Raw genomic sequence first — 57,671 nt, 5'->3', positions numbered from 1 at the left:
TCTTAGAATCCTTGAGGTCCTCGTCGTAGATGACCGCCGCCGTCTCCCAGGCGGCCGCGGCCATCTCGTCGTCGCCAAGCGCTCGCGCTTTCATCGCCAGAGCCTCATAACTTTGGGCCATCTCCGCCGTGGCCGACCCGCCGGCAGCAACGACGGTCGTCCAGGGCTTTTTAATCGCGAGTCCCCGATCGACGCCAGGATGATCGAACGAGGAGAGCCAGAAGTCCTTTTCTTCCGTAGGTAGCACCGACAACTCGTCGAGCAATCTGTCGAACGTTTCGATATTTTTGACCGTCGAAAACTGCCAGGCGAACATGATTTGAAGCCCGTCTACGGAGCTCAGACTTTCATCCCCATCGTCTGCCCTTTGGACCGAAAACCCGGCCTTCCGCGCTTTAGACAATCGTCCGACCATTCCCGGGATCACGTCAAACGAGCCTGTCATCAATAAGAGCTTGCCGAGCAAACCTTCTACAAATCGTGCTGGTTCAGGCAGGGACTTCGATTCAATGTCGAATGTCGCATAAGCTGTCGATGTTCTTCCTGAGCCACTTGCCGCAAGAAGCAGCACTTGCATCATGCGAAGCTTGCAGGACAGTTCAGTATCCGCAGGAAAGATTGGCTGCGTCAGCGAAAGAGATTGCAGCAGCGGCAGGGCGTTCGCAAGCATAGGCAACTCGGCGGCTCCGGTTGAAACGACCGCCGCGAATATCGCTTCGATAGACTCCCTTTCTTCTCCGGCCATTGCGTTCAGGAGAGCACCGTCCATCTCCAATGCTTCGAGACCCGGCCCCTTGGTTCTAAATCTCGCAATGGCGGAGTGTGCCGCTTTGGTCGCCTCGGGACCGAGCGCAGCAGGTCCAAGATTGGTGACCAGAGAAGACGGACGATACCGATCATTACCGACGACGTCGATCCAAGGGCCAAGAAGGCGATCGAGCACGCGTCCGGGTAAGGGAACCGGAACTTCCAGTTCGCCGAGCGTCTTCGCAAGTTCTCCGTCAAAGTGTCCAATGACGAGCGTCAGGCGGCTCAGCAGAACGAGATCGTCTTGAGGGAGTTCTGCGAAGAGCCGCTGGCGGACGTCTGCACGCTCCGCCTCAATGTCGTCGTCTCGTCCCAGCAATGCAGGAAACGTTTTGAGCTCCGCCTCGGGCCAGCTTTTCCGCTTCAGGCCAAGTATGAGCGCATGCACAAGCTGGGGATGCCCGCCGCCCGCACCGAAATATACATATCGGCCAAATAAAGATGGATTGCCTCCATGCAGGGTCACCAGCTCTCCTACTTCTTCAATCGAAAGAGAACCGATCTCCTTGATAGCCGCTTCCGCCAACTGAACGTTTCGTCGCAATGATGCGGGCGGCGCCTGGGATGATGTAAACAACAGCTTCAGTCCGCTCGAGCTTTTCCCATACCAAAGATGTTCGATCGCCCGGCGCACCTCAGGAGCTCCGAGATTTTCGACGTCGTCGAGCATTAGGGCGACTGCGCCGGAGACACGGGCATCTGCGGCAGCGCGACGGATCTGTTGCGCTGTCTGGATGGCGTCAAGTCCCCGAAATCGGGCAACCTGCCAGTCCGACGATCCTTCGGCCGCCGCCATCCCCGCGATCGTCGTCTTGCCATATCCGGCTCCGGCATGAAGCCAGATGACACCGAATTCGATGAGTGCGTTCTGGCATGCCTTAACGAGTTGACGGCGGGGTGCGAGCTGAGAGATGATTGGCAAGGACAGTGGCTCGATCGCGGCGCTGGCCTCAACCCGACGGCTCTTCTCAGAGAGTGCCGCCAGCTTCTGATCGAAAATCTCCCTGGGCACCGAGACCGAGGTGGTTTCATCGAACAAACGAATAAGGTCGGCCCGCCGAAGCAACCGGTCTTTTGAGACGATGACCTCCAGAACGCGCTGTAGCATTCTGGAGACTATTGATCCGGCGTTGCTCGAACTCTGGTTCCGCCGATCGCACCAGGCGACAATGAGGTCCTCGAGCTGCTCCCTGAGTCCGTCCAAGCTCGGCTCACCGCACCGCCATTCGATCCGCGACAGAAGCACTCGTCGGAGTTCCTCCTCAGATGCACCGCTTATGAAGGTTCTTGCTCGAGCATCAATTTGCAGCGATAGAAGTCGCTTTCGCAGCGGTTCCAATGGCGCGCCAAGAGCTGCTAGGTTCCAGTAACTCAGTCCAGACGCTCCATTGATCCGATCTTCGAGGCGTCTTTCCAGCCCAACCTCTGACGTTGTAAGATATTGGATGTTGACGACTCTGCCCTGGTTTCGATCCTGGAGGTCGAACAATGCGTCGATCGTCTGCGCGACACTTGGGGTGTTGAGCGTCATCGGCTCGCTGGTTGCCTTGACCTGACGGGCATTCAGTAGATCATCGACGGCCACCGAATAGTCTTCGGCGAGTTCGAGATGAAGGAGGGCGTCGTCCTGGAGTGACACCCATGCCAGTGCGCTCGCATAAATTTGATAGATGTAGCCCCTAAGACTTTCTACGGCCTGACGGCCCGTGTCACCGGCAACGTCACCGAGCATCATTCACCGTTCCTCGAACCGCTTCGACTTTGCCTAGGAGGTGTTGCTTGCCGCAGCGATCGGGCAATATCTGGGTAGTAGAATTGTCGTTCGATGAAACCTTCGACAATGTCGATGATGTGCATCAACTGCTCGAAGCTTGGCTCATAGCCACGATGGGCAGACGCGTTTCCGGCGTCTGTCATCGCCTCGACTGCCTCCTTGTCGGCGGCGCTCATCATGCCTTGCACCACTAAAGCGTCTATCTTCTGTTTGAAATTTCCGGCGTCCCCGACTTTGAGTGTACTCGCAGCGTCGAAAAGCGTGCGCGCACATATCGAGGAGACGATGAGAAGATCAGCCGCGAGCGCTTTGTACAGCTCGTTGAACAGCTTCAGGAGACCGGGATCTGAAATCTTGTGCGTCCAAACGGGGCGCTTTCTCCGCACTCGGCCAGGATAGAATGTCTCGGTGACTCCGTGTTCAACCACCAAACGTCCGTCCGGAGTTTGCGACAGAGCATCGTGTTCCGAAAACCAGAAAGTCCGACGTGCGCTGATGCTGTTGCAGCCGCAGCACTCGAGGATGTCCCATGTGTCGGCCCAGGACGCTCCGTCGGCGTCAACGTCCGAGATGGAATAGGTGGCCCGGATGTCGGCATTCCTTGCAGGCCCGCACTCGTTGCAGTCCGCCTTAACAGTCTGCCGCTGCATGTGCGGCGCCTCCGATGAAGGTTGATGGTGCGGCTCAGCTTCTGTGGCCCGAAGCAGTCGCCATCCTGTCAATGTGATCTTGAGACAATCGTCCGGCACGAATTCAACGACGCCTTGCTCAGACGCCAGATCGAGAAGATCGTCGACCCGGTCCCCGTCGATGGCCCCAACGATCCCCGCTAAGGCATTACGATCTTCCACTTGCACCGTTTCCATCTCATCGTCGCCAACATGCCGGCGAATCCAGTTCAAGAGATTGAGAATTTGGGCGTCGATCGAAGGAAGTTTTCGCCCGCCGAGCTGATCAAGGTTCATTGAAGTCACAACCGGGGGATCGTTCGGTCTGGCGATATCAGCCGCGGTCCTGATCGCATGGCTTATACGAGCCGCAAATTTATCTTGGGTTTCCAATCGACCAGGAAGCATTGCAAGTGCGGACCCGGTCATCTTGTAGCGACCGCATCGACTGCAGTCGCAGACGACGAAATCCCCTGTAGTGCGTTCATCCATTTCGGCGTCGGAGCCGCAGATTGGGCAGACTGTCACTGAAAGATCTCGCGTGAAGCTTCTTGCATCAGTCATAGCCACTACTTCAGTTCATTGGAAAGTCTAAACGCGAACTAGACTACGCAGCTTGTGGGTTACGGGCACTATCAGCCTTACAACACACCCCACGCTCGAAACCTCCCCCTCCCCGTCATCTCTCTGAGGCCGAGCTCCGTCACGATCCGCCGCGCCGCCTGCGGCGTGACCTTGAGCGCTTTCGCCACCATCCCTGCCGACACCAACGGTTTCGCCATCACCAACTCGACCAGCTCCGGCAATCTCGAGGAGGTTCGCCGTCCTTCAAGTTTTCGATCCATCATCGTCTTCGCCAGCGTCAGCCGGTCATGCTCTTTCAGACCTATCTCGGCGGCCGCCAAAAATCCGTGGGCGATGGCCAGCAACCGGGTTTCACGATGGCGATGCCGGCGCCGATCGACAGGAATTGATTTCAAACCGAGATTGATCGCAGCCAGATGTGCGCCCGAGGTGATGCCGGCCTGGCGCAGGATTGCGGCGGCGAACAGCCTGCCAAGCCAAGGCGCATGCTGCAGCACCGATAACTCGTTCCAGGCATCGAGGGCGACGATCGCCTGCAGCACCGCAGGCAGATTTTCGGCCTGTCGCAGCACGCCTCGCCATTCATCGAGCCGGGCATCCTCGTCCCAGTCGAGATCGTAGATCATCGGATCTTTTTCCGCGCCCCGACCACTGGTGCGATCGAGGCGCGTGGCGTTTTCGATGGCGGCGTTCGATCGGGCCGGCATCGCATCGATGGCAGCGTAGTCGACGCCGGGGAGATTTTCGAAGTCGTCGGTGTCATCCCCCTCCCCTTTTAGATCGGGCGCCACCGCGGGCCGGATGGCACCGGCCGTCTCCACCTCGCCAGCGTCGGCCGACGTGATCTCCGCCGTCTTTCGCAGCGTCCTAAGCCCGTCGGCGGTCAACGCCCAACCGGACGGCTGGGCGGCGATGCGCCGGCGGGTGCGCAGCACGTCGCGAGCGATTGTCAGTTCATGGGTGGGTGTGCGAATATCTCTGACATCGTCGTGCAGGACGAGGTCCTCGAGATGCACGAGTTCGCCGTCGATCCACAGCGATGCACAGGCATCGGTGAACTGGGATCGTTCGATCCAGCCTGCGCCGACCGGCGAACGGGCCACGCGCTCATCGAGACGCGCCAATTCGATACCCGCCCGAAAAGCCGGCTCCAAAAGCGCTGTCATGTTGTTTTTCGCGAGATCATAAGTCATTGATTTTATGGTAAATGATTTGTTACACGAACGCTATCTGAATATTGCGGTTCCTCACATCGTATGATTGCCGGCTAGCGCTATAACCATCGATAAGTACTGCTTATCGATGGTCATGGACAGTATAGTGGTGGATCACCGCTCAAATAATTCAAACTAGTTCTATATCTATATTTTACCAAGCCGAAAATTGGTTTCGATAATCAAAAAAATCTAATTTTATCATGAATGGTATTGTCCACAGGTAACCTAGACGCGATCCGGCCCGATACATTCTTTTTTAAGCGCCGGCTCCTATTCCCCCTCGCCCTCGGCATTGGTGCCGATAGCAACAGGGTAAGAGCATGCCAAAACACGATCTTTCATCACATCATTTTCAGCGAAAAATCTCGGACTTTTGCGGGGTGCGTATCGCGCCGATCGTCTCGAAGCCAGTACTGGAGAATATCAGGTCTTACCTGATCAGCCTCATCGTCTATCGCAATTCGCCACCTCTGCTGAATGGCCGGATAGACTGGACGACGATCGCCCACAAGTGCGGACTGGAACACGAGCTGACCGCGGATTTGAAGAAGCAGCTTCGACTTGGACTGGACGCAATCATCCGCTGGCTTGGCGCGCCGCCAGCAGCGGAAGACATTCGGCCGGCGACGCGGAAGACGCGATCAAGCGAGACCCATCTGCAAAAGCCAGCAACCCCTGCGCCGTCAATCCGAAAGCCACGGCAGACTGGCAACAACGATACCCGTCTTCAATCTGCCTCAGTGCCGAAAGGGTTTCAACCGAAGCCAATCCAGCCGTTTCCGGATCCATTGTTCGAAGCGAGCCAAGATCCTGCGGCCTTTCAGGATGCTCTCATTTATCACATGCGCCGTTTCGGCGAGAGCTACTGGCAGCTCTATCGCACCGTCATTCGCCTGGGCGAGACATTCGATGACAAAACTTTGTTGTCCTGGATCCAAGGCGAGCGGGTACCACGTTCCGTCGCCAGCTTCGGGATACTGACGCGCATCGAGCAGCGATACCGATTGCCGCCGGGATATTTTAAAGCGAAGCTACCCCATCAAGCGCGTTCTCTTTATGGTCACGACCTTGGAGATATCAGCCCATCGGAGCGGCGAAGAATTGCGGTCCATCTTCCGGACGATTTCGCTAGCCTGCCGTTCACTAAGCGCGAGGAAATCGTGGACTGGGTGCGTCGTGTCATTATATCAGGCGCGACTGACTATCGGCGCTACCAGGCTGCCGCGGTCAAACAGCGATATGCCATCCGTTTTCCAGGCGTCACCTATGGCGGTGGGTCTCTATCACCCCGAGCCCATGCCCTCACGGTCAGCGCCCATCATAGCGTTGCGGAACCCCAACATGACCCTGACCTCCTATGCGGGGTTGTCGATGCCCCGCTGCAACTGGCCATGGAGATGGCCGACTTGATCCGGTTCAAGACATCGACGCTCACGGCAATCGGCTTTCAGCGCAATGGGGTCTGGGGCGAGGAAACCGCCTCACAGAAGATCGAGCATCTGGGCCTGATGTTCGGGGCGCTTGCCGCCTCGCCTGCAGGCGTTATCAAGGGGCGTGGCGTCCCGCTCAGCCAACTGACCTTCGGCCTGCTAATCTTCCCGGGCATCTGGGACTGGTACCTGCAGTGGCGCGAACAGCGCCGCGGCTTCTACACAAAATGGGAAGAGGACATGCTGATGGTAGCACAAGCCCTCACCCGTTCGGCGGTCGGCTGGATCCGCCAGCATCCAGAGCTCTTGAAGAACGTCAGGCCGATCGACGGCCTGATCGCGCCCGAGGAAATCGCATTTGCTGCACGAGACTGGCATGGCGCCTGCGATGCATTTCATCGGCACGCCGCCAGTCGATCCAAGGAGGTGCAGCGGGTGATGCGCGTGCATCGCGATCCATTCGAGCCGATCATGTGCATTCTGGAGGCGAACAAGCCGCTCGCGGAATACCGCAAGATCACCGACGAGATCTTGAAGCGCATGCCGGACGAAGATCGTTACCCGCGGCCGGCGGCAGAGGCAGTCCGCTCCTTCCTGATGCTTCGCCTCGGTCTGCATCTCGGACTTCGACAAAAAAACCTTCGCCAGCTTCGCGTCTGCACGCGCGGCCATTTCCCAACCTCCGAGCGACGGCTGGAAGATATGAAATGCGGTGAGCTGCGCTGGAGCGATCGGGAGAGTGGCTGGGAGGTATTGATCCCGTCGGCAGCCTTCAAGAACGCAGGCTCGTCCTTCTTTGGACAGAAACCGTTCCGGCTGATCCTGCCGGACCTGCTTGATCTCTATAAATATCTTGATGCCTATATCGATCGCCATCGTGGGGTCTTGCTTGGGTCGGCAAAGGATCCCGGCACTCTGTTCGTCAAGACGGTGAAGACGACCAGCCGGGACGCGGCCTACGACTCCACCAAGTTCTATGAGGCTTGGCGAACCGTGATCCAGCGGTATGGGATCTACAATCCTTATACCGGCCGTGGCGCCATCAAAGGCCTGCTGCCGCACGGCCCTCATAACCTGCGAGACATTTTGGCAACCCACATTCTCAAGCAGACCGGGTCGTACGAACAGGCAAGCTATGCCATCCAGGACACCCCGGATGTAGTGCAACAGCACTATGGCCGCTTTCTGCCGCAGGACAAGGCAGCATTGGCCGCGAAAATCCTGAACCAGGTTTGGGAAGCAGCCTAGTCCTCACTATGGGATGGCGGCAAGCGACGGCCCGCATCCGTTAAAGCGCCCGCCTGCCGCAACGCTCGGGGAAACGACCCTCGCTATTGCGGCAGGCAGTGCTCGAAATGTTGGTTGACACGGCCCACCACTTAATTTTCGAACTGTGCGAGTAAAGGCAACGCCGGCGCCGTGCTGCTATCAGCTGGCGGCATTTTTGGCTTGCGCATGACGGGCTTGCCTTTCTTAGCTTTCGGCGGCGGGATGTCGGGCGCCGTCAGATCGAGTTGCTCGACGCCCGGTAACAAGGTCTCGTCAACCGGCTGCAGTATGTCCGCTTTCAGAGATGTAGGTTCCAGCACCACCGCGGCCTGCAACGGTGGCACGATAACGGTCCGCGGTTTCTGGGATTTTGGGACTGCCCGTTGCTCCGGGACGTCAGGCTCAACAAAGCGGGAATAGCGAATCATCGGCACTGAGCCTCCATAATGTTCGCTAAACGTTCTCATTTGAAGACAAATGTGTCAACGCAAGACACAGGGTGCTTTACACAAAACGGTACTTCCGGCGTGGACTCATAGAGGAAAACAGAGACCGTCTCTCCGTTAGATCAAGACCGAGGTCGTGGGACGATAAAAACGCGATCGCGACAATCCTTCCCTCTACGGGGATCGTCTATCATCTCCTGAAAACCTCAAGCGAATTGATTGACGCTCCGCCCAGGTCGCGAAAGACTGCGCTCTCTGTGTGGTTTGGAGCCGATCAAGAACACTAACCGCACGCCATGTCTTTGCAATATAAAGACCGATAATGTTGCATTATCGTTTGTTCGTGTTCTCAACGACGTGCTTGCCGAATTCCTCGGCTAATGCCGCCAAATATCACTCCCCGCCTCCGATATATTATCGGCAGAGAGGGGTTCCCATATCGTAAACATCGTCGACTGGCGTTGTCGTGCCTCCCTCCCCTCTCTTGGAGAAGACTACCGTGTCCGCGACGCAGGAAAATCGGTTTGCTTTAAGCGTCAGCACCCCGTAAATGGCTAGACAGGCTAGATTGGAGCGGAATATGGAATGGCAGTTACAGGATGCGAAGAACCAGTTCTCCAAAGTCATTCAGAAAGCCAAGTTTGAGGGGCCGCAGGTTGTGACTTTACGGGGAGAGCGAACTGCAGTCGTGCTGTCAGCCAAAGACTATGACGCCCTTAAGGCCGGGCGGGCGACGCTTGTCGACGATCTTCTTGCCTCGCCACCGTGGGACGATTCTATTGCCGATAGTATTTCGGCCCGCGAGCGGTCGTCCAGCCGTGCTTTGGAGTTCTGATGTATCTTGTCGATACCAGCGTAATATCAGCCGCGACGCGAGGCGCACCGGAAGCGGTCACCTGGTTGCGCGCCCAGGATCCCGCCGCGATTTATCTTAGCGTGGTCACGCTTGGTGAAATCACGCGGGGGATCGCTCAAAAGCAAACGACAGATCGGCGTGCAGCTGCTCACCTTGCAGAATGGCTGCGCAAACTCCGCCATGATCATGCTGCGCAGATACTCCCGGTTACCGCTCAGGTGGCTGTAGAATGGGGGCGGCTTTCTGCTCTTCGGGCGTGCGGTGACGTTGATGGATTGATCGCAGCCACCGCGGTTGTTCATGATCTTGTTGTCGTAACGCGCAACGGCGATGGCTTTACCGGCGCGGGCATAGCGGTCGTCAATCCGTGGGATCTCGGCTGATGGCGTTGGAGGTACGAATATGACGACTGACAAAAACCAAACTGTCCCCCCTGAGGTTGGTTCTCCCGCTCCTCTTCCTGTGGCCAATGAAGCGTCTGCGACTGAACAACCAGCTGCTTTTCCCGCCCATCTCGATGGCCTTGCGGATCGTGCCCGTGGCTATGTAGAGGCGGCCAGTTCCGCAAATACGAGGCGCGCCTATGCGAGCGATTGGAAGCATTTTTCAGCGTGGTGCCGGCGTCAGTCTCTCTCCCTCCTACCCCCTGAGCCACAGATTGTCGGGCTCTATGTCACCGCTTGCGCGTCCGGTGCGGTTGGTGGGGATAGAAAACCGAACTCCGTTTCAACGATCGAGCGACGGCTTTCTTCTCTCACCTGGAACTACGCCCAGCGTGGTCAACCGCTCGACCGAAAGGACCGGCATATTGCGACAGTGATGGCCGGCATCCGCAACAGCCATGCCCGGCCGCCGGTGCAGAAAGAAGCGGTGATGCCGGAAGACATTATCGCCATGCTCGAGACGCTCGATCGGGGAACGTTACGCGGCTTGCGGGATCGGGCGATGTTGCTGATCGGTTTTGCCGGTGGGCTTCGCCGCTCCGAGATTGTCGGGCTGGATGTCAAGAAGGATCAGACGGAGGATGGGCGTGGGTGGATTGAGATTTTGGAAAAAGGGCTGATCGTCACCCTGCGCGGAAAAACCGGATGGCGCGAAGTCGAGATCGGCCGTGGTTCATCCGATGCCACCTGCCCTGTCACCGCACTGGATACATGGCTGTCACTGGCCCGGATCGCGCATGGTCCTGTGTTCCGGCGCGTGACGGGCCAAGGCAAAGCTGTCGGTGCTGACCGGCTGAATGACCAGGAGGTTGCGCGTCTCGTCAAGAGGGCAGCTCTTGCCGCTGGCGTCCGCGGAGACCTCACTGAGGGCGAGCGGGCACTCAAATTCTCAGGTCACTCTTTGCGCGCTGGGCTTGCTTCTTCGGCTGAGGTCGACGAGCGCTATGTGCAAAAACAACTCGGTCATACGTCTGCCGAAATGACCCGCAAATATCAACGCCGGCGTGACCGGTTCAGAGTTAACCTGACAAAAGCTGCGGGCCTTTGAGCAGATCTTGAGACGTCGCTTGGGCACGCGTCTTCAACTCTGATTATCAGTTGTTCTGGAATACGTCGCTGCGGCCACTTGCCCACAGTCGGCGTGTGGTTGCTCGCTACTCAGTTCATGATCTTGCGATGGAATGGGAGGAGCACGACCGGTTGTTCGCACGACGAGAATCCCAACGGCGGTTTCTCCATCCGAAATGTTTTCCACACTCGAGGTGGAGAAAGCCGTGGGAAAAGGTGCGAAGGCGCGCTGGAACCGCATGTTGCGCTGCCCGGATGTGCGAAGCGGGCGAATGGCCGACGGGGTTGACGGCGCCATCTGGCACCGTCATTGGCGGTGGAATTCCTGATTGTCGGCCAACCGCTTTGAGTTAGCCTCCCCAAACAGTCCCGCTTTCTCCGGCTTACCATCAAGGGTGCCCGCCCCTTGCTAGCTTCGGCACGTTGAAAACAGCTGCGGGCTTGCTGCATCTAAAGCAGTTTGTGGTCTTCTTGATTCAGATTCCCAAAACGGCTGATTTGTGATCCCTTTTCCTGTTGAAAGGAGAATCACCACCCGCGAGGCGCATCCGATTGAATTGCGTGCGCGTGTTGTTGTGTTTGTCGAGGAAGGCAATACTCACCGTTAAGCGGCCCGATATTTCCGAGTTTCGTCAAGATTTGTGAACAACATGGTGATCCTGAAGCGGGTCTCCGGCGCGCTGAAGCCGGCCCGGCAGGGACATCTGGGCGGCGGCAAGCTGACGGGTCATGCGGAGTGGGTCCGTGCGCGATTGACCGAGAATGGCGATCTGCCGCCTGCTGCATCGGCGCGGGCTTAGCCATAAAGAAGCCTCAAGGCCGCCGAACAACTACGGCCGGAGATCGCCCGAACGCGTGATTTGTGGATCAACCGGCGCAAGCGGTCTTCAAAACGTCATTGGCGCGGCTGGCCTTTAGCTACGAGATCTCGACCAATACGAAGCTCACGAAGCGAACGGGATGGTTTGCAAGGGGCGACAGATATGAAACCCATGCGCTATTTGGATCTTGGAGGAGCCAAACATTCATCTAGTCCTTACCTTGACGCTTCCGTAGCAGCCGGCTGGGGGCGACAGGGGGGGGTCTGTGCGGTGCAGGTGTGAGGCGGCACTCTTAAAGGAGATATGAAGTCGCCCTTGTATTACCCTCCACCGGCCTCGCCGAGTGCGCGAGTGGCTCAACTCCGCAGGCCGGATGGGATGCTCTCGGATGTTCCTGACTGTGTGCCTGCAAGTGGCCATGGTGTCGTGCTGCGTGAGAGTAGACCGTCAAGCCGCACGCTATCTGTTCCCCGTTCCGAAATGCTGTCGTCTGGCGGCTCTCGCGACCGCCGCTTTAGAGCTGGAGATCAACTGAACGTCCTGCCAAAAAGGGGAAAGCCTCGCCCTTGCCAACGGAGCAATTTGTTCATTGTCGGGATGCTCCATGTTTCTTCGTACCCGACACGGCGAACAGGCTTACTGCAGGATCGGCGACGGCAGTATTGTACTTGAGCCAAGCGTGAATTGGTGCCGCTCCACCGATCCGCGTTTTATCCGTGCGGAGAGGGGCTTTCCGTTTTGGGTAAAGTTGTACATGTACAACTCAGTTGGCTTTGTTTCTTTGCTGTATGTCCAAGTGGCATGGCGATCCACCAATCCAAATCCTCATGCGTCGCCCAGGCGACGAGACTCGAGGGCGCATGCAGCCGTCATTCAAATCATCGGCGTATCCTGGGAAATTGCGGGCTGCGGATGGTTGGCACGACAGGAGACCTCGGAGGCGGCCTTCCGATTGCCGGGGAAAGCTACGGCAACGACCAACGAGCTGTCGCGCTATGCCGAGTTGTACATGTACAACGAAGACGCACCGAGTCGCGATGCTGTTGGTTAATCTTTTGTTAACGAAAAAGACTTTGCCACGCCGGATAGAATCGGGCCTAATGAGATCAGCGCATTTTTTGCGCTAATCAAAAAATAAGCGCGGATTGAGTCGGGGCCAATATGTTGAATATCGCAGGCAATAAAAATGGTGAGAGCCTGCGCTCTCTGATCTCGTCTGACGCGGAAGAATTGTCGCGTCAGTTGCAGGCGCACCAGCAGCGGACATTCCCCCCCACTGCTCAAAAAAGCATTCGCCAGTTTACGCCTGCGGAAGCCGCTGATTTCATCGGTATCCACCAGGGCTATCTTCGGCAGATTGTTGCGGATGGGCATGGACCAGAACCGTTGGCGAACGGCCGCCGCCAATATTCAGTACAGGACATCGAAAATCTTCGCCATCTTCTTGACGAAGGCGGGAAGGGGTCTCCCAAATACGTTCGCCATCGCCGTGACGGTGAGAAGCTCCAAGTCATCTCCGTGATGAATTTCAAGGGCGGTTCGGGAAAAACCACGACCTCGGCTCATCTAGCACAATTCCTCGCTTTACGCGGCTATCGCGTTCTTGCGATTGACCTCGATCCGCAGGCATCACTGTCAGCGCTGTTCGGTCATCAACCGGAATTCGATGTCGGCGAGAACGAGACGCTCTACGGCGCTATCCGCTATGACGACGCCAAGCGGGATGTTACCGACATCGTTCGCGCGACCTATACGCCCAATCTCCATATCATTCCGGGAAATCTGGAACTGATGGAGTTTGAGCACGAAACGCCCAAGGCCCTTGCCGGCCGGCACAAGACGGACTCCATGTTCTTCGCCCGCATTGGGGAATGCCTGGCCGAGATCGAAAGCGCCTATGACATCGTGGTGATTGATTGCCCGCCGCAGCTGGGTTTCCTGACGCTATCGGCGCTCTGTGCGGCGACGGCGGTTCTGATCACCGTGCATCCGCAGATGCTGGATGTTATGTCGATGAGCCAGTTCCTGCATATGACCGGTGATCTGTTGTCGGTTGTCGAGGAGGCCGGTGGTTCGATGGATTACGACTGGATGCGGTATCTCGTGACGCGCTACGAGCCAAACGACGGGCCGCAGTCTCAGATGTCGGGTTTCATGCGCTCCATTTTTGGAAACCGGGTTTTGGAAAATTCGATGGTCAAATCGACGGCCATCTCGGATGCCGGACTGACCAAGCAGACGCTTTACGAAGTGGACAGGAACCAGTTCACCAGAGGCACATATGACCGTGCGCTCGAATCCCTCACCGCCGTGAACACGGAAATAGAGGATCTCATCAAGCGGACGTGGGGAAGGAAGTAATTCATGGCCCGTAAGAACGTTTTTAGCCTGGTTGAATCCGATGCGAGCCCCGCGGTGGAGAGTGAACCTCCGTTTGCAAATTCGCGCCCGCTCGCCGGTTTTGAAAAGCCGCTGAAGCGCGCAAGCCCCGTTGGGGCAATATCTCAGTCGCTCGGTGGTGTTCATGAGAAGGCGCAGCGTGTCGATGCGCTGGAGAAACAACTCGCCCAGGGACAGGCAATCGTCGAGCTCGACACCGCAGTGGTGGACAGCTCTTTCGTCGTCGATCGTCTCGGAGTGAGTTCAGAAGACCAGGAGTTGCTTGTTTCCCAGATCCGCGAACACGGGCAACAGGTTCCTATCCTCGTTCGTCCGCATCCGGAGAGGGAAGGGCGCTTTCAAGTTGCCTATGGGCACCGTCGGCTGGCTGCCGTTAAAAAGATCGGTGGGCCTATCCGTGCCGTTATCCGCGATCTGACAGACGAACAGCTGGTCGTCAGCCAAGGGCAGGAAAACAACGCCCGCACCGACCTGACATTCATCGAGCGATCCTTCTTCGCATCACGCCTGGAAGAGCGGAATTTTAGTCGCGATGTCATCATGTCGGCACTGGGTGTCGACAAGGCCGCTCTTTCGCGCATGATCGCGCTGGTGAACCGCCTTCCGGCGGAATTGATCGAAGCAATCGGTGCGGCTCCCGGTTTCGGCCGAACACGCTGGGCCGAGCTTGCCGATCTGATCGAAGACGACAGCCGGAGACAAAGAGCGCTCGAATCTATTCTTGTATCTGGCTTTGACCGCCTGACATCGGACGCACGCTTCCAGGCGGTCTATGACCGGCTGCGAGAGAGCAGGGACAAGGCGCGAAGCGCGTTTTGGAACGTAGGCACCGGACGCAAGGCGGTGAGAATATCCGAGACGGGCGACGCGTTGAAACTCGTTTTCGACAAGACGGTTGAGCCCGATTTTGGCGCATATGTGGAAGGCAAGCTTGCCGCGCTTTACGAAGATTTCGTGCAATCGAAAGAGACAACAGGAACAGGAGACTGAACCGCAAAAGAAAAAGGCCCCCAAACGTTGCCGTCGTGGAAGCCCTTCTCTCTGTGTGACAACTAGAGAATCACATTTTCACGAATCATAGTCAAGAGTCTTTGGCATCGTTTTGGTGAGCAGATTTCTTTTGCCTGTTACAGGGTGAAGAAAATGCAGGTTGGAAGTGTGACGACGCCCTTTGGGCGGCGGCCGATGACGCTTGCCATGGTGGCAAATCAAGTTCTGGCTCAAGACATTGAGCCGGAAAAGTCGGTCGATAAGTGGAAACTCTATCGCGCTTTGTGCGAGGCGAGATCGCGCCTAGGCGTGACGGACCGCGCTCTGGCCGTGATGAACGCTCTTTTGAGCTTCTATCCCAAGAACGAATTGTCGGCGGATAACGGCCTGGTGGTGTTTCCATCGAATGCGCAGCTTTCTCTGCGTGCCCATGGAATGGCGGAGCAAACGTTGCGCCGGCACTTGGCCGTTCTGGTCGAGGCGGGACTTCTGTCACGTAAGGACAGTGCCAATGGCAAGCGGTATGCGCGCCGCGACCGGGCGGGTACGATCGACGAGGCCTTCGGCTTCTCGCTGGCGCCGCTTCTGGCACGGGCTGATGATATCGAGCGGCTTGCAGACGAAGTTGTTGCCGAGCGGCTGCATATCCAGCGGCTGCGTGAGCGATTGACCATCTGCAGCCGTGACGTATCAAAGCTGATCGAGACGGCACTGGAGGAGGGGATTCCAGGCGACTGGGCCACCACCCACCTGCATTATAGCAACCTCCTTGCAGCCCTCCCGCGCAAGCCTGCAGCGATAGAGCTGGCGGCAGCGCTGGGGGAAATCGAGGCGTTACGGGAAGAAACCGCCAAGCAATTGGAAATGCGTATTAATAGACTGAAACTAGGCGGCAATGCCTTACAAAATGAGCGGCATATACAGAATTCAAGTCCCGACTCTACATTTGAATCTGAACCTGCAAATGAAAAAGCGCAGGAGGAAAATTCCGTAGTCGAAACTCAAGGCAAGCATGATCGGATAAAGGCGTTTCCGCTCAACATGGTGCTGTCGGCGTGCCCGGAAATTACCATGTACGGGCCGGGCGGAAGCGTTTCCAACTGGCGCGAACTCATGGGCGCTGCGGTGGTGGTGCGTTCGATGCTTGGCGTCAGTCCGAGCGCCTATCAGCAGGCCTGCGAAATTCTCGGGCCCGAAAATGCGGCGGCTGTGATGGCATGCATTCTAGAGCGGGGCGGCCAGATCAATTCTGCTGGAGGTTATCTTCGCGATCTGACACGCAAAGCTGAAAAGGGAGAGTTCTCCATGGGGCCGATGCTGATGGCTCTGATGCGGGCAAACGGGCCTGGAGACCGGAAAGCCGGATAGGTAGGTGGAATCACTCAGCCGATATAGGCTTCGGTTGAGTGTCGCAGTCGGCATGAGCAAACCGAGGTCACGCTTTCGATGTTCAGTCGAAGTATTGAGCGTTCGCGGGATCTGATGATAGGGGGCTGAGATGCCCTCTATCTAAGCCGGCCTGCGCAGGCGTGTTGCTTGATCGTCCATGGGCGGAGGGGATCGGAAATACTCCGATGGGGCCGGTCGGCCAACGTGAAAACCTTGGACCTGATCGATGCGAAATTCACGCATAAGCTCCAGTTGCTCGTCCGTTTCGACGCCCTCAACCAGAATTTTATGACCGCGATTGCGGACCAGCCCGATGATATCCTGCAACATGGCTTTACCTCTCGGGGTACTGCTGTCGTGCAGGAACGAGCGGTCGATCTTGACGGTATCGAAGTCGATGAGACGGAGCCAGGAAAGACCGGCAAAGCCTGTTCCGAAATCATCAAGCCAAATTCGAATCCCCAGCATCTTCAAATCACTGATGCAGCGCAGGATGTCCGAGTTCATCTCCATCTCAAGACCTTCGGTGATCTCGAAGGCAAGCCTGACACCGGCCACGCCGGTATCTCCAAGAATCGCAGCTACAGATGTGGCAAAACCAGGCGTTTTAAGCTGAATGGGCGATACATTGACGCTGACAACACGAACATGGTTGTCGATCAGGAGTTCGGCACAGACGGTTCGGATTGCCCAGTATCCAAGATTCAGAATTGCGCCTGTGCGCTCTGCAATCGGGATGAAAAGACCGGGGGGAACCGCTGTTCCGTCGAGCATCTTCAAACGCATGAGAGCCTCGACGGCTTCGACACGGCCGGAAGAGACGTTGCAGATGGGTTGATAGACCATGGATACGAGATTCTGATCCGTGGCAATTTTCAGGAGAGCTGCGATATTCTCGCTTTCATCACTACTATGGGGATCATTCGGGTCAAACAGCTTTGCGCAGTTGCGTCCACTTGCCTTGGCGCCATACAAGGCGCGATCGGCTTCATGAATAATCTTCTCGAGTTTTGTGCCAGCTTGGCTTCGGGTGAACGCAGCGCCGACGCTAACGGTGACGATCGACATGCCATCGCGGCGCTGCTGGTGCAGCAGGCCCATGTTTTCCACGGTTCGGCAGATGTTTTCCGCCAGATCGGCCACCTGTTCCAACGTCTCGACGCGCGCAAGCACGATGAATTCTTCGCCGCCATAGCGACCAATCGAACCGTTGTACTGCTTTATCGAATCGGCGAGGGCGTCGGCGACCAGTATAAGGCAGCGATCGCCTTCCTGATGACCGTAGCAGTCGTTGTACTTTTTGAAAAAGTCGACATCGATAAGGATTGCCGTAAAACTGGTGCCGTGTTTCTGCCAGCCGTTCCAGTAATCCCTTAGCCTCTGGTCGATGGCCCGGCGGTTTTCCAGCCCCGTCAAAGGATCGGTGTTCGACAATCTGAGCAAAGCGTCGCCGCGCTCGGACGCTTCCTTTTGCTGCACCTTTGCCTCAAGCGCGTTCAGGAAAACCTTGTATCGCTCCCTGTTCAGTTTCCAGTTCACATAGGAAGTAAAGACAAAACAGGAGATGCAGAAAGTACCGAATGCGAGCTTGTAGGAGGGGTCTACGGGCGGAAACGACTGCAATGCGGCCAGGAAAATAAGCAGAATGACGGCTGATGCAACCAGCGACAGGCGAAACTGAAAGCTGAAAAACAGGTTGACGCTCATCATGAATATCGCGCCGAACACCATGTAATAGGAGATGCTGATGGTGTCCGTCGTCATCAGCGACGGGTATAACCAGCCGGCATAGGCCGCGACGAGGCCAGCTGCGCAGGTCGTGTCAATGACATCTGCACTGGCGTTCCAGCGAACCTCGGCTTCCAGCAGAAAGAAGGCAATCGTTCCGATGATGAAACGCGCTGCTATGACGTAGTTTGCAACATCTGGGACAAGCAGAATGTCGGTGACCGAGAACAGGAGATAGACGGCAATCGCAATCCACATTCCCTGCCGCGTATCCTGGCGCCGGATGCTCTGGCCTTCTTCACGGTAGAGTGTGCGAAGCTCCGCCGACGCCGGTCTTGGCGGCTCAGCATTGAGATCAATCTCCACTACGTCGGCCAGCGTGTGCTTCATGCACGTTCCATGGGGTTGCGTCGCATCCTTCCGCCTTTGAACTGCCCTTCCAGCGACTTCCATCACCCAAAGCATTTGCACGCGCAGGGCAGAGAGGAAACCTATCAATAAGAGGCAGCACTTTTCGGCACAATATTGGACGTACATTAAGTTTTCCTGAATTTGCCGAAGGTTAGCGGGCTCGTGCGATAGAACCAACTGATACGCGAGTGCGTTAACCATGCCATGCGGATACGTGCAATTTTGATTGGCACTGCACTCGTTTTTCTCCATAGTGTTAACAATCTGTTAACGCATGAGGCTCGAGTGACCCAATTCAAGATTGCTTTTGACGGCGAAAGCCTGATCACCCCAGCGGCCATAACCACCGAACTCTCTTCCTCCCAAACCGATCACCATTATGAGCAGCTCGCCACAGGCCGCGTAGAGGTCGCGCTCGCGCTGAAGATTGCTCAACAACAGATCCAGGAGGATCAGAACCCGGCGCTGATCATCCATCGGCTGATCGGCACGCTTCACGAAACGCGCCGCAGGTATCATCACAATGTCTGGCAGGAACTGATCCCGATCGTGCAGAATCATCCGGTGGCTGATTTCTTCCATGAGGATCCTTTCACCCGCTGGTCGTTCATGAAGCCGCGTGGTTATTCCGGCGATGCCCAGCTGATCGACTTCATCTACGGTCACCCGAGCATTTCGAAGGAAATTGAAAAGGCTTCGCCGCTCGGCAAGGAGCTTTACGGCTATACCAGCCAGTCCCCATCACCGGTAGCAGTACGCGAACGCAGGGATCTGCTGACACGCTATGTCGATGAGATCGCGGCTGAAAAAGGCCCTGAGACCGAAATTCTGACGGTTGCGGCTGGCCATCTGCGCGAGGCGGACAACTCTGTTGCGCTGCGCGAAAAGCGGATCAAGCGCTGGGTAGCGCTCGACCAGGATCCGCTCAGCGTCGGATCGATGGTACAGGGTTTCAACGGGACGTGCGTCGAAGCGATCGATGGCTCTGTTCGTGGGCTGCTGACCAAATCGCATACGCTCGGCAAGTTCGACTTCATCTACGCGGCCGGTCTCTACGATTACCTCGCGGACAAGGTTGCGATCAAGCTGACGCAGACATGCCTCGACATGCTGAAGCCGAATGGCGTGTTCCTGTTCGCCAATTTCTCGCGTGATGTCGATGACGACGGCTATATGGAAACGTTCATGAACTGGGCGCTGTTGCTGCGCTCAGAGGCAGAGATGTGGAACATCATCAACGCCAGCGTCGAGCGCAATTCCGTCGAGGCCCGTGTCGAATTCGGGGAAAATCGCCATATCGTTTACGGCATCATCCGGAAACGCAGCTAAGTCGCAGCGTCATGTCGGGAGCGGTTATGACGCTCCCGACATACATTATCCTTTGAACAGATACTGCGCGATCGACGCAGGCTTCATCTCGATGGAGAAACCCGCGGTCTTCGGCGGCATATAGGCTGCATTTTCGATGACGCACGGATCGATGAAATGCTCGTGCAGATGGTCGACATATTCGATCACCCGGCCGTCCTTGGTACCGGACACGGCGACATAGTCGATCATCGACAGGTGCTGAACATATTCGCACAGCCCCACGCCGCCGGCATGCGGCCAGACCGGCAGATCATACTTTGCCGCAATCAACAGAACGGCCAGCACTTCGTTCAGTCCGCCCATGCGGCATGAATCGATCTGGACGATATCGATCGCGCCTTCGGCAATGAACTGCTTGAACATGATGCGGTTCTGGCACATCTCGCCTGTGGCGACCTTCACAGCACCGATGCCCGCGCGGATCTTGCGGTGTCCGGCAACGTCGTCCGGGCTGGTTGGTTCCTCGATGAAGAAAGGCTTGGCAAAGGCCAGCTTGTTGACCCAGTCGATCGCCTCGTCCACTTCCCAGACCTGGTTGGCGTCGATCATCAGATAACGGTCCGGGCCGATCACCTCGCGGGCGATCCGCAGGCGGCGGATATCGTCGTCGAGATCGCGGCCGACCTTCATCTTGACGTGGTTGAAACCGGCATCGATCGCTTCCTGGCAAAGACGGCGGAGTTTTTCATCGTCATAACCAAGCCAGCCGGCCGATGTGGTATAGCAGGCATATCCCTCAGCCTCGAGGGTCGCGATGCGCTCAGCCTTGCCCGCCTCGGCACGCTTGAGAATGGCAACCGCTTCGTCACGGGTCAGCACATCGGTGAGATAGCGATAATCGACGATATCGGCGATCTCTTCAGCCGACATATCGGCGACCAGCCGCCAAACCGGCTTACCAGCCTGTTTGGCGAGCAGATCCCAGATAGCGTTGACGACAGCGCCGGTCGCGAGATGCATCGCGCCCTTGTCCGGACCGATCCAACGCAACTGGCTGTCACCGGTCAGGTGCCGCCAGAATTTGCCGGGATGGGCGAGAACGTCCTTCAGTTCCGTGCCAACAACCAGATGCTTCATTGCGTTGATCGCTGCGCAGCAGATCTCGTTGCCGCGGCCGATGGTGAAGGTCAGGCCATGGCCCGAAAGTCCATCCGTATCGGTGTCGAGAATGACGTAAGCCGCGGAATAATCCGGATCGGGGTTCATGGCATCTGAGCCGTCGAGGCTTTGCGAGGTCGGAAAGCGCAGGTCGAAGACGCGGAGATCGGTAATGCGGGTCATGGGGTTTGCTCCGGATTGTATCGGGACGTGCAGCGAAAGCGAGCTTATGGTGACCGGCGCGCACAAATCCCGCGCCGGTCAAAGCCCTAGATATCTGCCCGTGTGGTTTGCTTCTGGCTTCCGAGACCCTCGATGCCGAGTTCGACGACATCGCCGGCCTTTAGGTAGCGCGGCGGCTTCATGCCCATGCCGACACCGGGCGGGGTGCCTGTCGAAATGATGTCGCCCGGATGCAGCGACATGAACTGGCTGAGATAGGAAACGAGGAACGCTGCGCCGTAGACCATGGTCTTGGTCGTGCCGTTCTGCACGGTTTCGCCATTGACCTTCAGCCAGAGGTTCAGGTTCTGCGGATCTGCGACTTCATCCTTCGTTACCAGCCAAGGGCCGATCGGGCCGAATGTGTCGCAGGATTTGCCCTTGGTCCATTGGCCTGAGCGCTCGATCTGGAAGGCGCGTTCGGAGACGTCGTGGACGGTGCAATAACCGGCGACATAATCCAGCGCATCTGCTTCTGAGACATATTTGGCCGTCTTGCCGATGACGACACCGAGTTCGACTTCCCAGTCGGTCTTTTCCGAACCGCGCGGGATCAGCAGATCGTCATTGGGGCCGACGATGGCCGAGGTCGCCTTCATGAAGACGACAGGTTCCGGCGGAACCGCCATACCGGATTCAGCGGCGTGGTCGGCGTAATTGAGACCGATGCAGATGAATTTTCCGGTTCCGGTCACGCAAGGGCCGATGCGCGGCGAGCCAGAAACGAGTGGCAGGCTTGCCGGATCGAGCTGTGCCAGCGCGGCAAGTGCTGCGGGGTCGATATCCTTGCCGCCGATGTCGGAGACACGGGCGGACAGATCGCGGATTTGGCCGTTGGCGTCGAGCATTGCCGGCTTTTCGGCGCCGGGTTCGCCATAGCGAAGAAGTTTCATGAGCGTGTTTCCTGTTTTAAGGCGTCAGATCGTCCAGCCACCGTCGATGGCGTAGGCCTGGCCGGTCGTGTAGGTGGCGCCGGCGAGATAGACGGCGAGGTCGGCGATCTCTTCCGGCGTGCCGAGCCGGCCCATTGGCTGGCGGGCGATGAAAGCAGCGCGGGCGGTGTCGTAATCGCCTTGCGCGCGCATGCGCTCCTGCAGCGACGGGCTTTCCACCGTGCCGGGGCAAATGGCGTTGCAGCGGATGCCCTGCGCGACATAGTCGGCGGCGACGGCCTTGGTCAGGCCAATCACGGCAGCCTTGGTGACGCCATAGGCAAAGCGGTTGGGCACACCCTTTATGCTGGAGGCGACCGACGACATGTTGACGATCGCACCGTTGCCGCGTGCCAGCATGCTTGGAAGCACTGCGCGGATGGTCCGGATCATCGCCTTGACGTTGAGATCGAAGGCGAATTCCAGATCGCTATCCTTCATGTCGAGAACCGATCCGCCGTGAACGACGCCGGCGCAGTTGAACAGCACGTCGATCTCACCGATCTCGGCAATCAGCGTTGAAACCGCATCGGCTTCCAGCACATTGAGAATATGCGTCGAAATCCCGGTTTCCTTGGCTAGGTTGGCAAGTGCGTCGGCGTTGATGTCGGTGGCGTGGACGGTAGCACCAGCCTTGGCGAAGGCGAGGGCCGACGCCTGGCCTATGCCTTGCGCAGCAGCGGTGATCAGGACTTTCTTGCCGGTCAGATTGGCGGTCATGTCATTGGCCTCTTTTAGGTTTTCTTGCGTTCGACGATAAGAATGTGATCGGCGGCGAGCACGACTTCGTCGCGTTGGTTGATGACTTCGCAGCGCTCTGTGACGCGGCCAGATGCCGGCCGTTTCGGGTCGTCATCCTTGGCCGCGATCGTCACGCGCGTGCGGATCGTATCACCAATGTGGACCGGACGGACAAACCGCAAACGGTCGTAGCCATAGGAAAATGCGACCGGATTGATCAGCGATGCGGTCAGGCCGACGCCGATCGAGAAGATCATCGTGCCATGGGCAATGCGCTGTCCGCCCGGCAGGGTTTTGGCAAACTCGGCATCCATATGATGCGGAAAGAAATCGCCGGTATGGCCGGCATGAACAACGAAATCGGTCTCGGTGATCGTTCGCCCGGTGGTCAGCCTGCTTGAGCCGAGTTCGTATTCTTCGAAATGGATGGTCTGTTCACTCATGGCTTACATTTCTGGCAGGGGCGCAAGCGGCGTTGCCGGCTGCGCACTGGATTGATAGGCGGCTTCGACCAGCGCCATGGTCTGCCAGGCATCCTCAACGGAGCCGACCAAGACCTCGTCTTCGCCGGTGGCGAAGCGCTGCAGGTTGGCCATGCGGTTGGCAAAGGCATCGGGGAACCATGCGCCTTGCAACGGCACGAAAATCCATTCGTCACCACCGGATGGGCGGATCCAGAGTTCGTCCGGCTCACCGCGTGGATAATCGAGATTGACGCCGAGCTTGATATAGGCGGCGCCCTTCGTGCCGGAAATACGGAACTCGCAGGCCTGGAATTTGCGTCCGAAATCATGATCATGATTGACCGAGAGGACGCAGCGCAGCCTGTCGCCGTAATCGAGAATGGCCGCGGTGCGGGTCTGGGCCACATCATGATTGGGATGGCCAATGGTCTTGGCGTGAACGCCGAGCGGGTTGCCGATCAAACCACGGATGAAATCCAGGTAGTGGATCGAGTGCATGGCGATCTCGATGCGCGGCAGACCCTTGAGGAAAGGCCAAAGGCCCCACGGTGTCGCCAGCGCCAGCCAGGCGTCGAAATCGACAATCTCGCCAAGAAACTCGCGTTCCACAGCATCCTTCAAGGCCAGCATCATCGGTGCGAAGCGCAGTTGGAAATTCACGGCCGCCTTCAAGTGCCGGGCGCGGCAGATCGCAAGGATTTCCGTTGCGGCAGCAAGGTCCGAGCCCATCGGCTTTTGGATAAGGGCGCCAGCGCCGAACGGCAGTTTCGACAGGATTGCAGCATGCGTTGCAGGTGGTGTTGCGAGATCGAAAATGGCGTCTTCAACCGCGAGCGCCTCGCCTTCGCTGGAAAATGCCCGGATTCCCCAGGTTTCGGCCAGCTCCCGTGCCTTTTCTGCATTCGGATCGTAAAGACCTGCGACCGGAAAACCGGCTTTCTGATAGGCCGGCAGATGGGCGTCGCCGACGATGCTGCCTGCGCCAAAGATGACGATAGGGCGCGGTGCTGCAGGCTTTGGCCACCATTGGCGAAGGGTTGCGGGATCGAAATGCTCAGTCATGATGAAAAACCTCTTCCATCATTGCCCACCACTCACCGTCCTTGCGTGTGGCAAGCGGCTTCTGGCAGGGCATGCAAACCGACCACCATTCCTTGTTTTTGGGATGCGCCGCCATCTTGGCCATGTCGGCGTCAAAATCGGTCCCGGCATATTCCCAGTAACCGAACAGCAGGTTTTCCGGCTCCTTCAGGAAGATTGAATAGTTGGTGATGTTGCACTCCGAAATCAGCGCAAGGATATCCGGCCACACGGCGGCATGAAGCCGCCGGTATTCAGCGATTTTCGTGGGCTCCAGCCCGATCACCATGCTCATGCGCTGCATAACCGTCTCCCGTCAGGCCCGGAATTCGCGGGTGAATTCTTCGACCGAGCGCGATTTGACCGCATCCCAGTCCCAAGAAATGCCGATCCCAGGCTCGGAGGGAGCCAAGGCCTTGCCATCGACAATTTCCATGCGCTTGTCGGTCAAATCGTCGAGCTGCGGAATATACTCGACATATTTGCCGTTCTGTACCGCGCAAACGAGACTGACATGCAGTTCCATCAGGAAATGCGGGCAGACGGGAATGTCAAAGGCTTCGGCCGCATGAGCAACCTTCAGCCACGGCGTGATGCCGCCGATGCGGGCAACGTCGACCTGAACGATCGAGCAGGCACCCTTCTGCATATATTCGCGGAAATGGCGGATCGAATACATCGATTCACCGACCGCGATCGGGGTTGTGGTCGAACGTGACAGCCGGATGTGACCATCGAGATCGTCGGCGGGGAGCGGCTCTTCGATCCAGGCGAGATCGAGTTCCTGCAGGCGTCCGGCACGACGGATGGCCTCGTCGACGGCAAAGCCCTGATTGCAGTCGGTCATGATCTCGAAGGCCGGACCAACGGCGGCCCGAACGGCCGACAGCCGGTCGTAGTCTTCCGAACCATGCGGCCGGCCGATCTTGATCTTGGAACCGGAAAAGCCTTTTGCCTTGGCCTGCAGCGCATCATCGACCAAATCCTGCTTGTCGATGTGCAGCCAGCCGCCCTCGGTCGTGTAGAGCGCGCAACGGTCGCGGGCGCCACCGGCGAGCTTCCACAGCGGCAGGTTCTGTTTCTTTGCCCGCAAATCCCACAGCGCGATATCGACCGCAGCGAGAGCCAGCGCCGTGATCGGTCCGATCGTCGTTGCGTGCGTAGCAAATTCCATCTTGTGCCAGATCGCCTCGATGCAATCGGCATCCGTGCCGATCAACAGCGGCACGAGATGATCCGACAACAGCCGCATGACGGAGGAGCCGCCGGTCCCGATCGTGTAGCTGTAACCGGTACCGGTCGCGCCGTCGCTGTCGGTGATGGTGACGAAGGGAGTTTCCTGGCTGACAAAGCTCTGGATCGCGTCGGTCCGCTTCACCTTCGGTTGAAGGTCGACCATTCGCAGTTCAATTTTCTCGATACGGGCCATTAAACGCTCCTCAGGCTACCAGGCTCTTGCCGGTGGTCAAGTCAAACAGGTGGGCTTGCGAGAGATCGAAGCTCATCTTGACGGTCTGGCCAGAGGGCAGGGGGCGCGGATTGAGCATGCGCGATACCCAATCGCGGCCGTTGAAGCCGACGAAAACCAGCGTCTCGTTGCCGAGCGGTTCGGTGATGGACACCGGAAGCTCCAGCTCAGTGACCGCGTCGGCATCACCGGAATTCAGACCATGGCCCGTCGGATAGAAATCGTCGGGCCTGAGCCCGAATGTTAGCTTTTGACCGGAGGTCAGGCTCGGGCGGAATTTTGGCGGGATCGGCAATGTGGCGCCACTGGCAAACACCAGTTTTCCGTCGGCAACCGTCACGTCATCCATATTCATCGGCGGCGAGCCGATGAACCCGGCGACAAATTTGGTCAGCGGCCGGTTGAACACTTCTTCCGGCGTGCCGATCTGCTCGATATGGCCGTCGCGCATGATAACGATACGGTCGGAAAGCGTCATCGCCTCGACCTGATCATGGGTCACATAGATCATCGTTGCCTGCATGCGGGCGTGCAGTTTCTTGATCTCGGTGCGGACCTGCGTGCGCAGCTTGGCATCGAGATTGGACAGTGGCTCGTCAAACAGGAACACGTCGGGACGGCGGACGATCGCCCGGCCCATGGCTACGCGCTGGCGCTGGCCACCGGAGAGCTGCGACGGGCGGCGTTCGAGCAGGTGCGAGAGATCGAGAATTGCGGCGGCATCCGCCACCTTTTCCTTGATTTCCTCGACCGGACGACCGGCGATCTTCAGCGAAAAGCCCATGTTTTCACCGACTGTCATATGCGGATAGAGCGCGTACGACTGGAACACCATAGAGATGTTGCGGGCACGCGGTGGCAGGTCGTTGACAACGTTGTCACCGATTTCGATCGTGCCGCCGCTGACGTCTTCGAGGCCGGCAATCATCCGAAGCGTCGTTGATTTTCCGCAGCCGGACGGGCCGACCAGGGCGATGAATTCGCGGTCCTTCACTTCCAGGTCGATGCCGTGCACCACTTCCAGCGCGCCGTAGCGCTTGACCAGTTTCTTGAGACTGACAGGAGCCATGAAATTATCCTTTGACCGCGCCGAAGGTGAGGCCGGAGACGAGGTGTTTTTGTATGATGAAGGTGAGCGTCAGCGCCGGGATGATCATCACGACGGCCAGCGCGCACATGCCGCGCCAGTCGATGGTGAACTCGGCGGTATAGTCGAGCAGGCCGACCGGCAGTGTCTTGGAATTGACCGACCGGGTGATCTGCGATGCCAGCGCATATTCGTTCCAGGAAATCAGGAAGGCGAAGATGCCGGCAGAGGCGATGCCGGGGCCAGCCAGCGGGAATTCGACCTGCCAGAAGGCCTGCCAACGGGTGCAGCCGTCGATCTGGGCCGCTTCGGCCAAGTCCTTCGGCACCTGCCGGAAGAACCCGTCGATCAGCCAGATGGTGAAGGGCACGTTGAGCGCGACATAGGTGAGGATCAGCGCGAAATGCGTGTCGATGATGCCCGTGCGGGCAAAGATCATGAACAACGGCAGCGACAGCGCGATGCCGGGTACGGCGCGGGTCAGCATGAAGCCGAGGAAGATCGCTGACTTTGCCTTGAACTTGTAGCGCGCGAAGGCGTAGCCACCGGCCATGCCGATCGCAAGCGCAATGAATGTCGAGGTGATCGAGACGATCAGCGAATTGCGGAAATAGGACCAGACCGGGATGCCACCCTGACCGGCACCGGAAAACATCGCGCGATAGGCGTCGAGCGACAGGTCCTGCGGGATCCAGACCGGCGGTTTCGCCATGATCTCGACCGTGGGTCGCAGCGATGACAGCACGATCCAAAAGCCGGGCAGGCAGATGATCAGCATCGCCAAGAACAAGGTAATGATGTGCGCGACGGAATAGAGGCGCTTGCGCAGGCGGTGGGAAGAATTGATATCCATTACCACTCAGCTCCGATCTGCTGGCGCGCGGCTGCGAGCTTGCGGAAGAAATAGACGGTGAAGAGGATCGACAGCACGATGGCGAAATAGGCCATGGCATTGGCCATCCCCATGCGGGCGTCGCTGTAGGCGGTGCGTCCAACCAGCGTCCACAACAGCTCTGTCCGCTTGGCCGGTCCGCCGTCAGTCATGATCTTGACGATGTCATAGGCTCTGGCGACGTCCAGCGAGCGAATGGTCATGGCGATGAAGGCGAACGGCATCAGATACGGCCAGGTAATGTAGCGGAAAGTCTGCAGCGGCGTGCAGCCATCGACATGGGCGGCTTCGATCGGGTCGCGCGGCATGGCGAGTAACCCGGCAAGGATCAGGATGGCGAAGACGGAGGTCGATGACCAGACTTCGGCGACGGTGATCGAGAACAGCGCCAGATTTCCATCGATCAGCCACGGGATCGCCTGATCGGTAAGGCCCAGCGATTGCAGGCCGTTGTTGATCAGACCGATATTGTCGTTGAACAGGAATTTGAACTGAAAGCCGACGAGCACCGGTGAAAACATCATCGGGAACATCATCAAGGTGCGCAGCAACCGCTGACCATGCACGGCCTTCGAGACCAGCAGCGCGAGACCCAATCCCAGCAGCATTTCCGCATTAAGCGCAATCGTCAAGAACAGGACCGTGCGGCCGAAGGCCACCCAGAAATCCCAACTTGAAAGCACCGTCATATAGTTGCGCAAGCCGATGAAGACGTAGAGCGATTCCGGCTTGGTCAGGCGGAATGGTGTGAAGCTTGAATAGAAGGAGAGGGCCAGCGGCACGACGACGACAGCCGCCAGAACCAGGAACGCCGGAAACAGCAGCAGCACTGGTGCCGATAATCTGGATAGTTTCATGTCGCGCCCTTTGATTTGCGCCGGAAATTGAAAGCGGCGCCACGGCAAAAGCCGTGGCGCCGCGTCAGGTCAATCAAAGCTTGCCAGCATCCTGCAGGATGGTTGTGGCCTTCTCGGCAGCGGTGTCGAGCGCCTGCTTGGACGTCTTGTCGCCGAGGATCGCAGCCTGCAGTTCCGGATAGACCGAGTTGGAGATTTCGATCCATTCGGCGGTCTGCGGAACCGGGAAGGCGTGCTTTGCCGCTTCCTGGAAGGCCTGCAGCACTTCGGTCTTGTAGGCGTCGCCTTCGGCGGCCTTGATGTTGTAATCCCAAACGGCGCTGCGTGTCGGCAGCGGGCCGGTCGCCGATTCAAGCTTCTGGCTGTCTTCATTGGTCAGCCACCAGACGAGCGAGGCGGCGGCCTCCTTGTTGGCGCAGGATTCCGTCACCGAGAAACCGTGGTGACCGGACCAGCCGGTGCGCTTGCCGGACGAACCTGCCGGCTGGACCTTCACGCCAACATTGCCGGCAACCTTCGAGGACTTCGGGTCGTTGAAGAAGCTCGCCCAGCCAGGCCAGTCGAGATTGAGGGCGATCGAGCCGGAGGCAAAGCCCTGGCCAAGGTCATCCCAGAGATAGTTGGTGGTGCCGGCCGGGACGGCCTTGTCCTTGTAAAGCTTGACGAACCAGTCGAGTGCACGCACGCCGGCATCCGAGTTGAAGGCCGGCCGGCCATCCTTGTCGAGATATTCGCCGCCTTCGGCAACCAGCATTTCATAGAAGCGGCCGTTGATGGCCTCTTCCTTGCCGGCAAACTGCGTGCCGTAGAATGTCGGCGGTGCGGAGAAGAACTCGGCCTGATCGCTGACCTGCGCCCAGGTATCTGGCGGTGTCAGGTCGTAGCCATACTTGGCCTTGAAGGCCGTCTTCTTGGCTTCGTCCTGATAGAGGCTCTTCTGATAATAGAGAGCTGAAACGTCGAACTGCGCGCGCGGCAGCATCACAAGCTTGCCGTTCAGTGTCGAGGCGGCAATCAGCGCCGGTACGAACTTGGCGATTTCCTCGGCAGGGATCAGCGGTGTCAGGTCGGTGTAGATATCCGGATATTGCGGCGCGAACGACGAATGGTTCGAGCCGACGCACCAGCTGAGGCCGCCGGTGGCGATGTCCGACTTGATTTCCTTGTCGAGCTCGAAATGGTTTTTCTTCGAGAGAATGTTGACCTTAGCGCCCGTCGCCTTTTCCCACTCGCCGATGCGTTCATAGAGCTTTTCGTACTGCTGGCCGCCGATGAGCTTGGCATCGATGGTCACGCCGTCGAATTTGCCGGGCAGGTCTGCGGCATGCGCCGCGACCGAGCAGGCAAACAACATTACCCCGGCGGATACGCCGGAAAGCAGCTTGTTCATGATTTCTCCTCCTCACGTCCACACCATCCCAATGGTGGGAATTCCTCATTTGTGAGGAATTGATTTATATACAAACAGCAAATGGACCCTTGCGTCAAGCAGCAACTTTGCTTTGTCGCGCGCCTCGTATGCGTATATGAAGTAACTCATTCACAGGGGGATGTGTTGATGGATGCTGACGAATCCGACCGTTACCGCGCACCGGCGCTGGACAAGGGGCTCGATATTCTCGAGCTCCTGGCTGGTGTCGATGGCGGTCTGACGCAGGCCGAAATTTCCAAGAAGCTGGAGCGTAGCCCGAACGAGTTCTATCGCATGCTCGACCGGCTTGTTCGGCGCGGTTATGTGACGCGTATCGACGGTGATCGCTACTCTTTGACGCTCAAGCTGTTCGGCCTCTCGCAACTGCACGCGCCGGTGCGGCGGCTGGCGTCCTACGCGACGCCGCTGATGCGCGATCTTGCCCAGCGCAGCCGCCAGGCCAATCACCTCGCCGTGTTCGATCGCGGCTTTGCTGTCGTCATCGCCCAGCAGGAAGCCCCGGACTATTGGGGGATTTCAATCCGCGTCGGCTCTCATATCAGCCTTTTCGATACTGGATCCGGCCATGTTCTGCTCGCTTTCCGCAGCGAGGAAGAACGGCAGATGATGATTTCCGAGCATGTCAAAAGCCAGTCGGAGCCGCCGCTGTCGGACGATTTCTTCGAACGGCTCGATCGTATCCGCCAGCGCGGTTATGAAATGATGGCCAGCGCCCAGACTGCCGGCGTTTATAACCTGTCGGCGCCGATCCTTGGGCCGGATGGACGCGGTATAGCGGCATTGACCTGCCCCTATATCGCGCTGGTCAATGCCCCATCGGCCCCTGATATCACCGAGAGTATTGCGCTTCTGCAAAAGACCGCCGCCCAGCTTTCGCTGCTCGCTGGATCGGATGTCAACCACACGGAATGAGCATCGATAGCACGCGCGTGAGTGGTTGAATTCTTATTTGAATGACATCTTCTTGTGTGAAATAATTGTGGGAACGCCGGGGAGGACACGGACGATGATCATCGACACTCATTTGCATCTGATCGACAGGTCGGCGCTTGCCTATCCATGGCTGTCCGGCGCCCCGGCGCTGGATCGCGATTTTCTGTATGAAACCTATGCTGTTGAAGCCAGGCGCTGCGGTATCGGGGCCGCTCTTCATATGGAGGTCGATGTTGATGTGGCTGAGATCGAAGCTGAGATCAATTATGTTCAGACACTCTCCAGCCACCCGGAAAACCTGATCACCGGCGCCATTGCCGCCTGCCGTCCCGAAGAGGACGGTTTCGCCAACCGTCTGGAACGGCAGCGGGCAAACCCGTTCGTCAAAGGCTTTCGCCGTGTTTTGCATGTGGTGCCGGATGATGTCTCGGAGGGCGCGTTATTTCGCGAAAATATCCAGGGGCTTGGCGGAACTGGCCTGACATTCGATCTTTGCGTCCTGCCGCACCAAATTCCGAAGGCCATCACGCTTGCCGATCTGGCGCCGGACGTTCAGTTCATCCTCGACCATTGCGGCGTGCCTGCCATTGCCTCGGGTGCCGTACAGCCGTGGCGTGACAATATGATCGAGATCGCAAAACGCCCGAACGTAACAGCCAAGATTTCCGGCGTCGTTGCCTATGCGGAAGCCGAAAGCTGGTCGGTGGAAACGCTGCGGCCGTATGTCGAGCACACGATTGCGCAGTTTGGTTGGGATCGCGTCGTCTGGGGCAGCGACTGGCCGGTCTGCACGCTGGGTGGAGGCCTATCGACGTGGATGGCCGCAACCCATGCGCTGCTGGAAGGGTGTTCTGAAACAGAGCGCGCCAAACTGCTGTCGGGCAACGCAAAGAAGCTCTGGCGCCTCTGAAACAGGCGGCCGGCTTTATCTGCCGGCCTGTCCCTCCAATCGAAAGCTCGCTTCGAACAATCGATTGATATCGCCCACCACCGTCTTGGCGGGTTGGCGCTGTCGCAGGCCTTCATTCAAGCGGTCTGATGCCGCCTGCTGGAATGCCATGTAACCGTCATGACGCGGCCGGACCCAGGCCGCTTCAAGCGTCGCGCGGGTATTGCGGTAGAAGCCGGTGGTGGCGCGATTGACCGCCGTATCTTCCCACGCCTCCGCATGGCCGGGTTGGCCACCCGCAGCGGCATAATCGGTTTTCTGGACATCACCACTGGCGATCCAGTAGGCGAAGTCGATGGCAGCATCCGGGTTTTTGGAAAAAGCCGAAACGGCGATGCCGGTCCCGCCTAGCGCCGAACCGATTGGCCCGCCTTTGCCCACCGGCGGAATATCGCCGAAGTGGACGAGGCCCGGCCGGAAATCCTTCACCGAATAGCTGACATATCCATAGATCAGCGGAGCGACGACGGCTTTAGTCTCGGGTGCCGCCATGCGTTCGAGAACGGCAATCGGATCCATCTCGAAACAGGCCGGATCGACAAGGCAGGCGATTTCGCACAGCATCTCGAAAACCTGTCCGCCCGTTTCGAGATCGATCAGTTCACCCGGAGCGTCGACGGCGCAAGGCCGTCCGAGATTGCCGCAGAGCGTGTAAAAGCTCATCAGCGAATGCGGTGGCCGTAGCGGTATCAAGACCTTGCCTGAACGCGCCAGATCAAGCACTTCGGCCCAGTTGGCCGGCGGTGTGCCCTGCAGATCCGGCCGAAAGGCCTGCACCTGTGTTGCCGCATCGATCGGAAAAGCCCATTGGCGCCCTTGCCACGAATAGCTTGGATAGGATTGGCCGACACTGGCGGCCGCCAAGGCGGCTCGCTCGCTTTCGCGTCCTGCTATATCCAATGGCAGGAGGCATTTTTCGTGGGTGATCTGCCCGACATGCGGATGATCGATGACGATAAGATCGAACTGCCGTGCGAGGTCCTCAACAGGAAACGTCTCGAAATCCTGCAGCGAACGCTTTTCCCATTCGACTTTTACTCCGGTTTCATCGAACCAGCGGCGTGAGCAAGCGACCATTGGATCATAGCCGCGCGGATGGTTCCAGGTCATGCCTTTGAGCGTGACGGTCATAGGCCGAATTCTTCGCGAATGGCCTGGCTGTGTTCACCAATGCGTGGGGCTGCGCGATCTACTTTGGCTCGGACACCGTTAACACGGAGCGGCGAGCGGGTTGTCGTGATCGAAATATTGTCTTCGCGGGTCACTGTCTGCAGCATGTCGAGAACCTGAAACCCTTCGCTTTCCAGCAGCTCGTTCCAGTTCAGCACCCGGGCGCACCAGATATCGGCGGGTTCCAGAATTGCCAGCCATTCGTCCGTCGTCTTGGTGGCAATGCGCTTGGCGATCAGCGCCTTGATCTCGTCGCGGGCGGTAAACCAGGTTGATGCGTTATCTCGGTAGGGTGCAAGTTCGTCCATGCCGAGCAAGTCGGCGAGCTTCGGGATCGGTGTCATGGCGATAGCGAGATAGCCGTCGGCCGCCGCGTAGACACCATAAGGAGCCGAGAGATAAGCATGGGCGCTCCGGAAATTCGCCCGCTTTGGCAGCCGCCGTCCGTCGTTGAGATGGGTGGTCAGCACCTCAAACTGGAAATCGACAAGAGCTTCAAGCAGGCTGGTTTCGACATGGCTGCCGGTACCCTTGATGCTGCGCCGGACAAGCGCTGCCAAGATGCCTTGGGCCAGGGCCGCGCCAGCCAGCATGTCGCCGATTGCAAGGCCGAATGGTACTGGCCCTTGATCCTCGTCGCCATTCAGCCACATCACGCCGGAGCGCGATTGTGCCAGCAGATCTTGCCCGGGGCGCTTGACCCACGGGCCTTCCTCGCCATAGCCGCTGATCGATGCGTAGACGAGGCGCGGGTTGATTTTCCGGACGGCTTCGTAATCGAGCCCAAGCCGTTCGATGACGCCGGGCCGGAAGTTCTGGATCAGGACATCGGCTTTGCCCAGCAATGTCCGCAGCGATGCAAGATCCTTCTCATCCTTCAGGTCGATGGACAGGCTTTCCTTCGCCCGGTTGATCGCGTGGAAGATCGTGGAATCGCCACCGATCTCGGTATCGCTCAGATAAAGCCGCCGCGACAGGTCGCCGCCGTCAGGCCGCTCAACCTTGATGACGCGGGCGCCGAGATCCATCAAACGAAGGGAGCAGTATGGCCCGGACAGAAACTGGCTGAGGTCGACGACGATAAGGCCGGCGAGGGGGAGATCGGTATCGGCTGACATTTATTGTTTTTCCGTCTTGCCGGCAAAGTCGGCCGGGTTGTTGTATTTCACTGTCTGCAGGTGCTCGCAGTAGAGCACCAGTTCGCCTTCGCCCTTGAAGATTTCGTAGCTGGCGCGGATCAGGCCCATATCCTTGTAGCGCGGCCGTTTATCGAGATTGGTGCGGATAGCGTAGATGGTGTCGCCGATGAAGACCGGCTTGATGAAGCGCAGCTTGTCATATCCATAGGAAAAGGCGTTGACGCAGTTGGTGGCCACAAGCCCGAGGCCGGCCGAGAAGACAAACGCGCCGGCAATCAGCCGCTTGCCGAAAATGCCCTCACGCTGGGCAAACATCTGATCTTGCACATAAGGATGAATGTCGGTGACCAGCATGTTGAACATGTGGCTGTCACCCTCGGCCATCGTTCGCCGCAATGAGCGGATGCGCTGGCCGACCGGCCAATTCTCATAGAACCAGTTTTCAGCGTTCCAGACCGGAAGAGAAGCGTGGTCCTCTGGCATGTCGGAAGGATGAGTCGAGGAAATGCCCACGGTTGGCGCAATGGTGCTCATAGCGTGAACCCTGCGCGAAGTACGGCAAGCCGGGTGATTTCCATGTGCGTCCTCCAGTTTTCTTATGTAAAGAAGATTTTCACATATGGATGATTTTTGCAAGCGGCATCGCATGCTCTCGGCGGCTGCTTTCCCGAAGCGACGGGGAGTGCACCAGATGGAAAGGCAGGCGTGAAGGTAAGGAGAGACGTGAGCAGCGAGGTATCGAGGCTACCGCTGAGATAACCGCAAGTGGGTTCGACGCGCTGGGTGGGATTGTCGGCCGAGCTTGGCCTTAGCGGTGGAATAATGCGCTCGGACGGGCGTTTCGGACGCTAAAACCGGGAAAGCTTGGCTCTGGATACGAAGCGTTAACTATATGCTTTGTAAATCAGAATCACCAACATGGAGAACCGCCTGATGAGTGCTGCGTTGAAGGATGTGCGTTTTTCGGAATCGGAAGAACGGGTCGTACCGTTCCCGCTATCGGGACAGGCAAGCACCATCAGACGTTGTGCGCGCGAGCTGGAAAATGTTCACGGCGATGAGGCGCTTCAGTACTGGAAAACCGAGTGCCGCGCTTTGGCGGAACGCCTGAAAAATCTGGGCATATCTGAAGACGCCGTTCGCAACCAGGTGATGTCCTTCCAGACCGAAGTTCAGGTTGAGATGATGCGGCGCTATTCGGACCGTTTGGCCGCCGAAGCTCAGGATGGCTACACACTCAATTCTTAAGATGCAGAATAGGCGTTCTGCTCATTAGCGAACGCCGCGGTGCGATGTGGTAACACATGCAAAGCCCCGATGCCTTCCGGTACAGACATGAAAAAGGGCGGCCATGAGCCGCCCTTTTGTCGTTGCGAAGGACGTTATAGTCACTTCTTCTTGTTCTTGAACTGCGCGTAATATTCATCCGCCATCGCGCGAAGCGAACGACCGATGGCGGCGTATTCGAATTCGTTGAGATTGGCGAGCGAGGCACGGCCGGTGGGCTGCTGTGTACCGAAGCCCTTGCCAGGCAGGAGCACGATGCCGGTCTCGTCGGCGATGCGGAACAGGAGTTCGTTGTTGGCGAAGGCGCCCTTCAACCACTCTGCAAAGTCATCGCCATAGAGTTTGCGCGAAATCACCACGAGATCGAGCAGCGTATAGTAATCGACTGAGTTTTCGTCCTGCTCGGGCTCCACGCCGAGTTCGCGGTAGAGAGCTGCCTCACGCTTGCGGATGACCTTCTTCAGCGTCGATTTGTAGCTGTCGTTCTCATCCATCAGTGCAAACAGCGAGAACAACACCATCTGGATCTGCTGCGGTGTCGAAAGGCCGGCCGTGTGATTCAGCGCCACGGTACGGCTGTCGGCGACGAGGCGGTCGATGAACTTCAGCGTACTGACATCCGGCAGCAGCGAACCATAGCGGCGATCAAGAGCCTTCTTGGTATCCTTCGGAAGTGCCTTCAGCTTGGTATCGAGAACGTTTTCCTTATGCGTGGCGATGACGCCGAGGCGCCAGCCGGTCGCACCGAAATATTTCGAATAGGAATAGACGAGAATGGTGTTGTTGGGGCAAATGGCGAAGATCGATTGGAAATCGTCGGCGAAGGTGCCGTAGACGTCATCGGTCAGGATGATCAGGTCCTGGCGCTCTTCCTTGACGATCTTGGCGATCTTGTCGAGGCTGCGCTGGTCGATCTTCACCGAAGGCGGGTTGCTGGGGTTGATCAGGAAGAACACCTTGATGGCGGGATCGCGCAGCTTCTCGATTTCCGAATCCGGATACTGCCAACCCATTTCGGGATCGGCATTGAGCGCCACTTCCTCAAGCCCGTACTCGTCGAGCTCCGGAATTTCGATGTAAGGCGTGAAGACCGGCATGCCGATCGCCACCTTGTCGCCACGCTTGACGATACCGTTCTGCTTCAACGTATTGAAGACATAGGTCATCGCCGCGGTGCCGCCTTCCGTCGCAAAGACGTCGATGCTGCTTGGAGGAAGGTGGCCGCCGACCATTTCCTTGACGATATAGTGGCTGACGATCTCCTCGCTGATCTTCAACATGCGCGGCGGGACGGGATAATTGCAACCGAGGATGCCCTCGACCATCTCGTGCAGGAAGCCCGAGGCAGAAAGGCCGAGCTGGTCGCGCACATAGGAAAGCGCCCGCTGCAGGAAGGCGACGCCGGCCTGATCGCGGTTTTCAGTGGTGAAACGCTCAAAGCGGGCCTCGATGCCCTCGATGTTCGGCAGGCCGCCGATCCATTTTTGCATATAGGAATAGGAAAGTTCGGATTCGGCGGCGGCAAAAAGGCCGAGCCGGAAGAAGGCGCGGCGTGGTAAAGTCGCCAGAAAATTCGGATTGCCGCGGCCGGCATTCAGCATCAACCGGTTTTCACGGGAAGAGGCGAGTTTGATCAGTTCGTCCTTGAGCTCGAACGGGCTCAGTTTCGCAAAGCTGCTATAATCGGTCATAAGTTCACTCCTTGCTAAGTCGAATGAGTCAGACGAAGGCGACGATGAGCGGGCCAAGCAATGTCAGGAAGACATTGGCCAGCGCGTATGTAATGGCGAACGGTGTTGTGGGGACGGTGTTTCCGGCCTTGTCGAGGACTTCGCCGAAGGCGGGATTGGCGCTGCGTGATCCGGAAAGCGCGCCTGCGAAGATGGCGGTGTTGTCGTAGCGCAGGATATAGCGCCCGACGAGCATGGTGATGATCAGCGGCAGGATGGTGACGACGACGCCGATCAGGAAGATCGAGATGCCGCTTTCAGCAATCGTGTGCACGGCCTGCTGTCCGGATTGCAGCCCGACGACAGCAACAAAACCGGCAAGGCCGAGATCGCGAAGCAGCGTGGAGGCTGCTGTCGGCATATTGCCAAGGGTCATGTTGCGGCTGCGATACCAGCCGAAGGCAAGACCAGCGAGTAGGGCGCCGCCGCCGCTGCCGAGTGTCAGCGGAATGGAGCCGATGCGAATGACTGCAAGGCCGACCAACAGACCGACGACGATACCGAGCCCATGAAAGACGAAATCTGTCTTGTCGCTGGGGGTGATCACGATGCCGACGCGTTTGGCGATTCGTTGGAGATCTTCCTGTAGGCCGTGCACGGTCACGACATCACCGGCCTCGATGCGTGTGTCGGCCACAAGCGTCAGCGGATTGCCGGCGCGCTTCACCTGCAGGACAAAGACGCCGTGACGCAGTTCCTTGGTCGCCTCGACGATTTCGGCGACCGTCTTTCCTGCAAAATCCTTGTTGGCGATGACAACGTCGCGCGTTGCCACGACCATCTCCATCCCCTCCGACGACTGGGTCTCAGGGCCGATGGCATCCGTCATTCCGACCACGCCTGCTCGCCGCCCGACGACCAGCACGATATCATCTTCCTGCAGCCTCAGGTCCGGTTCGACACCGATGATGGCGCCTGCGCGTTTCACGCGTTCGACGGCGATGGCTGCGGCCACGCCTGTGGCCTCGATTTCGCTAACGGTGCGTCCGGCGGCTTGGCGAACCCGGTACAGACGTCCAACGAGGTCTGGCAGGGCGGGGGTTTCTCCGGGGCCGTAGATCTTGGCTCCGGCCAGCATTTCAGCCTCAGCCTTGACTGCTTCGTCGCGGATGCTGCGGCCCATGAACCACGGCAGGATGTTGACGCACACGATAATGGCGCCGAACGAGCCGAAAATGTAGGTGACAGCATAGCCGATGGCGACATTCGCCTGTAGGCGCTGGACCTCGTCGGCGGCCAGACCGAGCTTGCCGATTGCCGAGCTCGCGGTACCGATAATGGCCGATTGAGTGAGACCACCGGCGGCGATGCCTGCGGCCAGTCCTTTGTCGAGACCAAACATCTTGGCCAGCACAACCACCGTCAAAAGCCCACTGATGGCGAGTACGGCGGCCATGACAATTTCCCGGATCGACTTGCGCCCGAGGGAACGGAAGAATTGCGGGCCACTCTCGAAGCCGACGGCATAAATGAACAGAGCGAAGAGAACGGCTTTGATGCCGTTGTCGATGGTAATTCCAATCTGACTGAGCACGACTGCGACCAGAAGAGAGCCTGCGACGCCACCGAGCTGGAACTTGCCAAATTGGAATTTTCCGATCCAGTAGCCACCCGCCAATGATAGAAACAAAGCGATTTCAGGAGATTGGTGGAAAATCGATTGCAGGAATGACATAGGCCCCTCCGTATCAATGCTGCTTGCGCGCTGGCCTCCAATCAGAGGCGAGGGTTGCGGTGTGGTCAAGAAAAAACTTGTGCGCGAAGATTAACGCACTTCCGCTTTTGTTCAAATTTGAGACTCGTTGCCGAAAAATACGGCAGAGCAGAAAGAGATCGCTCGTTCAGTTACAAACAAAAACGCCCGGCTTTCGCCGGGCGTTCATTCTGCAGGACATGAGGGAGGATCTACATATTCTGCGGAAGGTGTTTGATCAGGCCGTTACTTGCCTGCGTCGAGGCGGTCGATCGCCTCGACGTTGCCGGCCGACGAACCGTGCGGATCGAATTCGGATTCCAGCCACTTGTCGACGATGGCCTTGGCCAGTTCAGGCCCGATGACGCGGGCGCCCATGGTGATGATCTGGGCGTTGTTGGATTTGGCGGCGCGCTCGGCCGAATAGGTATCATGGGTAAGGGCGGCACGGATGCCGGGTACCTTGTTGGCGGAGATCGAGACGCCGATGCCGGTGCCGCAGATCAGGATGCCGCGATCGTTCTGACCGTTGACGATGGTTTCGGCGAGCCCCTTGGACAGGTCGGCATAGAAGCCGGACTGGCTGAGATTGCTGACTTCAAGGCCGCTCTTGGTGGCGAGATGGGCTTCGATGATGTCGAGAAGCGGCTTGCCTGCGCTGTCGGCGCCGATTGCGATTTTCATGGCTGTATCCTTCCGTTGACTGGGTTTCAGAGCGCCGAGGCGACGCGTTTGAGGATGTCGAGATAGCCGGCCACATCCCAGGCCGAGCGGCCGATGAACAGGCCGTCGATATGCTTCTTGGCAATCAATTCCTCGCAATTGCCGGGATTGACGCTGCCGCCGTAGAGAACCGGAACGCAAACACCGAGGCTGGCCTTGGCCCAACCTGCGATCAGAGCGTGGCGCTCATCGGCATAGTCAGAGGAAGCGGGAATACCGTTGACGCCGATCGCCCAGACCGGCTCATAGGCTAGCAGCACCGGTTTTGCCTTGTCGGCTCCTTCGAGCAGTGCAAGGGCGCCTTCGACCTGCCGTCGCAGCACGGCGTCGGCCTGTCCGGCTTCGCGCTCGGCCAGCGTTTCGCCGATGCAGATCAGCGGGATCATGCCATGCCGGACGGCAGCTGCCGTCTTCAGGCCCACCGTGCGGTCCGTCTCACCAAAATGCTCGCGCCGTTCGCTGTGGCCAAGTTCGACGATATCAAGGTTGCAGTCCTTGAGCATGACTGGTGAGATTTCACCCGTCCAGGCGCCGGCATCGTCCCAGTGCATGTTCTGCGCCCCGACCTTGACGCTGGTTGCGGCAAGCCGCTCCTTGACCTGACGGGTGGCGGTGAACGGCGGAATGACGAAACGTTGGACGCGCGCATCCCGCGCCGCGTCGGCCTCGGCCAATCCGTCGGCAAAGACCATGGCCTCGGCGAGCGTCTTGTTCATCTTCCAACTGGTTCCAACCCAGACGGATGTCTTTGTCATGCTGTTTCCTCCGCGGTTTTGCCGCCAATTTTCTGAAGCTTGATACCGGCCTCCTTGAGGCCATGTTCGCAGGATGGATCGATTTCCGAGCCGGTCAGAACCATGTCGAACGCGTCGAGGCCGGTCAGGAAATGCAGGGCGGATTTGCCGAACTTGCCGTGATCGACGAGCAGAACGCTCCGCGCCGCCGACTTGATCATCTGCCGCTTGGTCTGGACGACTTCCTGATCCTGATGGAAGGCGGATGCGCCATGGATGGCCGAACTCGACAAGAAGGCCATGTCGGCCCTCAGCGAACGCAGGGCCTCTTCGGTGGTGATGCCGAAGAAACCGTTGAACTTCTTTGAATACTGGCCACCAAGCGAGATCACATCGATACCAGCGATAGTGGCCAGCTTGTTGATCACACCGAGATTGTTGGTGATGACCGTCAGTGGCCGGATATCCTTGAGATAGTCAGCCACACCGCCCGCCGTTGAGCCGTCGTCGATGATGATGATCTGGCCGGGCTCGATCAGCGTCGCCGCGTGCTGGGCCAGCCGCCGCTTTTCTTCCGCGGCAATCTTCTCGCGATAGCGGAAATCACTTTCGAACTGCGGACTGGATTGGATCGAGGCGCCGCCATGCACCTTGCGCAAAAGACCTGCCTGCTCGAGATCGTCGAGGTCGCGGTGCACCGTCATCTTGCTGACGACGAACCGGCCAGCGAGGTCCTCGACCGAGGCCGAGCCCGTTTCCATCAGGATATCCATGATCGCCTGGCGCCGGTCTTCGGGCTTCATTTGGGTGCTTTCACGCGGTCTGTTTCGGTCCTCTATATAACGGACTCTGTGATAATCTCAACTCTATAAATGATATTTTGTGATTTTAATGTGTGATGATGTGATGTTTACGGCTGCTGCTCCGGCCACAAACAGCTCCCGGTCCGGGTTTCCGGCTTTAGGTAATTGCTTTGTTGCATCAGCCTGTTGCGGCCCCCCCAAATGCCGTGTCATGACTGTGGAAGAGAACCATACGCATCGCCGTGCAGTGCCGGAGCGGGAGAGACCTTTCATGACCAAGACGGACATCGCGCGCCGGGTCTACAACAATGCCTGGAAACTCGATCCGGTCGTGCGCAGCCTGCTCGACACGGATTTCTACAAGCTGCTGATGCTGCAGATGATCTGGCGCCTTTATCCGGAGGTCGATGCGACCTTCTCGGTGATCAACCGCACGAAGACCGTGCTTTTGACTGACGAGATCGACGAGCAGGAACTGCGCGAGCAGCTGGATTATGTGCGTGGTCTGCGGTTCACCAAGAAAGAGATGATCTGGCTCGCCGGTAACACGTTTTATGGCCGCAAGCAGATCTTTGCACCGGATTTCCTCGCCTGGCTCGCCGATTTCCAGCTGCCGGACTACGAGTTGTCCCGCAAGCACGGCCAATACGAGTTGACCTTCCCTGGCAAATGGACCCACACCACCATGTGGGAAATCCCGGCTCTGGCGATTATCAACGAACTGCGCTCGCGCACCGCCATGAAGGACATGGGGCCGTTTGCGCTGGATGTGCTCTATGCCCGCGCCAAAGCCAAGATGTGGTCGAAGGTCGAGCAACTCAAGGTCTATCCGGACCTGCGCATTTCCGATTTCGGCACACGCCGCCGCCACAGCTTCCTATGGCAGCGCTGGTGCGTCGAGGCGCTGAAGGAAGGTATCGGCAAGTCCTTTTCAGGCACCAGCAACGTGCTTCTCGCCATGGATACCGATCTCGAAGCGCTCGGCACCAACGCACACGAATTGCCCATGGTCGCAGCCGCACTGGCGCGCAACGAACAAGAGTTTGGCGCTGCACCCTATAAGGTTCTGCAGGACTGGAACCAGCTCTATGGCGGCAACCTGCTGATCGTCCTGCCCGATGCCTTCGGCACGGCGGCTTTCCTGCGGAATGCCCCCGATTGGGTTGCGGACTGGACGGGCTTTCGCCCTGACAGCGCACCGCCGATCGAAGGTGGCGAGAAGATCCTTGCCTGGTGGAACAAGATGGGACGCGATCCCAAGGAGAAGCTGCTGATCTTCTCTGATGGCCTCGATGTCGAAACGATCGTCGATACCTACCGGCATTTTCAGGGGCGGGTGCGTATGAGTTTCGGCTGGGGGACCAACCTGACGAACGATTTTGCTGGTTGCGCCCCGACCCAGATCAGCGGGCTCAATCCGATTTCCATCGTCTGCAAGGTCATCGATGCCAATGGCCATCCGGCTGTCAAGCTGTCCGACAACCCACGCAAGGCAACGGGCGACCCTTCGGAAGTCGAGCGGTATATCAAGTTCTTTGGGACAGAAGATTTTGCCGAACTGGCCGTCAAGGTCTGAGTGATAGAGCCTCAACGATGATCTTCACAAACAAAAACCCAGCCGGCGGAGGTGCCCGGCTGGGTCTGTTTGCGCATTCTTTTGAGGGATGCGCCGGGAGAACTGGGTTACGTTACGCGCTCATGCGTAAGCAGTCCGAGCGCGAAGCGAGCGGGTGGACCATCGACAGCAGGCGGCGCTTGGGAGCCGCGAGCAGGTTGGCCGTATGATTTTTGGCGCTTACCGTTCCCGGCTGCATCTGGCGAAGCGCGCTGGCAGCGGAGTAGAGAAGCGTTTTCATTTCATTGGTCGTGACGCCGTCCGCACGCATTACGGCACGGATCATCGGGTCTGTCAGGACCTCGTGGATGTTCAGATCGCTGTTTGCCTGGTGCATTGGGGTATTCCTTCGGTTCATCGTCTTTTCCGGCGGGCGGATCCCGTCCGGTGTCTGAAACTTGACATCGATTTATTGCGGTGTTACCACTAAGTAACATTCGAATAGTTACCGACCGGTCACACCTATGTCAAGAAGCCTTGTCAATAAAAATTCGAAATCCGTATCGTCCCCGAAACCGGCAGATATAAGGCTGGATAAAGGTGACTGTGTGCAGGTGCGTCAGGCGCCGCGAGATCGTATTGTTTCAACAGCTTGTGAGCTGTTCCGGCAACACGGGATACGCGGTATCGGCGTCGATGCGATCGCCGAGGCTGCCGAGACAAACAAGATGACCCTCTACCGTCATTTCGGCTCGAAGGACGACCTCATTTGCGAGGCCTTGCGGTTCACATCGGAGAAAGCCACCGCCTTCTGGGACCAGCTCGAAGCCTCCCATCCAAACGATCCGATGGCGCAACTCCATAGCTGGGTAAAAGCCAGGGCACAGTGTCTGGCCGACAATAAATACGGCTGCGACCTTGCAAATGCGGCCGTCGAACTGAAGGAGCAGGGGCATCCGGCCCATGCGGTGATCGAAAACTTCAAGCTTGCCCAGCAACGCCGTCTTGAAAAGCTCTGTCGGGATGCGGGTGTGAGCGAGCCGGAGCTGCTCTCCGATACTCTCTCGATGTTGATGGAGGGCGCGCAGGTGAGCAAGCTGGCGTCAGGCAGCGAAGGCCCGTCTATGCGGTTCATGCGCGCCTGCGAGGCTGCCATCGCCTCATTCCGCCAGCCGATAAAAAGTACCGCCGCAACAGTCGACACCGAGGCCTGAAATCTGGCCTGTGCGAACCTGCTCGCATAAGCTGATGATTGGCGGCATCGAAGCTTTCGATGGAACAAACCCGCCTCGCGTCCATTTACTCGTTGACTGAAAAGCGCAGCTGGTTGCTGCCATCAACGAGAAGGACAGCATGTCCCCCTTCCAGGAATTCATTGTTAATCCTGGCCCCACGGAATGGTGGTCGGCGCATCGCGGTGCCTCGCCGATTGTCGGCACGGCCATTCATAACGGGCATCATATCCGCAGTGATCTCACAGGTTTCCTCGGCCTCAATGCCGGCGAGCGGCTGCGGGAAGAAGATCCGTTCACCGAATTCTTCATCCGCGACCTGCCAAACCGGATTGTATTTCACCGTTCCCGTTTCGAAATCGATATCAACCGGGCGCGCGATGGTGCCATCTATCTGACGCCAGAGCAGGCCTGGGGCCTGAAGGTATGGGCGCAGCAACTGCCGGACGATGCGATTTCCGCCTCCCTTGGTGTTCACGATGCCTATTATGCCATGCTGGAAACCTATCTCCGCGGCATTGAACAACAATACGGCGCCTTCGTCCTCCTCGACATCCATAGCTACAATCACCGCCGCGACGGGGCTGAAGGCCCTGAAATGCCGGTTGAAAAAGCGCCGCAGATTAATATCGGCACATCCTCGATGGACCGCGAGCGCTGGGCACCGGTACTCGATCCGTTTATCGAACAACTGCGCCACTTTGAGTTTCGCGGCCAGCGTATGGACGTGCGGGAAAACGTCGCCTTTCAGGGCAAAGGCGAGCAGACACGTTTCGTCCACGAGCGGTTCCCCAAAACCGGCTGCGCCATTGCCATCGAGTTCAAGAAGTTCTTCATGGACGAGTGGACTGGCGACCCGGACATCGAAGCGTTGAAGGCGATGCGGGAAATGATCCGCCTGTCACTGCCGGTTTTGCTTGAAGCCTTGCAGGCGCGGCCATGACCACCCCGCGCCGCAACCATCGGGGGGCCATTGGTTACCCGCAATGGCTGGAGGAAATCCTCGATTGTATCCGCGCGGACAAATCGGTGCGCAAGGATTTCGATAATGGCGGCCGCCTGCATATCGACCGGCCGTTGCCCTTCCTCTCTGTCCATATCGGCAAGGGAAGGGACGATCTCGCTGCGAGGGACATTGCCGCCGCCAATGCCTCCTATCTGATCGTTGATGATATCAATGAAGCCTTGCCGATTATTGCTGCGGTTGGCGGTGTTCTTCGCGCCCGTTTCAATGCATTCCTGCTGTTGGATATCGATGAGTTCGACCACGACACGTTGATCACTGATGACGCGCCTTATCTGCCGCCCTTCGAAATCGGGATTGCCTCGACCAGTGATCTGGCCGCCCGAAAAGCGGCGCTGGCATTGGCCGAAGGCGCCGATACTGGGCAAGTCAAGTTTCGGACACCCCATGTCGACCGGTTTGACCTGAAGGCCGATACCCAGGCGGCGACACTGGCAGAACAGACCGGGTTCCCTGTGGTCGCGGTCCGGTTTGCGCCAATCTACCGGCAGCCGGAGTCGGGCAGCACCTATCCCGATCTGCGCGAGCGTCTGGTCGCCAATATCTTTGACGCGGGCCTCAAGGCGTTCGCGGCCTTTGTTGGCGCGACGCAAAGCCTGAAACTGACGACGCACCGGGCGCTCGGCCGCAAGGCTTTTGTCGATGCAGTCAGCCGTGCCGATCGCAGCATGGATGATGTCGCCTCGAGCTTCGATTTTCTGCTGGCGGTCACGCCGATCAATACGGACGCTGCCTGGCAGGCGTTCAAGGCAGGAAAGTTCAAGCAGGAGCCCCAGTTTCTCTACCGGCCGCTCTCCGTGCAGGTCGAAGCGGAAAAACGGAAACTCTTCTCCGTCGCTTTCGATCGTTTCGAGGACCCGGTTCTCTATCATCTCTACCGGGAGAAGCAGCAAGAACTGGACCTGCAGCTGTCCTTGATCTCGGCCCGCGAGACCAGCCGCTTCGTCGAATATGGCCGCGCTCTCTATGGCCCGGTCGAGCCGTCGCTATACCGGGCAGCCCAGGATATCCTCGCCAAGACGGCAACCTTTGCAGATGATAGCGACGATATCGAAGACGATCCGCAGACGGCGGATTGCGATGAGGTCGAGGCCGCAGCGCGTGCCATGATCGCCGATTATCATCGGCAATATCCAGGCTTTGTGGCCGAGATTGAGCTACGCGATGACCTGCCGTCCGGCCTGCTGGTTTCGGGCGAACGGCTGCTGATCTCCCGGCAGACCCTAATGCCGAGAGGCCGGGTGCACGCGCTTTTGAGCCACGAGATCGGCGTACATCTCCTCACCTATTTCAACGGTTCGGCGCAGGGCTTGCGGCTGTTCCGCTCCGGCCTTGCCGGCTACGAGGGCATGCAGGAAGGTCTTGCCGTCTTTTCCGAATACATGGCCGGCGGCATGACTGTCGGACGGTTGCGCCTGATCGCCGCCCGTGTCGTCGCCTGCTCGTCAATGCTGGAGGGACGGCCGTTTACCGCCACCTACGGCATGCTTGCCGAGGAACACGGGTTTGGCCCGCTTGCCGCCTTCCATCTGACCATGCGGCTTTATCGCGGCGGTGGTCTTGCCAAGGACGCCATCTACCTGCGCGGTCTGCTGGAACTGCTCAGCCACCTGAAATCGGGCGGTGCGCTTGACCCGTTCTGGATGGGCAAGATTTCCGCGTCGCATTTCCGGGTGATGCAGGAATTGAGCCTGCGCGGTCTGCTCAAGGCGCCTGTTATCCGCCCCGCCTTTCTCACCCATCCGCAAGCACAGACCCGCCTCGACAAGGCGCGGGCAGGACTGAACCCCCTTGATATGATCATCAGTTAGGAGCCACCATGCGCGTCGCATTTTTCGTCAATTCGGTCGAGAGCGAGGAACCCCATTTCACCACGACGGCGCTGGCTATGGCAGCGCTCGCCCGTGGCCATGACGTCTGCTACATCGCGCCGGGCGATTTTGTCCTGCGCCCGGACGATAGCCTGATGGTACGAGCAACCACGGTTGCCCCCGGAAAATACAAGAACGCGCAGGCGTTCCACGAGGGGTTCCAAGGCAAGGACGCCAAGGTCCAGACGATCGATGTCCGCGAGGTCGACGTGATTTTCCTGCGCAATGATCCGTCGCTCGATTCCGACGACCGGCCATGGGCGGCCCATATCGGCGCCATGTTCGGTCGTCTTGCCAGTGAACGGGGATCGATCGTTGTCAACGATCCCGCAGGATTGGCGCTCGCCCAGAACAAGCTCTATTTTCAGGGCTTTCCCGAAGCTGTGCGCCCGGAAACGTTGATCTCCAAGAGCATCGAGGAAATCCGCGCCTTCATTGCCGATCATCGCAAGGGCGTCATCCTGAAGCCGCTGCAGGGTTCGGGCGGCAAGAACGTTTTCAAGATCGCCACACCCGATGATGCCAATCTTAACCAGATCTTTGAGGCTGTCAGCGGCGAAGGCTACCTGATAGCGCAGGGATATCTGCCGGAAGCCAAGGCCGGCGATATCCGCTTTTTCATGATGAACGGCAAGCCGCTGGAGCGTGACGGCGCCTATGCCGCATTCCGCCGGGTTCCAGCCAAGGGCGAGGTTCGTTCCAATATGCACGCGGCTGGAACGGCCGAGGCGGTCAAGATCACCGACGACATTCTCGCCGTTGCCGAGATGGTTCGCCCAAAATTGATCGAAGACGGCATGTTCCTGGTCGGCCTCGACATCGTCGGCGACAAGATTCTCGAGATTAATGTCTTCACGCCGGGCGGTCTTCCCGACATCGCGGCCATGCACAAGGTGGATTTCTCCGAGGACATTATCGAGGCGCTGGAGAAGAAGACGGCGATCCGCAAGGCTTATGGCGGTGCCATGTCAAACCGGGCATTGGCAACGCTTTAGGCTGTTTTCGCAAGCTATCTGTGCTATCGCGGGCGCTTGAACGATTGGAAGTGCCCTGTGATACCCTGGACCCTGATTGACACAGCGATAATGCCTGATGGGGGCGTTGAACTGCGGCTGAAACAGCGCGGAACCGAATTTTCGATCATGCTCGGTACAATCGAATTGATGAACAGCCGGCTGAGCGGTTCGGAAGAGGCGCTTGCCCGCCTGTCCTATGAGCGGGTCCGCAGCCATCCGCGGCCGCATATGCTGATTGGTGGTCTAGGTATGGGTTTTACGCTGCGCGCAGCTTTGGCTGAACTCCCCGGCGACGCCCGGATAACAGTTGGCGAACTCGTGCCGGCCGTCGTCGCCTGGGCACGTGGTCCCATGGCGGATGTTTTCGCAGGTTGTCTCGACGACAAGCGTGTTGTTATTCGCGAGGGTGATGTTGGCCGGTTGATCCAGTCCGGTTCATCCGAGTACGATGCTATTCTGCTCGATGTCGACAATGGGCCGGAAGGCCTGACCCGCCGGGCAAACGACGATCTCTACAGTGTCGCCGGTCTTCGCGCCGCCCGCAAGGCGCTGAAGCAGAACGGCGTTCTTTCCGTCTGGTCATCGGCACCCGATGCCGGCTTCACCCGCCGTCTTAAAGATGCTGGCTTTGCTGTCGAAGAATTGTCGGTGCGCGCCAGCACCAAGGGCCGTGGTGCGCGCCATGTAATCTGGATGGCAACGAGAACGGGACGCTAGCCGCCGTCCTGCCGCTAAAGACCTTCGCGTTCCAGAAGAATGCGGACTTCGTCGAAGCGGCGCTTGTTTTCTTCGTTCTTTTCGTCCGCCGAATAGCAGGTGCTGGCGAGACAAAAGCGCTTCAGCCCAAACGGTGCCTTGGCGTTGTCGAACTGGCATTCGAACGTATCGACCATGTTTTTCTTCTCGACCCCATCTCGGGTGGAATAGGTCATGCGCGCGCCCGGTGGCTTGAGTTCGGGAAACGACTGGACGACGCCGGTGTTCAGGGTTTCGGTCATCAGCAGATGTTTCGCGACCTTCACGCAAAGGTCTTCGATCTTCACGGGCTGGGCGATCGCAGGCGAGACGGCGAAAACTGTCGATGCGCCGAACGCGAGGGCAAGCAAGATTTTTCTCATGGCACACTCCTGAAACGCCCGGCCCCCAAAGCCGGTGGGCGTTCCATAACGGCGCTCACTGTCTTTGGTTCCAAACAAGACGGTGCAAAACGCCTGCCGTGGTTGTGAAAACTGTCGACGGCATGCGATTTGAGCGTAGGATCGCCGCGCGAATTGTTTTTGACGCGTCCATTTCGCACTCTTGGGAACGCGTAATTCCGGTGTGACACTCCCTGGTTTTGCAGCTCCGGACAATCCGCGCGAAAAACTTTCGCTCGGCCCGGTTCCAGGTGGAACCAAGCGCTCTCGTCGCAGTTTCTATTTTGCCACTTTGACAAGGGGAGAAGCAGATGACGGATATCAGCGAAGACGACATCAGGCTGCGGGCATACGCTCTTTGGGAAGCCGACGGCCGCCCGGACGGCAGCCATGACATGCATTGGCTACAGGCATTGCGGGAGTTGACCGAGGAAGCGGATGCAGCGGCCGGAGTGCCGGCGCCGTTAAAGACGTCCAAACTTTCCGTCGTGAAGAATGAAGCGACAATTGAACCTGTTCCTCGCAAACGCAGCAAGACGGCCTGATTTTCAACGTTCCGTGGGGTGCTGGCTGGCCGGCACTCCACGTCTCGACGCTCTGGTCTTGCGCTATCGTGAGCTGGATGCGTCGGCGTGGATGCAAATTCGGCCATTTCCGGCGCTTGATTTTGCGGTGCAAAATTTTTTGCATTCGCACTGCGCTTTTCTGCGGACATCGACGGCGCTTTACCACATCATGGGGCTATCCGGCGTGCTTCATGTTGCGGCTGCGTCGTGGTGATAACCGATGGCAAAAGGAACGTGATCTGCGTGAAGATACTTTCGGTGACGTCGGAAATTTTTCCATTGATCAAGACCGGCGGTCTTGCCGATGTGACTGGCTCGTTGCCGAAAGCCCTTGAAGGCTACAACTGCTACACACGCACGCTGGTGCCCGGCTATCCGCAGCTGTTTGCAAAGCTTCCCGACGCCCGGCAGGTCTATTTCTTTCCAGACCTCTTCGGTGCCCCGGCTTCGCTGCTCGAAGCCCGCTACGAGCAGCTTGATCTGCTGATACTCGATGCGCCGGCCCTCTACAATCGCCCCGGCGGTCCCTATCTCGACGCGTACGGCCACGATCACGTGGACAACTGGAAACGGTTTGCCGTGCTGTCCTACGTTGCATCGGCCATTGCCGGCGGATTGCTTGCCAACTGGTCTCCGGATGTCGTTCATACCCACGATTGGCAGACGGCGCTGACCTCCGTCTACATGCGGTATTCGAACAATGCCAAGGCCGTCCCGAGTGTGCTGACGATCCACAACCTGGCATTCCAGGGGCAGTTCCCGACTTCGGTCGTCAACCAGATCGGCCTGCCGCCGGAGAGCGTGTCGCTTGATTGCCTCGAATATTATGGCGATGTCAGTTACCTGAAGGGCGGCATCCGCACCGCCAGCGCGATCACCACCGTCAGCCCCACCTACGCGCGCGAAGTCATCGGGCCGGAACTTGGCATGGGTATGGCCGGTGCATTGAGTTCACGTCCCCGGACACTGACGGGCATCGTCAACGGTATCGACATGGATATCTGGAACCCGGCCAAGGACGCCTACCTGCCGGTCAACTACGATCACAAGAGGATCAGGCTGCGCGGGCAAAACCGTACGAAACTGCTGGAGGCGTTTCGCCTCGACGACGGCCCCGGACCCGTCTTCGCTGCTGTGACACGGCTGACCTGGCAAAAAGGCGGCGATATGCTCGCCGAGGTCGCGGAGGAGATCGCAGCTCTTGGCGGCCGGCTGATTGTGCTTGGCAAAGGCGAAGAGCATATCGAGACAGCGCTTCTGGCGATCGCCGGGCGTCACCCCGATCGTATCGGCGTGCGGGTCGGCTATGATGAGGCCACCGCCCATCTTATCCATGGCGGCAGCGACGTCGTCATCCAGCCATCTCGCTTCGAGCCCTGTGGTCTCACCCAGCTCTATGCCCTGCGTTATGGCGCGGTGCCGGTCGTGTCGCGCACCGGCGGCCTATCGGAAACGATCATTGATGCCAATGACGCGGCGATTTCCGCCCGGGTAGCAACCGGTTTCCAGTTTCATCCGGCAACGGCTGAAAACCTGCGGCTTTCCATTCATCGTGCTTTTGCCGCCTATCAGGAGCCGAAGAAATGGGCCCGCCTGCAGAACCAGGGCATGAAGGCCGACTTCTCCTGGGAGCGGAGTGCTGAACAATATGCAGCGCTCTACACCCAGCTGCTACCTGCGCGGAAGGCCCCGCCGGTCCGGCGGGCAAAGGCTGCGGAGTAACCCGCACCTTTCATCTCGCATTATGCCGGATGAAGCAGAGTGAGGCTGCGGGCAAGCAGCTCGAAGATGGTTTGCAATTCTGGGCTCGCCTCTGTTTCCGCAACGGCCGCTGTCGTGAGTGCGCAGCGCCAACTACCGGAAGGGGATTCCGGCAGCGCGAAGGTTACGGGCCCGTCGTGCGGATTGACGAGGATCAACGCGTCGGACCACACGCCATCGACGTGCTTGAGGTCTTCACGGGAAAGATACAGACCGAGCGTCGTGCTGCCTTCGTCCTGCCAATGCTCTTCTGTCTGCTCGCCGCCGCCCGGATTGAGCCAGGTGACCGTCATTCCATCGCGCCAGCTTTCACGGCGCAGCAGGGGTTGAGTGGCGCGCAGCGTCGTCAGTTGCCGGACGAAATCGCGCAGCTCTTCAGCACTGGCGGGCAGGTTCTCCCAGTGTACCCAGCTGATCTCGTTGTCCTGGCAATAGCCGTTGTTGTTGCCCATCTGGCTGCGGCCGAATTCATCGCCCGCAAGCAGCATCGGTGTGCCGTGTGACAAAAGCAACGTGGCAAGCATATTGCGTTTCTGCTGGTCACGCACCGCGTTGATAATGGCATCGTCGGTCGGGCCTTCCACACCGTAATTGTCGCTGCGGTTGTCGCCATGTCCGTCCTTGTTGTCTTCGCCGTTCGCCTCGTTGTGCTTCTCGTTGTAGGAGACGAGATCATTGAGGGTGAAGCCGTCATGGGCGGTGATGAAATTGACGCTCGCCCAGGGCCGCCGCCCGCGCAGGTCGTAGATGTCGCCCGAGCCGAGCAGGCGCGCGGCAAAATCGGGCGCCGTGCCGTCCGTGTCTTTCCAGTAGTCGCGCACCGTGTCGCGGTACTTGTCGTTCCATTCCGCCCAGCCTGGCGGAAAGCCGCCAACCTGATAGCCGCCGGGGCCGATGTCCCAGGGTTCGCCGACCAGCTTGACCTTGGAGAGAACCGGATCCTGCGACACCGCGTCGAAAAAGCCGCCGCGCTGGTCGAAGCCTTCAGGTTCGCGGCCAAGAATGGTGCCGAGATCGAAGCGGAAGCCGTCGATATGCATCTCCTCGACCCAGTAACGCAGCGAGTCCGTTACCATCTGCAGCACGCGCGGATGCGAGGTGTTAACCGTATTTCCGGTGCCGGTGTCGTTGATGTAGTAGCGATGATCGTCGGGCAGGGTTCGGTAGTAGGAGAAATTGTCGATCCCCTTGAGCGACAAGGTCGGCCCGAGTTCGTTGCCTTCGGCGGTGTGGTTGTAGACCACGTCGAGGATGACCTCGATGCCGCCGTCATGCAAAGCCCGCACCATATCGCGGAACCCGTCCATGCCGCGCGGACCGTAGTAGCGCGTTGCCGGTGCGAAGAAGCCGAGGCTGTTGTAACCCCAAAAATTGTGTAGCCCCTTTTCCATGAGATGACTGTCATCCGGGAAAAAGTGGATCGGTAACAGTTCGATGGAAGTGATGCCGATGCTTTTCAGATAATCGACGATCGCCTTGTGACCGAGACCTTCGAATGTGCCGCGCAGGTTTTCGGGAACGGCCGGGTGCAGCTGGGTGAAACCTTTCACATGGGTTTCGTAGAAGATCGTCTTCGACCACGGAATGTTGACGCCGCGATCGGCCTTCCAGTCATAGGCTTTCGGATCGATGACACGGCATTTCGGCATGCCTGCGGCGCTGTCACTGTCATTGAAGGACAAGTCCTTGTCTTCCGCCTCGAGATCATAGCCGAAATGCGCTTTCGACCAGGCGACATCGCCGACCAGTTCGCGGGCGTAGGGGTCAATCAACAGCTTGTTGGCATTGAAGCGATGGCCGTTTGCAGGATCGTAGGCGCCATGCACACGGTAGCCGTAGAGCGCGCCCGGTTTCAGGCCGGGAATGTAGCCATGCCAGACTTCATTGGTATATTCCGGCAATTCGATCCGCGCCGTCTCGATGGAGCCGCTGTCATCGAACAGGCAGAGTTCGACCCGTTCCGCATGGGCGGAAAACAGCGCAAAGTTGACGCCGTCCTTGTCTGGAACGGCGCCAAGCTGTTGCCATCCGCCGGGCTCTATTTTGTGCTGGTTCAGCTTGGCGTCCATCGCGAAAAAGCCCCTCTTTGCAAAATCTGCACAACACAATTGTGCGGCGCATCATTTTGTTCCATCCGAAAGGCCCCGATTGGCAAATATTCAAGCGTCTGCCGGACGAGGCATTCTGTTGATTTCAATCAGCGTGGAGAATAACGCGGTAATGGGGGAGCGGGGCAACAACGTTTGCCCGCGCCGCCAGAAAACGGCGAAAATTTGTCAATACTGGATTGATGTGCTGGCGAAACGCGCTATCTAGCCCTTGCTGACGATTGATTTCTCGGCCTGGGCCCTCTTTTCATTTCAGGTTTTCATGCAAGCCCCTGCATCCGACACGCGATATCCGTTCCTTGCCGAGGGCGGTGAAATCGCGTCGCTGATCCACCATTTCGACTGGGCAAGCACCTCGATCGGGCCGCTTTCAAGCTGGCCGGAAAATCTGAAATCCACCGTTGCCATCATCCTGCGCGCCAAGGTGCCGATGATCCTGCTGTGGGGTGATGACGGCGTCATGATCTACAATGAAGGTTACGCTGAGTTTGCCGGTCAGCGTCATCCGGTTTCGCTCGGGTCGAACGTCAGGCAACATTGGCCAGAAGTGGCGGAGTTCAACGCAAATGTTCTGAGCGTCGTGCTGGGTGGTGGGACGCTTGGGTATCGGGATCAGCATCTGGTCATCGAGCGCAACGGTTCGCCGGAGGATGTCTGGCTGAATCTCGACTATAGTCCGGTTCCGGACGGAAACGGTGTGCCCGCAGGCGTGCTTGCAATCATCAAGGACACGACCCAACGGGTCCGTACCGAACAGCGGCTGCGCATCGCCCAGGAAGCGGGTGGCATCGGCACGTTCGAATGGTATCCGCAAACCGGCATGCTGGATGTGTCGGATGAATATCGTCGGATCTGGGGCCTCGCCCCCGATGTCGTGGTAACGGACAAGCTTCTTGTCGATCTTCTGCATCCGGACGACCGCGTAAAAACCGGTCCGGCGAAGCTGAGCCAGAGCAATCCGCTCGACTATGTCGAATATCGCCGTGTGGATCCGAAAACCGGAGAGATACGCTGGATTGCCCGGCGGGGCGAGGTCGTCTCCAGTCCGGAAAGCGGCCAACGACGGTTCATTGGCATCTCGTTCGATATTACTGATCGCAAATGCGTCGAGGCTGCGGTTCGTGAAGGCGAGGCGCGCTGGCGCGGACTCTTCGAGCAAATGCAGGAAGGTTTTTTCGTCGGCGAAGTTATTCGCGACGGTCAGGGGCTGATCAACGATTTCCGGTTTGTGGAAGTCAACCCGGCTTTCGAAAGGCACTCCGGGGTTCCGGCCGACAGCGCGCTGGGACGTAGCGTCCGCGACGTTATTCCGGCGATTTCGGATGACGTCTTTGAAGCTTATGCGGAGGTCGTCAATACCGGGATATCTCAAGTCTTCGAGGTTCAAGTGGCGGCTCTCGACGGCCGCTGGTTCGAAGTCCGGGCACGCAAAGCAGGACCAGACCGATTTGCAGCCCTCTTCGTCGATATTTCTAGCCGCAAGCGTGCCGAGCAGGCGGTTGCCGAGAGCGAGGCGCGGTTCCGCAATCTCGCCCAGTCGATGCCCAATCACGTCTGGACCGCGTTGCCGGATGGCCAACTCGATTGGTTCAACGACCGTGTCTACCGCTATAGCGGTGCACCTGCGGGCACGCTGGATGGCGACAGCTGGGGCGCTATCGTACATCCTGACGACATCAACGACGCTGCCGAAGCCTGGGCTGCGGCGCGCCTTATCGGCCAGCAATACGAAGCCGAGTTCCGGCTCCGCCGCCATGATGGCGCCTATCGCTGGCATATTGCCCGTGCCGTTTCGCTGCGGGATCGTTCAGGCAAGATCGAGAAATGGATCGGCACCAACACCGATATCCAGGAACAGAAGATCGCAGAAGCCGCGCTTGAGGAGCTGGCGGCAACGCTTGAACAGCGGGTCGAAGCGCGCACCTCCGAATTGCTCCAGACCCAGGACGCCTTGCGCCAGAGCCAGAAGATGGAATCGATCGGCAATCTGACCGGTGGCGTCGCCCATGACTTCAACAATCTCCTGCAGGTGATCAGTGGCAATCTTCAGCTGCTGGTCAATGAAGTGCCCGGCAATGACCGCGTTGAACAGCGCATTCAGAACGCCATGGCCGGTGTCGCGCGCGGATCGAAACTCGCCTCGCAATTGCTGGCATTCGGCCGCCGCCAACCGCTTGCGCCAAAGGTGGTCAATATCGGCCGTCTCGTGCGCAATCTCGATGACATTCTGCGGCGGTCACTCGGTGAGGCTATCGAGATCGAGACGATCGTCGCAGGCGGCCTGTGGAACACCCATATCGATCCGGGCAATGTCGAGAACGCGATCCTCAACCTCGCCATCAACGCACGTGACGCGATGAACGGCAGCGGGAAACTGACGATCGAGGCGGGCAACGCCTATCTGGATGCCAAATATACCGAGGTCTATGCGGACGTGCCGCCCGGGCAATATGTCCTGCTTGCGGTCACCGATATGGGATCGGGCATGTCGCAGGAAACCTTGGAGAAGGTTTTTGAGCCGTTCTTCACCACCAAGCCCGAGGGCCGGGGTACGGGGCTCGGCCTGTCGATGGTCTACGGTTTCGTCAAACAGTCTGGCGGCCATATCAAGATCTACAGTGAACTGGGCCATGGCACGACGATCAAGCTCTATCTGCCGCGATCTGCGCAGTCCGAAGACGTTCTCGTCGAGCGGGATGCCGGCCCGATTACAGGGGGCAGCGAAACCATCCTCGTGGCGGAGGATGACGAAGCCGTGCGCGAAACCGTTGTCGCCATCCTCACCGATCTCGGTTACCGGGTCTTGAAAGCCAAGGATGCGCAAAGCGCGCTCACGGTCATCGAAAGCGGCGCCGATATCGACCTGCTGTTCACCGATGTTGTCATGCCGGGCACTTTGAAAAGCCCGGAACTGGCCCGCAAGGCAAGGGAGCGGCTGCCGCAATTGGGCGTGCTGTTCACCTCTGGCTATACGGAAAACTCCATCGTCCATTCCGGCCGGCTCGACGAAGGGGTCGAGCTGTTGAGCAAGCCTTATACGCGCGAGGCGCTTGCCCGCCGAATCCGCCATGTGCTGGCAAAGGTACCGATGGTGCCATCGGTTGCAGAAACGCAGGCAAACGAGGTTGCAGGTGAGCAGAAGCCGGGCGGCAATCAGACGATCCTGGTGTGCGAAGATGACTGGCTGATCCGCGCAAGTACGGTCGACATGCTGGAGGACCAGGGCCACACGGTTTTCGAAGCGGCCGACGCCAAGACGGCGCTCGCGGTGCTGTCCGAGCGGCCCATCGATGTGCTTGTCACGGATGTTGGGCTTCCCGACATGTCCGGGGTGATGCTTGCGGAGCGGGCGAAGGCTCTGGTCGCCGGGTTGCCCGTGATTTTCGCCACTGGCCACAGCGACGTCGAAGGCGTGACTCCGGGGCCGAACGTGCAACTGGTGGTCAAGCCCTTTTCCGGCGAGACATTGGCAGCGGCCATTGCTCTTGTAACGAGAGGCTAACACCAGGGATCACCCCATAGCTCATCAAAATGGTACAAAACATCATCCATTTTTCTTCGCTGCGCGGTTGCAGGTGACAAAGGTCCCGGTGAATGCTCTAACTCTCTAAAATGCACGAACGTGCAATTGGGGTGATATGAGCTGAGGGGTCGGCGCGTGAAGAATGATTGTGATTTCCGTCTATTGATGGTGCGGTTCTGGTTGGTTGTGGTTTTGGTGTTTGGTGCCGGGATCGCGTCTATTCAGCCGGTCCTTGCGCAGGCGGCAAGTCCACCCGCGTCGGCGGACAAGGTTGATCAGCTGATCAAATTGCTGGACGATCCCGATATTCGCGCCTTGCTCAACAAACAGACGGCTGCACCTGTTGCCCAGGCTGACACGGACATGTCCGCGACGGAATTCAACGCGTGGGGAGACCGGATTCGGGACCATTTGCGTCACGTCGGGCAGGCCATTCCGCTAATCCCTTCTGAGTTCATGCGCGCAGGCGGGACAATCGCTGCTGATATCAACGGCCACGGTCCTTTCGGCGTATTTGTGCTGTTTCTGACGCTGGTACTGATCGGCCTGGGTGCAGAATGGCTGTTCCACCGCATCGCGCGCCGTAGCCGCGTACATGCAACCCTGGCCCACGCGGACGGCGCGGCCGAAAGCCCATTGTACGCCGCTGGCCGTCATCTGTTTGCCTTGCTGGCGCCGCTTGTCGCTTTCAGTCTGGCAAGCCTTGGCTTGTTCATGGCAATGACATGGCCTCCGCTTCTCGACGCAATGATGCTGCCCTTGCTATTGGGTG

At 58.4% G+C, this 57,671-nt stretch carries 51 protein-coding genes (2 of these 51 cut by a window edge); 24 read left to right on the top strand and 27 right to left on the bottom strand.

Annotated features, from left to right (window positions below; all coding sequences use genetic code 11):
- The 3 genes from R6X40_RS25675 to R6X40_RS25665 all read right to left on the bottom strand — a co-directional run.
- Positions 1-2,542, bottom strand: the 5' portion of a protein-coding gene (locus R6X40_RS25675) for a hypothetical protein (protein ID WP_318417316.1). It extends 1,412 nt beyond the left edge of the window; only the first 2,542 of its 3,954 coding nucleotides appear in the window; it begins with the start codon at positions 2,540-2,542; the stop codon falls past the left edge of the window.
- The gene (locus R6X40_RS25670; protein WP_318417315.1) at positions 2,539-3,813 is read right to left on the bottom strand and encodes a DUF4145 domain-containing protein; all 1,275 of its coding nucleotides are present in this window, start codon (positions 3,811-3,813) and stop codon (positions 2,539-2,541) included. Before R6X40_RS25670 ends, R6X40_RS25675 begins: the two co-directional genes overlap by 4 nt.
- A gap of 77 nt (positions 3,814-3,890) precedes the next feature.
- Positions 3,891-5,036 (bottom strand): RHE_PE00001 family protein, encoded by a 1,146-nt coding sequence (locus tag R6X40_RS25665; protein WP_318417348.1) that lies wholly within the window; start codon positions 5,034-5,036, stop codon positions 3,891-3,893.
- 335 nt (positions 5,037-5,371) lie between these two features.
- Between R6X40_RS25665 and R6X40_RS25660 the strand changes: the two genes are divergently transcribed.
- A complete protein-coding gene (locus R6X40_RS25660; RefSeq protein WP_318417314.1) occupies positions 5,372-7,729 on the top strand; it encodes a hypothetical protein in 2,358 nt (785 codons plus the stop codon).
- A gap of 131 nt (positions 7,730-7,860) precedes the next feature.
- Here the strand turns inward: R6X40_RS25660 and R6X40_RS25655 are convergent, their stop codons facing one another.
- Complete coding sequence (locus R6X40_RS25655) at positions 7,861-8,178, bottom strand: hypothetical protein (protein WP_318417313.1); 318 nt, start codon at positions 8,176-8,178, stop codon at positions 7,861-7,863.
- Between the two features lie 598 nt (positions 8,179-8,776).
- Between R6X40_RS25655 and R6X40_RS25650 the strand changes: the two genes are divergently transcribed.
- The 8 genes from R6X40_RS25650 (at position 8,777) to repC (ending at position 16,142) form a co-directional block, all read left to right on the top strand.
- Positions 8,777-9,031 (top strand): type II toxin-antitoxin system Phd/YefM family antitoxin, encoded by a 255-nt coding sequence (locus R6X40_RS25650; protein ID WP_318417311.1) that lies wholly within the window; start codon positions 8,777-8,779, stop codon positions 9,029-9,031.
- Complete coding sequence (locus R6X40_RS25645) at positions 9,031-9,435, top strand: type II toxin-antitoxin system VapC family toxin (protein ID WP_318417310.1); 405 nt, start codon at positions 9,031-9,033, stop codon at positions 9,433-9,435. Before R6X40_RS25650 ends, R6X40_RS25645 begins: the two co-directional genes overlap by 1 nt.
- A gap of 19 nt (positions 9,436-9,454) precedes the next feature.
- On the top strand, positions 9,455-10,543 hold the full coding sequence (locus R6X40_RS25640; protein ID WP_318417308.1) for a site-specific integrase: 1,089 nt from the start codon (positions 9,455-9,457) through the stop codon (positions 10,541-10,543).
- A gap of 670 nt (positions 10,544-11,213) precedes the next feature.
- Positions 11,214-11,363: a hypothetical protein gene (locus R6X40_RS25635; protein ID WP_318417306.1), complete on the top strand. Its 150-nt coding sequence runs from the start codon at positions 11,214-11,216 to the stop codon at positions 11,361-11,363.
- 625 nt (positions 11,364-11,988) lie between these two features.
- Positions 11,989-12,435 (top strand): hypothetical protein, encoded by a 447-nt coding sequence (locus R6X40_RS25630; protein ID WP_318417305.1) that lies wholly within the window; start codon positions 11,989-11,991, stop codon positions 12,433-12,435.
- Positions 12,436-12,545: 110 nt separating this feature from the next.
- Positions 12,546-13,745, top strand: coding sequence for a plasmid partitioning protein RepA (repA, locus tag R6X40_RS25625; RefSeq protein ID WP_318417303.1), 1,200 nt, complete (start codon positions 12,546-12,548; stop codon positions 13,743-13,745).
- A 3-nt stretch (positions 13,746-13,748) separates the two neighbouring features.
- A complete protein-coding gene (gene repB / locus R6X40_RS25620; RefSeq protein WP_318417301.1) occupies positions 13,749-14,774 on the top strand; it encodes a plasmid partitioning protein RepB in 1,026 nt (341 codons plus the stop codon).
- A 153-nt stretch (positions 14,775-14,927) separates the two neighbouring features.
- Positions 14,928-16,142: a plasmid replication protein RepC gene (repC, locus tag R6X40_RS25615; protein WP_318417346.1), complete on the top strand. Its 1,215-nt coding sequence runs from the start codon at positions 14,928-14,930 to the stop codon at positions 16,140-16,142.
- A gap of 141 nt (positions 16,143-16,283) precedes the next feature.
- Here the strand turns inward: repC and R6X40_RS25610 are convergent, their stop codons facing one another.
- Positions 16,284-18,281 (bottom strand): GGDEF and EAL domain-containing protein, encoded by a 1,998-nt coding sequence (locus R6X40_RS25610; RefSeq protein ID WP_318417344.1) that lies wholly within the window; start codon positions 18,279-18,281, stop codon positions 16,284-16,286.
- Between the two features lie 306 nt (positions 18,282-18,587).
- On the opposite strand from R6X40_RS25610, the gene R6X40_RS25605 reads away from it, so the two are divergent.
- Entirely contained in the window at positions 18,588-19,631 is a 1,044-nt protein-coding gene (locus R6X40_RS25605) for a class I SAM-dependent methyltransferase (RefSeq protein WP_318417299.1), read from the top strand.
- 45 nt (positions 19,632-19,676) lie between these two features.
- Here the strand turns inward: R6X40_RS25605 and R6X40_RS25600 are convergent, their stop codons facing one another.
- The 11 genes from R6X40_RS25600 to R6X40_RS25550 all read right to left on the bottom strand — a co-directional run bounded on the left by R6X40_RS25600 (position 19,677) and on the right by R6X40_RS25550 (position 29,904).
- Complete coding sequence (locus R6X40_RS25600) at positions 19,677-20,954, bottom strand: L-fuconate dehydratase (RefSeq protein WP_318417298.1); 1,278 nt, start codon at positions 20,952-20,954, stop codon at positions 19,677-19,679.
- An 86-nt stretch (positions 20,955-21,040) separates the two neighbouring features.
- The gene (locus R6X40_RS25595; protein WP_318417296.1) at positions 21,041-21,886 is read right to left on the bottom strand and encodes a fumarylacetoacetate hydrolase family protein; all 846 of its coding nucleotides are present in this window, start codon (positions 21,884-21,886) and stop codon (positions 21,041-21,043) included.
- Between the two features lie 24 nt (positions 21,887-21,910).
- Positions 21,911-22,645 carry an SDR family oxidoreductase gene (locus R6X40_RS25590; protein ID WP_318417295.1) on the bottom strand — a complete coding sequence of 245 codons (735 nt, stop codon included), beginning with the start codon at positions 22,643-22,645 and terminating at the stop codon, positions 21,911-21,913.
- A gap of 14 nt (positions 22,646-22,659) precedes the next feature.
- Positions 22,660-23,109, bottom strand: a complete 450-nt coding sequence (locus R6X40_RS25585; RefSeq protein WP_318417293.1) for a MaoC/PaaZ C-terminal domain-containing protein — start codon at positions 23,107-23,109, stop codon at positions 22,660-22,662.
- Between the two features lie 3 nt (positions 23,110-23,112).
- Positions 23,113-24,192, bottom strand: a complete 1,080-nt coding sequence (locus tag R6X40_RS25580; protein ID WP_318417292.1) for a Gfo/Idh/MocA family oxidoreductase — start codon at positions 24,190-24,192, stop codon at positions 23,113-23,115.
- Positions 24,185-24,514: an L-rhamnose mutarotase gene (locus R6X40_RS25575; protein ID WP_318417291.1), complete on the bottom strand. Its 330-nt coding sequence runs from the start codon at positions 24,512-24,514 to the stop codon at positions 24,185-24,187. The genes R6X40_RS25580 and R6X40_RS25575 overlap by 8 nt, the downstream gene beginning before the upstream one ends.
- Positions 24,515-24,526: 12 nt before the next feature.
- Entirely contained in the window at positions 24,527-25,639 is a 1,113-nt protein-coding gene (locus tag R6X40_RS25570) for a mandelate racemase/muconate lactonizing enzyme family protein (protein ID WP_318417289.1), read from the bottom strand.
- A 10-nt stretch (positions 25,640-25,649) separates the two neighbouring features.
- Entirely contained in the window at positions 25,650-26,747 is a 1,098-nt protein-coding gene (locus R6X40_RS25565) for a sn-glycerol-3-phosphate ABC transporter ATP-binding protein UgpC (protein WP_318417287.1), read from the bottom strand.
- Between the two features lie 4 nt (positions 26,748-26,751).
- Positions 26,752-27,618 (bottom strand): carbohydrate ABC transporter permease, encoded by an 867-nt coding sequence (locus R6X40_RS25560; protein ID WP_318417285.1) that lies wholly within the window; start codon positions 27,616-27,618, stop codon positions 26,752-26,754.
- Positions 27,618-28,514 carry a sugar ABC transporter permease gene (locus R6X40_RS25555; RefSeq protein ID WP_318417283.1) on the bottom strand — a complete coding sequence of 299 codons (897 nt, stop codon included), beginning with the start codon at positions 28,512-28,514 and terminating at the stop codon, positions 27,618-27,620. Before R6X40_RS25555 ends, R6X40_RS25560 begins: the two co-directional genes overlap by 1 nt.
- A gap of 73 nt (positions 28,515-28,587) precedes the next feature.
- Positions 28,588-29,904: a sugar ABC transporter substrate-binding protein gene (locus R6X40_RS25550; RefSeq protein ID WP_318417281.1), complete on the bottom strand. Its 1,317-nt coding sequence runs from the start codon at positions 29,902-29,904 to the stop codon at positions 28,588-28,590.
- A 168-nt stretch (positions 29,905-30,072) separates the two neighbouring features.
- Here R6X40_RS25550 and R6X40_RS25545 point away from each other — a divergent pair, with 168 nt between their 5' ends.
- Together R6X40_RS25545 and R6X40_RS25540 are read left to right on the top strand one after the other, a co-directional pair.
- Entirely contained in the window at positions 30,073-30,858 is a 786-nt protein-coding gene (locus R6X40_RS25545; protein ID WP_318417280.1) for an IclR family transcriptional regulator, read from the top strand.
- Between the two features lie 94 nt (positions 30,859-30,952).
- Entirely contained in the window at positions 30,953-31,789 is an 837-nt protein-coding gene (locus R6X40_RS25540) for an amidohydrolase (protein ID WP_318417278.1), read from the top strand.
- A gap of 15 nt (positions 31,790-31,804) precedes the next feature.
- On the opposite strand, the gene R6X40_RS25535 is transcribed toward R6X40_RS25540, so the two are convergent.
- The 3 genes from R6X40_RS25535 to R6X40_RS25525 are packed head-to-tail and all read right to left on the bottom strand — an operon-like array spanning position 31,805 to position 34,671.
- On the bottom strand, positions 31,805-32,959 hold the full coding sequence (locus tag R6X40_RS25535; RefSeq protein WP_318417276.1) for an extracellular solute-binding protein: 1,155 nt from the start codon (positions 32,957-32,959) through the stop codon (positions 31,805-31,807).
- The gene (locus tag R6X40_RS25530; protein WP_318417274.1) at positions 32,956-34,116 is read right to left on the bottom strand and encodes a CaiB/BaiF CoA-transferase family protein; all 1,161 of its coding nucleotides are present in this window, start codon (positions 34,114-34,116) and stop codon (positions 32,956-32,958) included. The genes R6X40_RS25535 and R6X40_RS25530 overlap by 4 nt, the downstream gene beginning before the upstream one ends.
- Positions 34,117-34,671: a MaoC family dehydratase gene (locus R6X40_RS25525; RefSeq protein WP_318417273.1), complete on the bottom strand. Its 555-nt coding sequence runs from the start codon at positions 34,669-34,671 to the stop codon at positions 34,117-34,119. It abuts the gene before it with no gap.
- A gap of 399 nt (positions 34,672-35,070) precedes the next feature.
- On the opposite strand from R6X40_RS25525, the gene R6X40_RS25520 reads away from it, so the two are divergent.
- Positions 35,071-35,385 carry a DUF6074 family protein gene (locus tag R6X40_RS25520; protein ID WP_318417271.1) on the top strand — a complete coding sequence of 105 codons (315 nt, stop codon included), beginning with the start codon at positions 35,071-35,073 and terminating at the stop codon, positions 35,383-35,385.
- 140 nt (positions 35,386-35,525) lie between these two features.
- Here R6X40_RS25520 and R6X40_RS25515 read toward each other — a convergent pair whose 3' ends face one another.
- The 5 genes from R6X40_RS25515 to R6X40_RS25495 all read right to left on the bottom strand — a co-directional run bounded on the left by R6X40_RS25515 (position 35,526) and on the right by R6X40_RS25495 (position 41,107).
- Entirely contained in the window at positions 35,526-37,115 is a 1,590-nt protein-coding gene (locus R6X40_RS25515) for a bifunctional aspartate transaminase/aspartate 4-decarboxylase (RefSeq protein WP_318417270.1), read from the bottom strand.
- Between the two features lie 28 nt (positions 37,116-37,143).
- Entirely contained in the window at positions 37,144-38,829 is a 1,686-nt protein-coding gene (gene aspT, locus R6X40_RS25510) for an aspartate-alanine antiporter (protein ID WP_318417268.1), read from the bottom strand.
- 264 nt (positions 38,830-39,093) lie between these two features.
- A complete protein-coding gene (locus R6X40_RS25505) occupies positions 39,094-39,531 on the bottom strand; it encodes an RpiB/LacA/LacB family sugar-phosphate isomerase (RefSeq protein ID WP_318417267.1) in 438 nt (145 codons plus the stop codon).
- A 26-nt stretch (positions 39,532-39,557) separates the two neighbouring features.
- Positions 39,558-40,325, bottom strand: a complete 768-nt coding sequence (locus R6X40_RS25500) for a triose-phosphate isomerase (protein ID WP_318417266.1) — start codon at positions 40,323-40,325, stop codon at positions 39,558-39,560.
- The gene (locus tag R6X40_RS25495; protein ID WP_318417264.1) at positions 40,322-41,107 is read right to left on the bottom strand and encodes a DeoR/GlpR family DNA-binding transcription regulator; all 786 of its coding nucleotides are present in this window, start codon (positions 41,105-41,107) and stop codon (positions 40,322-40,324) included. The genes R6X40_RS25500 and R6X40_RS25495 overlap by 4 nt, the downstream gene beginning before the upstream one ends.
- A gap of 271 nt (positions 41,108-41,378) precedes the next feature.
- On the opposite strand from R6X40_RS25495, the gene pncB reads away from it, so the two are divergent.
- Positions 41,379-42,683 (top strand): nicotinate phosphoribosyltransferase, encoded by a 1,305-nt coding sequence (gene pncB, locus R6X40_RS25490; RefSeq protein WP_318417263.1) that lies wholly within the window; start codon positions 41,379-41,381, stop codon positions 42,681-42,683.
- 112 nt (positions 42,684-42,795) lie between these two features.
- On the opposite strand, the gene R6X40_RS25485 is transcribed toward pncB, so the two are convergent.
- On the bottom strand, positions 42,796-43,059 hold the full coding sequence (locus R6X40_RS25485; protein WP_318417261.1) for a hypothetical protein: 264 nt from the start codon (positions 43,057-43,059) through the stop codon (positions 42,796-42,798).
- Between the two features lie 127 nt (positions 43,060-43,186).
- On the opposite strand from R6X40_RS25485, the gene R6X40_RS25480 reads away from it, so the two are divergent.
- The 5 genes from R6X40_RS25480 to R6X40_RS25460 all read left to right on the top strand — a co-directional run bounded on the left by R6X40_RS25480 (position 43,187) and on the right by R6X40_RS25460 (position 48,522).
- A complete protein-coding gene (locus tag R6X40_RS25480) occupies positions 43,187-43,876 on the top strand; it encodes a TetR/AcrR family transcriptional regulator (protein ID WP_318417260.1) in 690 nt (229 codons plus the stop codon).
- Positions 43,877-44,015: 139 nt separating this feature from the next.
- On the top strand, positions 44,016-44,837 hold the full coding sequence (locus R6X40_RS25475) for an N-formylglutamate amidohydrolase (protein WP_318417258.1): 822 nt from the start codon (positions 44,016-44,018) through the stop codon (positions 44,835-44,837).
- The gene (locus R6X40_RS25470) at positions 44,834-46,729 is read left to right on the top strand and encodes a flavohemoglobin expression-modulating QEGLA motif protein (protein ID WP_318417256.1); all 1,896 of its coding nucleotides are present in this window, start codon (positions 44,834-44,836) and stop codon (positions 46,727-46,729) included. The genes R6X40_RS25475 and R6X40_RS25470 overlap by 4 nt, the downstream gene beginning before the upstream one ends.
- An 8-nt stretch (positions 46,730-46,737) precedes the next feature.
- The gene (locus R6X40_RS25465; RefSeq protein WP_318417254.1) at positions 46,738-47,784 is read left to right on the top strand and encodes a glutathione synthetase; all 1,047 of its coding nucleotides are present in this window, start codon (positions 46,738-46,740) and stop codon (positions 47,782-47,784) included.
- Positions 47,785-47,841: 57 nt separating this feature from the next.
- A complete protein-coding gene (locus tag R6X40_RS25460; protein ID WP_318417252.1) occupies positions 47,842-48,522 on the top strand; it encodes a hypothetical protein in 681 nt (226 codons plus the stop codon).
- Between the two features lie 14 nt (positions 48,523-48,536).
- Here R6X40_RS25460 and R6X40_RS25455 read toward each other — a convergent pair whose 3' ends face one another.
- The gene (locus tag R6X40_RS25455) at positions 48,537-48,923 is read right to left on the bottom strand and encodes a hypothetical protein (RefSeq protein WP_318417251.1); all 387 of its coding nucleotides are present in this window, start codon (positions 48,921-48,923) and stop codon (positions 48,537-48,539) included.
- Between the two features lie 329 nt (positions 48,924-49,252).
- Here R6X40_RS25455 and R6X40_RS25450 point away from each other — a divergent pair, with 329 nt between their 5' ends.
- From R6X40_RS25450 to glgA, 3 genes are read left to right on the top strand one after another with little or no spacing between them, the layout of a single operon-like run.
- Entirely contained in the window at positions 49,253-49,486 is a 234-nt protein-coding gene (locus R6X40_RS25450) for a DUF2934 domain-containing protein (protein ID WP_318417250.1), read from the top strand.
- A complete protein-coding gene (locus R6X40_RS25445) occupies positions 49,449-49,721 on the top strand; it encodes a hypothetical protein (protein ID WP_318417248.1) in 273 nt (90 codons plus the stop codon). The genes R6X40_RS25450 and R6X40_RS25445 overlap by 38 nt, the downstream gene beginning before the upstream one ends.
- Positions 49,722-49,750: 29 nt before the next feature.
- The gene (gene glgA, locus R6X40_RS25440) at positions 49,751-51,229 is read left to right on the top strand and encodes a glycogen synthase GlgA (RefSeq protein WP_318417247.1); all 1,479 of its coding nucleotides are present in this window, start codon (positions 49,751-49,753) and stop codon (positions 51,227-51,229) included.
- Between the two features lie 20 nt (positions 51,230-51,249).
- Here glgA and glgX read toward each other — a convergent pair whose 3' ends face one another.
- Positions 51,250-53,337, bottom strand: a complete 2,088-nt coding sequence (glgX, locus tag R6X40_RS25435; protein WP_318417245.1) for a glycogen debranching protein GlgX — start codon at positions 53,335-53,337, stop codon at positions 51,250-51,252.
- A 301-nt stretch (positions 53,338-53,638) separates the two neighbouring features.
- Here glgX and R6X40_RS25430 point away from each other — a divergent pair, with 301 nt between their 5' ends.
- Positions 53,639-56,878 (top strand): PAS domain S-box protein, encoded by a 3,240-nt coding sequence (locus tag R6X40_RS25430; protein ID WP_318417244.1) that lies wholly within the window; start codon positions 53,639-53,641, stop codon positions 56,876-56,878.
- 156 nt (positions 56,879-57,034) lie between these two features.
- On the top strand, positions 57,035-57,671 hold the start of the coding sequence (locus R6X40_RS25425) for a mechanosensitive ion channel family protein (protein ID WP_318417242.1). It continues 1,514 nt past the right edge of the window; only the first 637 of its 2,151 coding nucleotides appear in the window; its start codon is at positions 57,035-57,037; the stop codon falls past the right edge of the window.

This window comes from Rhizobium sp. PL01 (genome assembly GCF_033447125.1).
GTDB lineage: Bacteria > Pseudomonadota > Alphaproteobacteria > Rhizobiales > Rhizobiaceae > Pararhizobium.
The sequence above is the reverse complement of the archived record's forward strand: the minus strand, read 5'-3'. Positions and strand labels throughout refer to the sequence as shown.

Coding starts and splice junctions, on each gene's coding strand:
- repA (WP_318417303.1), top strand. CDS start 12,546: ATGTTGAATATCGCAGGCAATAAAAATGGTGAGAGCCTGCGCTCTCTG.
- R6X40_RS25670 (WP_318417315.1), bottom strand. CDS start 3,813: ATGACTGATGCAAGAAGCTTCACGCGAGATCTTTCAGTGACAGTCTGC.
- R6X40_RS25430 (WP_318417244.1), top strand. CDS start 53,639: ATGCAAGCCCCTGCATCCGACACGCGATATCCGTTCCTTGCCGAGGGC.
- glgX (WP_318417245.1), bottom strand. CDS start 53,337: ATGGACGCCAAGCTGAACCAGCACAAAATAGAGCCCGGCGGATGGCAA.
- R6X40_RS25465 (WP_318417254.1), top strand. CDS start 46,738: ATGCGCGTCGCATTTTTCGTCAATTCGGTCGAGAGCGAGGAACCCCAT.
- R6X40_RS25655 (WP_318417313.1), bottom strand. CDS start 8,178: ATGATTCGCTATTCCCGCTTTGTTGAGCCTGACGTCCCGGAGCAACGG.
- R6X40_RS25455 (WP_318417251.1), bottom strand. CDS start 48,923: ATGAGAAAAATCTTGCTTGCCCTCGCGTTCGGCGCATCGACAGTTTTC.
- R6X40_RS25630 (WP_318417305.1), top strand. CDS start 11,989: ATGTTTCTTCGTACCCGACACGGCGAACAGGCTTACTGCAGGATCGGC.
- R6X40_RS25480 (WP_318417260.1), top strand. CDS start 43,187: ATGTCAAGAAGCCTTGTCAATAAAAATTCGAAATCCGTATCGTCCCCG.
- R6X40_RS25595 (WP_318417296.1), bottom strand. CDS start 21,886: ATGAAACTTCTTCGCTATGGCGAACCCGGCGCCGAAAAGCCGGCAATG.
- R6X40_RS25585 (WP_318417293.1), bottom strand. CDS start 23,109: ATGAGTGAACAGACCATCCATTTCGAAGAATACGAACTCGGCTCAAGC.
- R6X40_RS25600 (WP_318417298.1), bottom strand. CDS start 20,954: ATGACCCGCATTACCGATCTCCGCGTCTTCGACCTGCGCTTTCCGACC.
- R6X40_RS25520 (WP_318417271.1), top strand. CDS start 35,071: ATGAGTGCTGCGTTGAAGGATGTGCGTTTTTCGGAATCGGAAGAACGG.
- R6X40_RS25640 (WP_318417308.1), top strand. CDS start 9,455: ATGACGACTGACAAAAACCAAACTGTCCCCCCTGAGGTTGGTTCTCCC.
- R6X40_RS25505 (WP_318417267.1), bottom strand. CDS start 39,531: ATGAAAATCGCAATCGGCGCCGACAGCGCAGGCAAGCCGCTTCTCGAC.
- R6X40_RS25500 (WP_318417266.1), bottom strand. CDS start 40,325: ATGACAAAGACATCCGTCTGGGTTGGAACCAGTTGGAAGATGAACAAG.
- R6X40_RS25565 (WP_318417287.1), bottom strand. CDS start 26,747: ATGGCTCCTGTCAGTCTCAAGAAACTGGTCAAGCGCTACGGCGCGCTG.
- R6X40_RS25540 (WP_318417278.1), top strand. CDS start 30,953: ATGATCATCGACACTCATTTGCATCTGATCGACAGGTCGGCGCTTGCC.
- pncB (WP_318417263.1), top strand. CDS start 41,379: ATGACCAAGACGGACATCGCGCGCCGGGTCTACAACAATGCCTGGAAA.
- R6X40_RS25555 (WP_318417283.1), bottom strand. CDS start 28,514: ATGAAACTATCCAGATTATCGGCACCAGTGCTGCTGCTGTTTCCGGCG.
- R6X40_RS25645 (WP_318417310.1), top strand. CDS start 9,031: ATGTATCTTGTCGATACCAGCGTAATATCAGCCGCGACGCGAGGCGCA.
- repB (WP_318417301.1), top strand. CDS start 13,749: ATGGCCCGTAAGAACGTTTTTAGCCTGGTTGAATCCGATGCGAGCCCC.
- R6X40_RS25450 (WP_318417250.1), top strand. CDS start 49,253: ATGACGGATATCAGCGAAGACGACATCAGGCTGCGGGCATACGCTCTT.
- R6X40_RS25530 (WP_318417274.1), bottom strand. CDS start 34,116: ATGTCAGCCGATACCGATCTCCCCCTCGCCGGCCTTATCGTCGTCGAC.
- R6X40_RS25525 (WP_318417273.1), bottom strand. CDS start 34,671: ATGAGCACCATTGCGCCAACCGTGGGCATTTCCTCGACTCATCCTTCC.
- R6X40_RS25650 (WP_318417311.1), top strand. CDS start 8,777: ATGGAATGGCAGTTACAGGATGCGAAGAACCAGTTCTCCAAAGTCATT.
- R6X40_RS25590 (WP_318417295.1), bottom strand. CDS start 22,645: ATGACCGCCAATCTGACCGGCAAGAAAGTCCTGATCACCGCTGCTGCG.
- R6X40_RS25545 (WP_318417280.1), top strand. CDS start 30,073: ATGGATGCTGACGAATCCGACCGTTACCGCGCACCGGCGCTGGACAAG.
- R6X40_RS25570 (WP_318417289.1), bottom strand. CDS start 25,639: ATGGCCCGTATCGAGAAAATTGAACTGCGAATGGTCGACCTTCAACCG.
- R6X40_RS25635 (WP_318417306.1), top strand. CDS start 11,214: ATGGTGATCCTGAAGCGGGTCTCCGGCGCGCTGAAGCCGGCCCGGCAG.
- aspT (WP_318417268.1), bottom strand. CDS start 38,829: ATGTCATTCCTGCAATCGATTTTCCACCAATCTCCTGAAATCGCTTTG.
- R6X40_RS25660 (WP_318417314.1), top strand. CDS start 5,372: ATGCCAAAACACGATCTTTCATCACATCATTTTCAGCGAAAAATCTCG.
- R6X40_RS25475 (WP_318417258.1), top strand. CDS start 44,016: ATGTCCCCCTTCCAGGAATTCATTGTTAATCCTGGCCCCACGGAATGG.
- R6X40_RS25470 (WP_318417256.1), top strand. CDS start 44,834: ATGACCACCCCGCGCCGCAACCATCGGGGGGCCATTGGTTACCCGCAA.
- R6X40_RS25550 (WP_318417281.1), bottom strand. CDS start 29,904: ATGAACAAGCTGCTTTCCGGCGTATCCGCCGGGGTAATGTTGTTTGCC.
- R6X40_RS25495 (WP_318417264.1), bottom strand. CDS start 41,107: ATGAAGCCCGAAGACCGGCGCCAGGCGATCATGGATATCCTGATGGAA.
- R6X40_RS25515 (WP_318417270.1), bottom strand. CDS start 37,115: ATGACCGATTATAGCAGCTTTGCGAAACTGAGCCCGTTCGAGCTCAAG.
- repC (WP_318417346.1), top strand. CDS start 14,928: ATGCAGGTTGGAAGTGTGACGACGCCCTTTGGGCGGCGGCCGATGACG.
- R6X40_RS25485 (WP_318417261.1), bottom strand. CDS start 43,059: ATGCACCAGGCAAACAGCGATCTGAACATCCACGAGGTCCTGACAGAC.
- R6X40_RS25560 (WP_318417285.1), bottom strand. CDS start 27,618: ATGGATATCAATTCTTCCCACCGCCTGCGCAAGCGCCTCTATTCCGTC.
- R6X40_RS25535 (WP_318417276.1), bottom strand. CDS start 32,959: ATGACCGTCACGCTCAAAGGCATGACCTGGAACCATCCGCGCGGCTAT.
- R6X40_RS25610 (WP_318417344.1), bottom strand. CDS start 18,281: ATGAAGCACACGCTGGCCGACGTAGTGGAGATTGATCTCAATGCTGAG.
- R6X40_RS25575 (WP_318417291.1), bottom strand. CDS start 24,514: ATGCAGCGCATGAGCATGGTGATCGGGCTGGAGCCCACGAAAATCGCT.
- R6X40_RS25580 (WP_318417292.1), bottom strand. CDS start 24,192: ATGACTGAGCATTTCGATCCCGCAACCCTTCGCCAATGGTGGCCAAAG.